At 69.2% G+C, this 55097-nt stretch carries 53 protein-coding genes and 1 tRNA gene (1 of these 54 running past the window's edge); 24 read left to right on the forward strand and 30 right to left on the reverse strand.

Going from position 1 to position 55097, the window contains the following annotated elements; translation table 11 throughout:
- The 16 genes from nuoH to ACE3T5_RS06310 form a co-directional block, all read right to left on the reverse strand.
- On the reverse strand, positions 1 to 1026 hold a 1026-nt coding region (gene nuoH, locus ACE3T5_RS06235), incomplete at its 3' end, for an NADH-quinone oxidoreductase subunit NuoH (RefSeq protein WP_374665592.1).
- Entirely contained in the window at positions 1023 to 3161 is a 2139-nt protein-coding gene (gene nuoG / locus ACE3T5_RS06240) for an NADH-quinone oxidoreductase subunit NuoG (RefSeq protein WP_374665594.1), read from the reverse strand. The genes nuoG and nuoH, both read right to left, overlap by 4 nt.
- A complete protein-coding gene (gene nuoF / locus ACE3T5_RS06245) occupies positions 3158 to 4525 on the reverse strand; it encodes an NADH-quinone oxidoreductase subunit NuoF (RefSeq protein ID WP_374665596.1) in 1368 nt (455 codons plus the stop codon). Before nuoF ends, nuoG begins: the two co-directional genes overlap by 4 nt.
- Positions 4522 to 5022 carry an NADH-quinone oxidoreductase subunit NuoE gene (gene nuoE / locus ACE3T5_RS06250; RefSeq protein ID WP_374665598.1) on the reverse strand — a complete coding sequence of 167 codons (501 nt, stop codon included), beginning with the start codon at positions 5020 to 5022 and terminating at the stop codon, positions 4522 to 4524. The genes nuoF and nuoE overlap by 4 nt, the downstream gene beginning before the upstream one ends.
- Positions 5019 to 6272: an NADH-quinone oxidoreductase subunit D gene (locus tag ACE3T5_RS06255; protein WP_374665600.1), complete on the reverse strand. Its 1254-nt coding sequence runs from the start codon at positions 6270 to 6272 to the stop codon at positions 5019 to 5021. The genes nuoE and ACE3T5_RS06255 overlap by 4 nt, the downstream gene beginning before the upstream one ends.
- A gap of 1 nt (position 6273) precedes the next feature.
- Positions 6274 to 6882 carry an NADH-quinone oxidoreductase subunit C gene (locus ACE3T5_RS06260; protein ID WP_374665602.1) on the reverse strand — a complete coding sequence of 203 codons (609 nt, stop codon included), beginning with the start codon at positions 6880 to 6882 and terminating at the stop codon, positions 6274 to 6276.
- A 9-nt stretch (positions 6883 to 6891) separates the two neighbouring features.
- Entirely contained in the window at positions 6892 to 7371 is a 480-nt protein-coding gene (locus ACE3T5_RS06265; protein ID WP_374665604.1) for an NADH-quinone oxidoreductase subunit B family protein, read from the reverse strand.
- 37 nt (positions 7372 to 7408) lie between these two features.
- Positions 7409 to 7780 carry an NADH-quinone oxidoreductase subunit A gene (locus tag ACE3T5_RS06270; RefSeq protein ID WP_374665606.1) on the reverse strand — a complete coding sequence of 124 codons (372 nt, stop codon included), beginning with the start codon at positions 7778 to 7780 and terminating at the stop codon, positions 7409 to 7411.
- A gap of 59 nt (positions 7781 to 7839) precedes the next feature.
- Positions 7840 to 7924: transfer RNA gene (locus ACE3T5_RS06275), tRNA-Leu, on the reverse strand.
- 129 nt (positions 7925 to 8053) lie between these two features.
- The gene (gene secG / locus ACE3T5_RS06280) at positions 8054 to 8470 is read right to left on the reverse strand and encodes a preprotein translocase subunit SecG (protein WP_374665608.1); all 417 of its coding nucleotides are present in this window, start codon (positions 8468 to 8470) and stop codon (positions 8054 to 8056) included.
- Positions 8471 to 8501: 31 nt separating this feature from the next.
- Positions 8502 to 9263, reverse strand: coding sequence for a triose-phosphate isomerase (tpiA, locus tag ACE3T5_RS06285; RefSeq protein ID WP_374665610.1), 762 nt, complete (start codon positions 9261 to 9263; stop codon positions 8502 to 8504).
- 10 nt (positions 9264 to 9273) lie between these two features.
- A complete protein-coding gene (locus tag ACE3T5_RS06290; protein WP_374665612.1) occupies positions 9274 to 10260 on the reverse strand; it encodes an NAD(P)H-quinone oxidoreductase in 987 nt (328 codons plus the stop codon).
- 17 nt (positions 10261 to 10277) lie between these two features.
- The gene (gene pnp / locus ACE3T5_RS06295) at positions 10278 to 12614 is read right to left on the reverse strand and encodes a polyribonucleotide nucleotidyltransferase (RefSeq protein WP_374665614.1); all 2337 of its coding nucleotides are present in this window, start codon (positions 12612 to 12614) and stop codon (positions 10278 to 10280) included.
- Between the two features lie 208 nt (positions 12615 to 12822).
- Positions 12823 to 13086 (reverse strand): 30S ribosomal protein S15, encoded by a 264-nt coding sequence (rpsO, locus tag ACE3T5_RS06300; protein WP_374665616.1) that lies wholly within the window; start codon positions 13084 to 13086, stop codon positions 12823 to 12825.
- An 84-nt stretch (positions 13087 to 13170) separates the two neighbouring features.
- Positions 13171 to 14352, reverse strand: coding sequence for a pyridoxal phosphate-dependent aminotransferase (locus tag ACE3T5_RS06305; RefSeq protein WP_374665618.1), 1182 nt, complete (start codon positions 14350 to 14352; stop codon positions 13171 to 13173).
- A gap of 4 nt (positions 14353 to 14356) precedes the next feature.
- Positions 14357 to 15634, reverse strand: a complete 1278-nt coding sequence (locus ACE3T5_RS06310) for a branched-chain amino acid ABC transporter substrate-binding protein (protein WP_374665620.1) — start codon at positions 15632 to 15634, stop codon at positions 14357 to 14359.
- A 138-nt stretch (positions 15635 to 15772) separates the two neighbouring features.
- Here ACE3T5_RS06310 and ACE3T5_RS06315 point away from each other — a divergent pair, with 138 nt between their 5' ends.
- Entirely contained in the window at positions 15773 to 16150 is a 378-nt protein-coding gene (locus ACE3T5_RS06315; protein WP_374665622.1) for an Hsp20/alpha crystallin family protein, read from the forward strand.
- Between the two features lie 43 nt (positions 16151 to 16193).
- Here the strand turns inward: ACE3T5_RS06315 and ACE3T5_RS06320 are convergent, their stop codons facing one another.
- Together ACE3T5_RS06320 and tsaD are read right to left on the reverse strand one after the other, a co-directional pair.
- Positions 16194 to 16349 carry a DUF3149 domain-containing protein gene (locus ACE3T5_RS06320; RefSeq protein WP_374665624.1) on the reverse strand — a complete coding sequence of 52 codons (156 nt, stop codon included), beginning with the start codon at positions 16347 to 16349 and terminating at the stop codon, positions 16194 to 16196.
- Positions 16350 to 16424: 75 nt separating this feature from the next.
- Positions 16425 to 17471 carry a tRNA (adenosine(37)-N6)-threonylcarbamoyltransferase complex transferase subunit TsaD gene (gene tsaD, locus ACE3T5_RS06325; protein WP_374665626.1) on the reverse strand — a complete coding sequence of 349 codons (1047 nt, stop codon included), beginning with the start codon at positions 17469 to 17471 and terminating at the stop codon, positions 16425 to 16427.
- 69 nt (positions 17472 to 17540) lie between these two features.
- Here tsaD and ACE3T5_RS06330 point away from each other — a divergent pair, with 69 nt between their 5' ends.
- The 16 genes from ACE3T5_RS06330 (at position 17541) to ACE3T5_RS06405 (ending at position 36003) form a co-directional block, all read left to right on the forward strand.
- Positions 17541 to 18773 carry a nitrate- and nitrite sensing domain-containing protein gene (locus tag ACE3T5_RS06330; RefSeq protein ID WP_374665628.1) on the forward strand — a complete coding sequence of 411 codons (1233 nt, stop codon included), beginning with the start codon at positions 17541 to 17543 and terminating at the stop codon, positions 18771 to 18773.
- 374 nt (positions 18774 to 19147) lie between these two features.
- Positions 19148 to 20413 carry a CmpA/NrtA family ABC transporter substrate-binding protein gene (locus ACE3T5_RS06335; RefSeq protein ID WP_374665630.1) on the forward strand — a complete coding sequence of 422 codons (1266 nt, stop codon included), beginning with the start codon at positions 19148 to 19150 and terminating at the stop codon, positions 20411 to 20413.
- The gene (gene ntrB / locus ACE3T5_RS06340) at positions 20413 to 21363 is read left to right on the forward strand and encodes a nitrate ABC transporter permease (protein WP_374665632.1); all 951 of its coding nucleotides are present in this window, start codon (positions 20413 to 20415) and stop codon (positions 21361 to 21363) included. Before ACE3T5_RS06335 ends, ntrB begins: the two co-directional genes overlap by 1 nt.
- Before the next feature lie 17 nt (positions 21364 to 21380).
- The gene (locus ACE3T5_RS06345) at positions 21381 to 22196 is read left to right on the forward strand and encodes an ABC transporter ATP-binding protein (protein WP_374665634.1); all 816 of its coding nucleotides are present in this window, start codon (positions 21381 to 21383) and stop codon (positions 22194 to 22196) included.
- An 85-nt stretch (positions 22197 to 22281) separates the two neighbouring features.
- Entirely contained in the window at positions 22282 to 24402 is a 2121-nt protein-coding gene (locus tag ACE3T5_RS06350) for an ATP-binding protein (RefSeq protein ID WP_374665635.1), read from the forward strand.
- A 9-nt stretch (positions 24403 to 24411) separates the two neighbouring features.
- Positions 24412 to 24783, forward strand: coding sequence for a response regulator transcription factor (locus tag ACE3T5_RS06355; RefSeq protein ID WP_374665637.1), 372 nt, complete (start codon positions 24412 to 24414; stop codon positions 24781 to 24783).
- A gap of 3 nt (positions 24784 to 24786) precedes the next feature.
- Positions 24787 to 25245 carry a chemotaxis protein CheX gene (locus ACE3T5_RS06360; protein WP_374665639.1) on the forward strand — a complete coding sequence of 153 codons (459 nt, stop codon included), beginning with the start codon at positions 24787 to 24789 and terminating at the stop codon, positions 25243 to 25245.
- Between the two features lie 42 nt (positions 25246 to 25287).
- Complete coding sequence (gene nirB, locus ACE3T5_RS06365; RefSeq protein WP_374665641.1) at positions 25288 to 27729, forward strand: nitrite reductase large subunit NirB; 2442 nt, start codon at positions 25288 to 25290, stop codon at positions 27727 to 27729.
- Between the two features lie 2 nt (positions 27730 to 27731).
- The gene (gene nirD / locus ACE3T5_RS06370; protein ID WP_374665704.1) at positions 27732 to 28109 is read left to right on the forward strand and encodes a nitrite reductase small subunit NirD; all 378 of its coding nucleotides are present in this window, start codon (positions 27732 to 27734) and stop codon (positions 28107 to 28109) included.
- Positions 28100 to 30934, forward strand: a complete 2835-nt coding sequence (locus tag ACE3T5_RS06375) for a molybdopterin-dependent oxidoreductase (protein ID WP_374665643.1) — start codon at positions 28100 to 28102, stop codon at positions 30932 to 30934. The genes nirD and ACE3T5_RS06375 overlap by 10 nt, the downstream gene beginning before the upstream one ends.
- A gap of 50 nt (positions 30935 to 30984) precedes the next feature.
- A complete protein-coding gene (gene ybiB, locus ACE3T5_RS06380) occupies positions 30985 to 31914 on the forward strand; it encodes a DNA-binding protein YbiB (RefSeq protein WP_374665645.1) in 930 nt (309 codons plus the stop codon).
- On the forward strand, positions 31911 to 32675 hold the full coding sequence (cobA, locus tag ACE3T5_RS06385) for a uroporphyrinogen-III C-methyltransferase (RefSeq protein WP_374665647.1): 765 nt from the start codon (positions 31911 to 31913) through the stop codon (positions 32673 to 32675). Before ybiB ends, cobA begins: the two co-directional genes overlap by 4 nt.
- Before the next feature lie 62 nt (positions 32676 to 32737).
- Complete coding sequence (locus ACE3T5_RS06390; RefSeq protein WP_374665649.1) at positions 32738 to 33865, forward strand: sterol desaturase family protein; 1128 nt, start codon at positions 32738 to 32740, stop codon at positions 33863 to 33865.
- Positions 33865 to 35082: an NAD(P)/FAD-dependent oxidoreductase gene (locus ACE3T5_RS06395; RefSeq protein ID WP_374665651.1), complete on the forward strand. Its 1218-nt coding sequence runs from the start codon at positions 33865 to 33867 to the stop codon at positions 35080 to 35082. Before ACE3T5_RS06390 ends, ACE3T5_RS06395 begins: the two co-directional genes overlap by 1 nt.
- Positions 35083 to 35240: 158 nt before the next feature.
- Entirely contained in the window at positions 35241 to 35453 is a 213-nt protein-coding gene (rpsU, locus tag ACE3T5_RS06400; RefSeq protein WP_104301834.1) for a 30S ribosomal protein S21, read from the forward strand.
- A 103-nt stretch (positions 35454 to 35556) separates the two neighbouring features.
- The gene (locus ACE3T5_RS06405; protein WP_374665654.1) at positions 35557 to 36003 is read left to right on the forward strand and encodes a GatB/YqeY domain-containing protein; all 447 of its coding nucleotides are present in this window, start codon (positions 35557 to 35559) and stop codon (positions 36001 to 36003) included.
- Between the two features lie 148 nt (positions 36004 to 36151).
- Here the strand turns inward: ACE3T5_RS06405 and pmbA are convergent, their stop codons facing one another.
- Positions 36152 to 37528 carry a metalloprotease PmbA gene (gene pmbA / locus ACE3T5_RS06410; protein ID WP_374665656.1) on the reverse strand — a complete coding sequence of 459 codons (1377 nt, stop codon included), beginning with the start codon at positions 37526 to 37528 and terminating at the stop codon, positions 36152 to 36154.
- A 63-nt stretch (positions 37529 to 37591) separates the two neighbouring features.
- On the opposite strand from pmbA, the gene yjgA reads away from it, so the two are divergent.
- Both yjgA and mog read left to right on the forward strand, forming a co-directional pair.
- Positions 37592 to 38248, forward strand: coding sequence for a ribosome biogenesis factor YjgA (gene yjgA / locus ACE3T5_RS06415; protein WP_374665658.1), 657 nt, complete (start codon positions 37592 to 37594; stop codon positions 38246 to 38248).
- The gene (gene mog / locus ACE3T5_RS06420; protein WP_374665660.1) at positions 38241 to 38831 is read left to right on the forward strand and encodes a molybdopterin adenylyltransferase; all 591 of its coding nucleotides are present in this window, start codon (positions 38241 to 38243) and stop codon (positions 38829 to 38831) included. Before yjgA ends, mog begins: the two co-directional genes overlap by 8 nt.
- An 11-nt stretch (positions 38832 to 38842) precedes the next feature.
- On the opposite strand, the gene cysE is transcribed toward mog, so the two are convergent.
- Positions 38843 to 39691: a serine O-acetyltransferase gene (cysE, locus tag ACE3T5_RS06425; protein ID WP_374665662.1), complete on the reverse strand. Its 849-nt coding sequence runs from the start codon at positions 39689 to 39691 to the stop codon at positions 38843 to 38845.
- Positions 39645 to 40412 (reverse strand): RNA methyltransferase, encoded by a 768-nt coding sequence (locus ACE3T5_RS06430; RefSeq protein ID WP_374665664.1) that lies wholly within the window; start codon positions 40410 to 40412, stop codon positions 39645 to 39647. Before ACE3T5_RS06430 ends, cysE begins: the two co-directional genes overlap by 47 nt.
- 72 nt (positions 40413 to 40484) lie before the next feature.
- Here ACE3T5_RS06430 and ACE3T5_RS06435 point away from each other — a divergent pair, with 72 nt between their 5' ends.
- The 3 genes from ACE3T5_RS06435 to ACE3T5_RS06445 all read left to right on the forward strand — a co-directional run bounded on the left by ACE3T5_RS06435 (position 40485) and on the right by ACE3T5_RS06445 (position 43324).
- The gene (locus ACE3T5_RS06435; protein ID WP_374665666.1) at positions 40485 to 41186 is read left to right on the forward strand and encodes an aspartate/glutamate racemase family protein; all 702 of its coding nucleotides are present in this window, start codon (positions 40485 to 40487) and stop codon (positions 41184 to 41186) included.
- A gap of 145 nt (positions 41187 to 41331) precedes the next feature.
- Positions 41332 to 42243, forward strand: a complete 912-nt coding sequence (locus ACE3T5_RS06440) for an inositol monophosphatase family protein (protein ID WP_374665667.1) — start codon at positions 41332 to 41334, stop codon at positions 42241 to 42243.
- A gap of 10 nt (positions 42244 to 42253) precedes the next feature.
- On the forward strand, positions 42254 to 43324 hold the full coding sequence (locus ACE3T5_RS06445; RefSeq protein WP_374665669.1) for a mechanosensitive ion channel family protein: 1071 nt from the start codon (positions 42254 to 42256) through the stop codon (positions 43322 to 43324).
- Here the strand turns inward: ACE3T5_RS06445 and aliB are convergent.
- From aliB to badH, 3 genes are read right to left on the reverse strand one after another with little or no spacing between them, the layout of a single operon-like run.
- Positions 43281 to 44435 carry a cyclohexanecarboxyl-CoA dehydrogenase gene (gene aliB, locus ACE3T5_RS06450; RefSeq protein ID WP_374665671.1) on the reverse strand — a complete coding sequence of 385 codons (1155 nt, stop codon included), beginning with the start codon at positions 44433 to 44435 and terminating at the stop codon, positions 43281 to 43283. The two genes, ACE3T5_RS06445 and aliB, sit on opposite strands and share 44 nt — an antisense overlap.
- A 13-nt stretch (positions 44436 to 44448) precedes the next feature.
- A complete protein-coding gene (gene badI, locus ACE3T5_RS06455; protein WP_374665673.1) occupies positions 44449 to 45237 on the reverse strand; it encodes a 2-ketocyclohexanecarboxyl-CoA hydrolase in 789 nt (262 codons plus the stop codon).
- 32 nt (positions 45238 to 45269) lie between these two features.
- Positions 45270 to 46037, reverse strand: a complete 768-nt coding sequence (gene badH / locus ACE3T5_RS06460) for a 2-hydroxycyclohexanecarboxyl-CoA dehydrogenase (protein WP_374665675.1) — start codon at positions 46035 to 46037, stop codon at positions 45270 to 45272.
- A 179-nt stretch (positions 46038 to 46216) separates the two neighbouring features.
- Here badH and ACE3T5_RS06465 point away from each other — a divergent pair, with 179 nt between their 5' ends.
- Positions 46217 to 46633 (forward strand): MarR family transcriptional regulator, encoded by a 417-nt coding sequence (locus ACE3T5_RS06465; protein ID WP_374665677.1) that lies wholly within the window; start codon positions 46217 to 46219, stop codon positions 46631 to 46633.
- 100 nt (positions 46634 to 46733) lie between these two features.
- On the opposite strand, the gene ACE3T5_RS06470 is transcribed toward ACE3T5_RS06465, so the two are convergent.
- The 6 genes from ACE3T5_RS06470 to ACE3T5_RS06495 all read right to left on the reverse strand — a co-directional run bounded on the left by ACE3T5_RS06470 (position 46734) and on the right by ACE3T5_RS06495 (position 53525).
- Positions 46734 to 47984, reverse strand: coding sequence for an ABC transporter substrate-binding protein (locus ACE3T5_RS06470; RefSeq protein WP_374665679.1), 1251 nt, complete (start codon positions 47982 to 47984; stop codon positions 46734 to 46736).
- Between the two features lie 75 nt (positions 47985 to 48059).
- The gene (locus ACE3T5_RS06475; protein ID WP_374665681.1) at positions 48060 to 48860 is read right to left on the reverse strand and encodes an ABC transporter ATP-binding protein; all 801 of its coding nucleotides are present in this window, start codon (positions 48858 to 48860) and stop codon (positions 48060 to 48062) included.
- A 10-nt stretch (positions 48861 to 48870) separates the two neighbouring features.
- Positions 48871 to 49944: a branched-chain amino acid ABC transporter permease gene (locus tag ACE3T5_RS06480; protein WP_374665682.1), complete on the reverse strand. Its 1074-nt coding sequence runs from the start codon at positions 49942 to 49944 to the stop codon at positions 48871 to 48873.
- Between the two features lie 9 nt (positions 49945 to 49953).
- Positions 49954 to 50841 (reverse strand): branched-chain amino acid ABC transporter permease, encoded by an 888-nt coding sequence (locus tag ACE3T5_RS06485; protein ID WP_374665684.1) that lies wholly within the window; start codon positions 50839 to 50841, stop codon positions 49954 to 49956.
- A gap of 4 nt (positions 50842 to 50845) precedes the next feature.
- Positions 50846 to 52771 carry a long-chain fatty acid--CoA ligase gene (locus ACE3T5_RS06490; RefSeq protein ID WP_374665686.1) on the reverse strand — a complete coding sequence of 642 codons (1926 nt, stop codon included), beginning with the start codon at positions 52769 to 52771 and terminating at the stop codon, positions 50846 to 50848.
- A complete protein-coding gene (locus ACE3T5_RS06495; RefSeq protein ID WP_374665688.1) occupies positions 52758 to 53525 on the reverse strand; it encodes an ABC transporter ATP-binding protein in 768 nt (255 codons plus the stop codon). The genes ACE3T5_RS06490 and ACE3T5_RS06495 overlap by 14 nt, the downstream gene beginning before the upstream one ends.
- Positions 53526 to 53911: 386 nt before the next feature.
- Between ACE3T5_RS06495 and ACE3T5_RS06500 the strand changes: the two genes are divergently transcribed.
- Positions 53912 to 55097, forward strand: the 5' portion of a protein-coding gene (locus tag ACE3T5_RS06500; protein WP_374665690.1) for a phenylacetate--CoA ligase family protein. The gene runs 176 nt beyond the window's last position; 1186 of the gene's 1362 nt are visible here — the first part of the coding sequence; it begins with the start codon at positions 53912 to 53914; its stop codon lies beyond the right edge, outside the window.

The raw sequence follows: 55097 nt of genomic DNA on the forward strand, positions 1-55097 counted from the left end.
CAGCGTGACCGGGATGAAGATCTTCCAGCCCAGGCGCATGATCTGGTCGTAGCGGTAGCGCGGGAAGGTGGAGCGCACCCAGAGGAACAGCGTGACCACCGCGAAGGTCTTGGCGGCCAGCCAGATCCAGCCCGGGATCCAGTTGAACAGCGCCGAGTCGATCGGAGGCAGCCAGCCGCCCAGGAACATGATGACGGCCAGGATGGACACCAGCCACATGTTGGCGTACTCCGCCAGGAAGAACATGGCGAAGCTCATGCCCGAATACTCGATCATGTGGCCGGCAACGATCTCGGACTCACCCTCCACCACGTCGAACGGGTGGCGGTTGGTCTCGGCCAGGCCGGAGATGAAGTAGACGACGAAGATCGGCAGCAGCAGCAGCCAGTTCCAGGACAGGAAGTTCAGGCCCATGTCGGCCCACATGCCCTTGGCCTGGTTCATGACGATATCGGTCATGTTCAGGCTGCCCGCCACCATGAGCACCACCACCAGGCAGAAGCCCATGGCGATCTCGTAGCTCACCATCTGCGCCGAGGCGCGCAGCGCGCCCAGGAACGCGTACTTCGAGTTCGAGGCCCAGCCGGCGATGATGACGCCATACACCTCCAGCGAGGTGATCGCCATCAGGAACAGCAGCCCGGCGTTGATGTTGGCCAGCGCGATGTCCGGCCCGAAAGGCACCACCACCCAGGCCGCGAGCGCCGGCATGATGGTCATGATGGGGCCCAGCAGGAACAGACCCTTGTGCGCCACCGTCGGCAGGATGATTTCCTTCGTGAGCAGCTTCAGCGCGTCGGCGATGGGCTGCAGCAGGCCGAAGGGACCGATGCGGTTGGGGCCGGGACGCACCTGCGTCCAGCCGATGGCCTTGCGCTCCCACAGCGTCAGGTAGGCCACCGCGCCCATCAGCGGGGCGACGACGCAGACGATCTTGATCAGGTTCCAGATCACGGGCCATCCCAGGCCGGTCCACCAGGTGGCGCCGATGAGGCCATGGCCGAAGCCGTACAGCGTGTCGATCATGCCGTCACCTCCCGGGCCTGCGCGCCCGCGGCGCGGCCATCGGCCGTCTGCTGCAGCGAGGGCGCGCGGCGCACGACGCCATCGAGCTGGTAGATCGCGGCGGTCACCGGGCGGCCAGTGGTGCCGCCAGTGCGGATCGCGGCGCTGGTGGCGTTGTTCAGGCGGCCGCCCTGCACCAGCGGCTGCTGCCAGTCGGCGGCGCCGCGCGCGGCGGCCAGCACGTCCTGCGTGGACTCGAACTCGAAGCCCTTGAGGCCCAGCAGGTTGCCCAGCACGCGCAGCACCTTCCAGCCGGGGCGCGCTTCGCCCAGCGGCTTGACCACCGCGTGGAAGCCTTGCACGCGACCCTCGGCATTGACAAAGGTGCCCGGCGTCTCGGTCCAGGGCGCGATGGGCAGCAGCACGTCGCTGATGTCCATGTTGGCCTTGAACGGGCTGAGGGTGACGACCATGTCGGCCTGGCCGACCGTGGCGGCCGATTGGGCGCCACCCGCGGCGTCGAAGGCCGGCTCGGTGTTCAGCAGCAGCACGGCCTTCAGGCCGCCGGCGAGCATCTGGCCGGCATTCAGACCGCCGGCGCCCGGCTCGGCACCGACGAGCTGCGCGCCCACGGTGTTGGCGGCCTCGGTGAGGTAGCCCACAGTGGCGCCGGTCTGCGCACCGATCCAGTTGGCCAGCGCCAGCAGCGAGGAGGCATTGGCGTGATGCGCGGCAGCGTTGCCCAGCAGCACGGCCTTGCGCTCGCCGCCCAGCAGCGAGGTGGCGATGGCCTTGGCCTCATCCGTGGCCTGTCCCTGCACGGGGGCCTGCGCGCCCGTCTCAGCGGCAATGGCGGAGGCGACGTCCGCCAGCACGCGCACCCAGTCGCCGGCCGGCACGGTGACGCGCTGCGCGATGGGCATGGCCCAGTCGTCGGCGGCATCGTGGATCACGCTCACGCGGCCACCCGCGCGCACCGCCGCGCGCACGCGCAGCGCGAACAGAGGGTGCTCCTTGCGGAGGTTCGAGCCCACCACCAGCGCACGCTGCAGCGTGGACAGCGAGGCGATGCTCGTGCCCAGCCACCGCACGCCCTCGGCGGGCGCGAACTCGGCGTGACGCAGGCGGTGGTCGATGTTCTCGCTGCCCAGGCCGCGCACCAGGTTCGCGGCGAGGAACAGCTCCTCCACCGTGCTGTGCGGGCTCACCAGCGCGCCGATGGCCTTGGCGCCCTGCTCCGCCTTGACCTGCTTCAGGCCGTTGGCGACGTATTCCAGCGCGGTCTGCCAGTCGACCGTCTTCCACTCGCCGCCCTGCTTGAGCATGGGCGCGGTCAGGCGCTCGGGGCCGTTGAGCGCCTCATAGGAGAAGCGGTCGCGGTCGGCCAGCCAGCATTCGTTGACGTCGTTGTTCTCGAACGGCAGAACGCGCATCACCTTGTTGTTCTTGACCTGCACGATCAGGTTGGCACCGGTGGAATCATGCGGGCTCACCGACTTGCGGCGCGACAGCTCCCAGGGGCGCGCGCTGTAGCGGAACGGCTTGCTCGTGAGCGCGCCGACCGGGCACAGGTCGATCATGTTGCCGGAGACCTCGGAGTCGACCGTGTCGCCCACCACCGTGGTGATCTCGGAGTGTTCGCCGCGGTGCACCATGCCCAGTTCCATGATGCCCGCGATCTCCTGGCCGAAGCGCACGCAGCGGGTGCAGTGGATGCAGCGGCTCATTTCCTCCATGGAGATGAGCGGGCCGACGTCCTTGTGCGGCACCACGCGCTTTTCTTCCGTGTAGCGCGAGGAGGAACCGCCGTAGCCCACGGCGAGATCCTGCAACTGGCATTCGCCGCCCTGGTCGCAGATGGGGCAGTCCAGCGGGTGGTTGATGAGCAGGAACTCCATCACCGACTGCTGGGCCTTGATCGCCTTGTCGCTCTTGGTGCGCACGATCATGCCGTTGGTGACGGGCGTGGCGCAGGCCGGCATGGGCTTGGGCGCCTTCTCCACGTCGACCAGGCACATGCGGCAGTTGGCCGCGATGGAGAGCTTCTTGTGGTAGCAGAAGTGCGGGATGTAGGTGCCCGCCTTCTCGGCCGCATGCATCACCATGCTGCCTTCGGCCACCTGGACCTTCTGGCCGTCGAGTTCGATTTCAATCATGCTTGGACTCCCTCGCCTCTCTGGGGAGAGGGTTGGGGTGAGGGGCTGGCCGCCGCGGCGATCTTCGCCTCGAACTCGTGGCGGAAGTGCTTGATCATGGCGCGCACCGGCATCGCGGCGGCATCGCCCAGTGCGCAGATGGTGCGGCCCATGATGCTGTCGGCCACGTTGTTCAGCAGGTCGATGTCGGCCGGCGTAGCCTGGCCGTGGCTGATGCGATCCACCAGCCGCCAGAGCCAGCCCGTGCCCTCGCGGCAAGGCGTGCACTGCCCGCAGGACTCATGCATGTAGAAGTAGGACAGGCGCTTGAGCGACTCGACCATGTCGCGCGTCTCGTCCATCACGATGACGGCACCCGAGCCCAGCATGGAGCCGGCCTTGGCGATGGAGTCGTAGTCCATCGTGCAATTCATCATGATCTCGGCCGGCAGCACCGGGGCCGAGGAGCCGCCGGGGATCACGGCCTTGAGCTTGCGGCCGCCGCGCACGCCGCCACAGAGTTCGAGCAGCTTGGCGAACGGCGTGCCCAGCGGGATCTCGTAGTTGCCGGGCCGCTCGACATCCCCCGAGACCGAGAAGATCTTGGTGCCGCCGTTGTTGGGCTTGCCGCACTCCAGGTAGGCCTGGCCGCCGTTGCGGATGATCCAGGGCACCGCGGCGAAGGTCTCGGTGTTGTTGATGGTGGTGGGCTTGCCGTACAGGCCGAAGCTGGCCGGAAACGGCGGCTTGAAGCGCGGCTGGCCCTTCTTGCCCTCCAGCGACTCCAGCAGGGCCGTTTCTTCACCGCAGATGTAGGCGCCGAAGCCGTGCGCCGCGTGCAGCTGGAAGTTGAACGACGAGCCGAGGATGCCGTTGCCCAGGTAGCCGGCGGCACGCGCCTCTTCCAGGGCTTCCTCGAAGCGGTCGTAGACCTGGAAGATCTCGCCGTGGATGTAGTTGTAGCCCACGTTGATGCCCATCGCGTAGGCCGCGATGATCATCCCCTCGATCACGATGTGAGGGTTGTACATGAGGATGTCGCGGTCCTTGCAGGTCCCCGGCTCACCCTCATCGGAATTGCACACCAGGTACTTCTGCCCCGGGAACTGCCGCGGCATGAAGCTCCACTTCAGGCCCGAGGGGAAGCCCGCGCCACCGCGGCCACGCAGGGCGGATTCCTTCACCGTGGCGATGACCTGATCCTGCGTGAGGCCCTCGCCGATGATCTTCTTCAGCGCGGCGTAGCCGTCGCGGGCCTCGTAGTCCTTCAGCCGCCAGTTCGTGCCGTCCAGGTCCTTGTAGATCTGCGGGCTGATGTGGCGACCGTGGAAGCAGGTCTGCACGCCGGTGGCGGCGAACTGGGCAAGCACTTGCTGGGGATTCACTTCGCGCCCTCCGCGGCCTTCAGCCCGTCGACGAGCTGGTCGAGCTTGTCGTTGCTCATGAAGCTGCACATGGTGCGGTCGTTCACCAGCATCACCGGCGAATCGGCGCAGGCACCCAGGCATTCGCTCTGCTGCAGGGTGAACAGGCCGTCCGGCGTGGTCTCGCCCATCTTCACGCCGAGCTTGCGCTCCAGGTGGTGCAGCGCCTTCTGGCCGTCACGCAGCTGGCACGGCAGGTTGGTGCACACGTTCAACTTGTACTTGCCCACCGGCTGCTGGTTGTACATGTTGTAGAACGTCGTGACCTCGTGCACGGCGATCTGCGGCATGCCCAGGTAGTCGGCGATGACCTGCTCGCTCTCCTGGCTGACCCAGCCCAGTTCCTGCTGCACGATGGCCAGGCAGGCCATCACGGCGGACTGCTTCTGGTCGGCGGGGTACTTGGCGACCTCGCGCGCGAAGCGCGCACGGGTGGCCTCGGTGATTCCGGTGCTCATCGGTCAATCTCTCCGAACACGATGTCCATGGTGCCGATGATGGCCACGGCATCGGCGATCATGTGGCCGCGGCCCATCTCGTCGAGGGCGGCCAGGTGGGGGAAGCCCGGCGCGCGGATCTTCAGGCGGTACGGCTTGTTGGCGCCGTCGCTCACGATGTAGATGCCGAACTCGCCCTTGGGGTGCTCCACGGCGGCATAGGCCTCGCCCTCGGGCACGCGGAAGCCTTCGGAGAAGAGCTTGAAGTGGTGGATCAGCTCCTCCATGTTGCTCTTCATGGCCTCACGGCTGGGCGGCGCCACCTTGTGGTTGTCGGTGATCACCGGGCCGGGGTTGGCGCGCAGCCACTGCACGCACTGCTCGATGATGCGGTTGGACTGCCGTAGCTCCTCGACACGCACGAGGTAGCGGTCGTAGCAGTCGCCCGTCTTGCCGATCGGCACGTCGAAATCCATCTTCGCGTACACGTCGTAGGGCTGCTGCTTGCGCAGGTCCCAGGCGATGCCGGAGCCGCGCAGCATGGCGCCTGTGAAGCCCATGGCGAGCGCGCGCTCGGGCGTGACCACGCCGATGCCCACGGTGCGCTGCTTCCAGATGCGGTTGTCGGTGAGCAGCGTCTCGTACTCGTCCACGTACTTCGGGAATCGCTTCGTGAAGTCGTCGATGAAGTCGAGCAGCGAGCCCTGGCGATTGGCGTTCAGCTCGTCGATGGCGCGCTGGTTCTTGATCTTGCTGACCTTGTACTGCGGCATGGCGTCCGGCAGGTCGCGGTAGACGCCGCCCGGACGGAAGTAGGCCGCGTGCATGCGCGCGCCCGAGACCGCCTCGTACATGTCGAACAGGTCCTCCCGCTCGCGGAAGCAGTAGATGAGCATGTTCATCGCGCCGCAGTCCAGCCCGTGGCAGCCCAGCCACAGCAGGTGGTTCAGCAGGCGGGTGATCTCGGCGAACATCACGCGGATGTACTGCGCGCGCTCGGGCACCTCGATGCCCAGCATCTTCTCGATGGCCAGGCAATACGCGTGCTCGTTGGCCATCATGGACACGTAGTCCAGGCGGTCCATGTAGGGCAGCGACTGGATGTAGGTGCGCGTCTCGGCCAGCTTCTCGGTGGCGCGGTGCAGCAGGCCGATGTGCGGGTCGGCGCGCTGGATTACTTCGCCGTCGAGCTCGAGCACCAGGCGCAGCACGCCGTGCGCGGCCGGGTGCTGCGGGCCGAAGTTCAGGGTGTAGTTCTTGATTTCGGCCATGTCATAGATTCCCGTACTTCTCTTCGCGGATGATGCGGGGCGTGATCTCGCGCGGCTCGATGGTGACCGGCTGGTAGATCACGCGGCCCTTCTCGGGGTCATAGCGCATCTCCACGTGGCCGGAGATCGGGAAGTCCTTGCGGAACGGGTGGCCGATGAAGCCGTAGTCGGTGAGGATGCGGCGCAGGTCGTCGTGGCCCTCGAAGACGATGCCGTACAGGTCGAAGGCCTCGCGCTCGAACCAGTTGGCCGCCGACCAGACGCCGGTGACGGAGTCGACCACCGGCAGGTCGTCGTCGGGCGCGAACACGCGCAGGCGCACGCGCTGGTTGAGGCTGACCGACAGCAGGTGCGAGACCACGGCGAAACGCTGGCCTTCCCAGGTGCCGGCGCCGTACTCGGAGTAGTCGAGGCCGCACAGGTCGATGATCTGCTCGAAGCGGCAATCGGGCGCGTCGCGCAGGGTGCGCGCGGCCTCCAGGTAGTCAGCGGCGGCGACCTCGACGGTCACCTCGCCGAGCCGCAGGTCGACGCGCCGCGCGCGCTCGCCCAGGGCGGCGGCCACGGTGTTCTTCAGGGCCTCGGGGTCGAGGGAATGGGCTGGATGCATCGTCTGGCCTCAGGTGCGCGCGATGGTCTGCGTGCGGCGGATCTTCTGCTGCAGCTGGATGATTCCGTACAGCAGCGCCTCGGCCGTGGGCGGACAGCCCGGCACGTACACGTCCACCGGGACGATGCGGTCGCAGCCGCGCACCACGGAGTAGCTGTAGTGGTAGTAGCCGCCACCATTGGCGCAGGTGCCCATGGAGAGCACCCAGCGCGGCTCGGCCATCTGGTCGTACACCTTGCGCAGCGCCGGCGCCATCTTGTTGCACAGCGTGCCGGCGACGATCATCAGGTCGCTCTGGCGCGGGCTGGGGCGGAACAGCATGCCGAAGCGGTCGATGTCGTAGCGGGCGGCGCCCGCGTGCATCATCTCCACCGCGCAGCAGGCCAGCCCGAAGGTCATGGGCCAGAGCGAGCCGGTCTTGGCCCAGTTGATCACCGTGTCCACCGTGGTGGTGACGACGCCCTTGTCCAGCATGGCCGGGTTGTTCATGGCGGGATTCCTTGTGCGGTACTGCGGTGCGACGGGATCACTCCCAGTCCAGCGCGCCCTTCTTCCATTCGTAGATGAAGCCCACGACCAGGATGGCCAGGAAGACCATCATGGCCCAGAAGCCCACGGCGCCGATGTCGCGCAGCGCCACGGCCCAGGGGAAGAGGAAGGCGATTTCCAGGTCGAACAGGATGAAGAGGATGGCGACGAGGTAGTAGCGCACGTCGAACTTCATGCGCGCGTCCTCGAAGGCCTCGAAGCCGCATTCGTAGGGGGAATTCTTCTCGGCGTCGGGCTTGCGCACGCCGATGAAGCCCGACACGACCCAGCCGATCACCTGGGGGGCCACGCCGACGCCGATGCCGACGAGGATGAACAGGAGGACAGGGAGGTACTGGTCGAGGTTCATCTGGGGCAGGGTCCGCGCAGGTCGCCTGCGGGCTCATGGCCCGGCAGGCTTTCTTGTCTTGGTGCCGTCGGCGAGACTCGAACTCGCACAGCTTTCGCCACTACCCCCTCAAGATAGCGTGTCTACCAATTTCACCACGACGGCTTTTTCTAACGGTTGCCCGGACGGGCTTGAGGTGTGCATTCCCAGAGGGAACACGGCTATCCGGACAACCACGGAGTGTACTCCGATTCAGACCCCATATTGCGGCGCAACAGAGGTCTTGCGCGACGCTTACTTGGTCGGGATCAAGGCGGCGCCGGAAGCACCCACCGCGGGAGCGGGTGCGACAGGCACCGGCAGCGGCGCGCCCAGGCCCGGAATCTGGTTCACCGGTGCCGCCGCGGAGGCCGCCGCGGCCGGCGCCGGGGCCGCCGTGCGCTCGAGCACGCTGCCGCCGGAGCTGACGGGGCGCGAGCCACCGAAGTAGGCCAGGGCCAGGGTGCTGACGAAGAACACGGTGGCCAGCGCGGCCGTGGACCGCGACAGGAAGTTCGCGCTGCCGGACGCGCCGAACAGGCTGCCGGAGGAGCCGCTGCCGAACGCAGCGCCCATGTCGGCGCCCTTGCCATGCTGCAGCAGGATGAGACCGATCATGCCGAGCGCGGTCAGGATCTGCACGGCCAGCAGCAGGGTCAACAGGACATTCATTCAATTACTCCTAGTTCTTTCGCGAGCCACCTCAGGCCTGGGCGGCACTGGCGGCGGCAATGATCTGCAGGAAATCGGGGGCCTTCAGGGAGGCCCCACCGATCAGCCCGCCATCGATGTCGGGTTGGGCCAGCAGGCTGGCCGCGTTGGCGGCATTCATGCTGCCGCCGTAGAGAATCTGCACGCGCGCCGCGTGGGAGGTGGCGGCGGCCAGCTGCTTTCGCAAGAGGGCATGCACCTGCTGCGCCTGCTCGGGCGTGGCCGTCTTGCCGGTGCCGATGGCCCACACGGGTTCATAGGCAACGACGATCTCGCTGATGCAGTGGCCGTTGACGTGGATCACCGCGGCGAGCTGGCGCTTGACCACCTCCTCGGTGCGGCCGGCCTCGCGCTCGGCCAGCGTCTCGCCCACGCAGACGATGGGCGTGATGCCGCCGGCCAGCGCGGCCTTGGCCTTCTCGGCCACCAGCGCATCGGTCTCGCCGTGGTACTGGCGGCGCTCGGAATGGCCGACGATGGCATAGCGCACGCCGAACTCGCGCAGCATGGCCGCCGAGATCTCACCGGTGTAGGCGCCCGCCGCGTGCGGCGAGACGTCCTGCGCGCCGAGTTCCAGTGCCGAGCCGGCACGCAGCATCTGCACCTGCGCCAGATAGGGCGCGGGCACGCACACGGCCACCTGGCAGCGCGCGTCGCCCAGGCCCGCGGCCACGGCGCGCACCAGCGCGTCGTTCGCCTCGAGCGAGCCGTTCATCTTCCAGTTGCCGGCGACAAGTTTCTTCTTCGTGGTCATGGCATGCGCCTCACCAGGTGAGCACGATCTTCCCGATGTGCTGGTTCGACTCCATCAGCTCGTGCGCCCGCGCGGCCTCCGCGGCGGGGAAGCGGCTGTGGATGACGGTCTTCACGGCGCCGGCGGCCAGCAGCGGCCACACGTTCGCCTTCAGGGCGGCAGCGATGGCACTCTTGAAGGCCACCGGTCGCGGCCGCAGCGTGGAGCCGGTGATGAGCAGTCGGCGCCGCAGCACCAGCCCGGCATTGAAGCCGCTCTTCACCCCGCCCTGCACCGCGATGATGACCAGGCGGCCGTCCTCGGCCAGGCACTCCACCTCGCGCGCGACGTAGTCGCCGGCGACCATGTCGAGGATCACGTCGACGCCACGGCCGTCGGTGAAGCGCTTCGCCTCCTCGGCGAAGTCCTGCGTGCGGTAGTTGATGGCGTGGTCGGCGCCCAGCTCCAGGCAGGCCTGGCACTTGGCTTCGCTGCCAGCCGTGGCGATCACGCGGGCGCCCCGGGCCTTGGCCATCTGGATCGCCGTCACGCCGATGCCGCTGGTGCCGCCCTGCACGAGCAGGGTCTCGCCAGCCTGCAGGCGGCCGCGGTCGAACACGTTGCTCCACACGGTGAAGAAGGTCTCGGGCAGCGAGGCCGCCTGCACGGCATCAAGCCCCGCAGGCACCGGCAGGCACTGGCCGACCGGGGCCACGCACAGCTCGGCATAGCCGCCGCCAGCGACCAGCGCGCACACCGCGTCGCCCACTGCGAAGCCCGCGGCCGCCATCGCGGCGGCGTCACCGCCGATGATCTCGCCCGCGACCTCCAGGCCGGGGATGTCCGAGGCGCCGGGCGGCACCGGGTAGTTCCCGGTGCGCTGCAGCACGTCAGGCCGGTTCACGCCGCTGGCGGCCACGCGGATCAGCACCTCGCCGGGGCCGGCCACGGGGTCGGGCCGGTCGGCCAGGCGCAGCACCGCCGGGGCGCCGTACTGGCTGATCTCGATCGCGCGCATCCGCGTCGCTCCGGGGCTCAGGCCTGCTGCGCGTCGCCGCCGGAAGCCTGCTGCTGCTGGGCCTGTGCGGCCGCGGCATCACCGCCACCGGCCTCGGCCGGTTGCTGCGCAGGCAGCGGACGCTCGGCGCGCTCGCGGTTCTCGCGCGGTTCACGGGGTTCACGCGCCTCGCGCGGCTCGCGGAACTCGCGCGGCTCGCGGCCTTCGCGCGGGCCGCGGCCTTCGCGGGGCTCACGCGGCTCGCGCTCGGGCATGCCGGCCGGGCGCTCGGTCAGCGCCTTCATGGACAGCTTCACGCGGCCCTTCTCGTCGGTCTCGAGCACCTTGACCTTCACCACCTGGCCTTCGCTCAGGTAGTCGGTGACCTTCTCCACGCGCTCGTGGGCGATCTGGCTGATGTGCAGCAGGCCATCCTTGCCGGGCAGCAGGTTGACCAGCGCGCCGAAGTCGAGGATCTTGGTGATCGGGCCTTCGTAGACCTTGCCCACCTCGACGTCGGCGGTGATCTGCTCGATGCGCTTCTTCGCCTCGGCGGCCTTGTCGGCGTCGGTGGAGGCGATGGTGATGGTGCCGTCTTCCCCGATGTCGATCTGGGTGCCGGTCTCCTCGGTCAGCGCGCGGATCACGGCGCCGCCCTTGCCGATCACGTCGCGGATCTTCTCGGGGTTGATCTTCATCGTGTACAGGCGCGGCGCGAAGTTGCTCACGTCGGTCTTGGCCTCGCCCAGGGCTTCCTGCATCTTGCCCAGGATGTGCATGCGCGCTTCCTTGGCCTGCGCCAGGGCGACCTGCATGATCTCCTTCGTGATGCCCTGGATCTTGATGTCCATCTGCAGGGCGGTGATGCCGTTGACGGTGCCGGCGACCTTGAAGTCCATGTCGCCGAGGTGGTCCTCGTCGCCCAGGATGTCGGTCAGCACGGCAAAGCGGTTGGCTTCCTTGATCAGGCCCATGGCGATGCCGGCCACGTGCGCCTTCATGGGCACGCCGGCGTCCATCAGCGACAGGCAGCCGCCGCAGACCGAGGCCATGGAGGACGAGCCGTTGGACTCGGTGATCTCGGAGACCACGCGCATCACGTACGGGAACTCTTCCTTGCTGGGCAGCAGCGGGATCAGCGCGCGCTTGGCCAGGCGGCCGTGACCGACCTCGCGGCGCTTGGTGCTGCCCATGCGGCCCACTTCACCGGTGGCGAAGGGAGGCATGTTGTAGTGGAACAGGAAGCGGTCATGGAACTCGCCGGCCAGCGCGTCGATGCGCTGGGCGTCCTGCTCGGTGCCGAGGGTGGAGACCACCAGCGCCTGCGTCTCGCCGCGCGTGAACAGCGCGGAGCCATGGGTGCGCGGCAGCACGCCGGTGCGGATCTCGATCGGGCGCACGGTACGCGTGTCGCGGCCGTCGATGCGCGGCTCACCGGAGAGGATCTGGCCGCGCACGACGCGGGCCTCGATCTCGAACAGGAGGTTGTCGACCTTGATCGGGTCGAACGCAACGCCCTGCTCCGCCAGCGCGGCCTTCACGCCCGCGGTGGCTTCGCGCAGCGCCTGGGTGCGGGCCTGCTTGCTGCGGATCTGGTAGGCGGCGCGGATCTTCTCCTCGGCCAGGCCGGTGACGGTGGCGATGAAGCCCTCGTCCTTGGCCGGCGGCTGCCAGTCCCACACGGGCTTGCCGGCTTCGCGCACCAGTTCATGGATGGCGTTGATGGCGATCTTGCCCTGCTCGTGGCCGAAGACGACGGCGCCCAGCATCACCTCTTCGGACAGCTGGTTGGCCTCGGACTCGACCATCAGCACGGCGGATTCGGTACCGGCGACGACCAGGTCGAGATCGCTGACCTTGCGGGCGCTGGGGCCGGGGTTCAGCACGTACTCACCGTTGACGTAGCCCACGCGGGCGGCGCCGATGGGGCCATTGAACGGGATGCCGGAGATGGACAGCGCGGCCGAGGTGCCGATCATGGCGGCGATGTCGGCGTCGACCTCGGGGTTGAGCGACACCGTGTGGATGACGACGTGCACCTCGTTGTAGAAGCCGTCCGGGAACAGAGGGCGGATCGGGCGGTCGATCAGGCGGCTGGTCAGCGTCTCCAGCTCGCTGGGCTTGGCTTCCCGCTTGAAGAAGCTGCCGGGGATCTTGCCGGCGGCGTAGGTCTTCTCGATGTAGTCGACGGTGAGCGGGAAGAAATCCTGCCCGGGCTTGGCGGTCTTGGAGCCGACCACCGTGGCGAGCACGACCGTGTCGTCGATGTTCACCAGCACGGCGCCGGAGGCCTGGCGCGCGATCTCGCCGGTTTCGAGCGTGACGGTGTGGCTGCCCCACTGGAAGGTCTTGGTGACCTTGTTGAAGATGCTCATGTTCCTGACTCCTGGTTGGGTTGGGAGCGGGTCGAACACGAATGCCATTCCTGAGGGGCTGGGGGATGCACCCCGGTTGCCCGGCAACCCCTGAGGAATGACACGGCTTGTGTCCGGAACCGACGCTCGATGAAATGACAAAGGGGCTTGGCGCGAGGAAAGGGCTGTCTCCCTGCTCCCCGGCGCCCAGCCCCTGACCCCTGCGTCTTTACTTGCGCAGGCCGAGCTTGCCGATGAGCGCGGTGTAGCGCTCGGCGTCCTTGTCCTTCAGGTACGCCAGCAGGCTCTTGCGGCGGTTCACCATGCGCAGCAGGCCGCGACGGCCATGGTGGTCCTTGGCGTGCGTCTTGAAGTGCGGGGTGAGCTCGTTGATGCGGGCCGTGAGAAGCGCGACTTGCACTTCGGGGCTGCCGGTATCGTTGGCGGCGCGGGCATGGGCCGCGACGACCTCTGCCTTGTTGATGGCGGTCATGGTGTGTCCTTGAACGTTGTTGACTTGCGCTGGGCGGCGGGACTGCCCCCCAGCGTGCGTTCCGCGAAATGCAGAACCGGCGGATTATATAGGAGCGCCCGTCTGACGGCCTTCCAGCCAGCCGGCGAGGCGCTCCACGCCCAGCCGCAGGCGCTGCACATCGCGCGAGGCGAAGCACCAGCGCAGCCAGCCCTGGGCCTCCGGTGCGAAGGCGTTGCCAGGCGCCAGGCCGAGGCCGGCTTCGGCCACCAGGCGCTTGGCCACCGCCAGCGAATCGGCCTGGCCGTGCAGGCGGAAGAAAGCGTACATGCCGCCGTCGGCCGCCGCCAGTTCCACGCCCGGCAGGGCCTGCAGCAGCGGCACCAGCGTGTCGCGGCAGTGCCGCAGATGCGCCACCACGCGCGGCGTGACCTCGTCCGTGCGCGTGATGGCCGCGATGGCCGCGCGCTGCACGAAGACGCTGGCACACGACGTGTTGAACTCGATCAGCTTGCCCATGTGCTCGGTCATGGCCGGCGGCATCACCAGCCAGCCCATGCGCCAGCCGGTCATGAGGAAGCTCTTGGAGAAGCTGTGGGCGACGACCAGCCGATCCTCGGGCGCGGCGATGTCCAGGAAGCTGGGCGCGCAGGCCAGCGGCCCGGCGCCCGCGCCGTAGTACAGGCGCTCGTACACCTCGTCCGCCAGGATCCAGGTGCCCGTGCGACGGCAATGGTCCAGGATGGCCTGCTGCTCGGCCCGCGTGAGCGTCCAGCCGGTCGGGTTGTTGGGCGCATTCACCACCAGCAGCTTCGTGGCCGGCGTCACCGTGTCCAGCAGTTCCTGCAGGTCCAGCCGCCAGGCGCCGCCCTGCGGGTGCAGCGACACGCGCCGCAGGCGGGCACCCATGATGAGCGGCTGCGCCGTGAGGTTGGGCCACACCGGCGTGACGGCCACCACCTCGTCGCCGGCGTCCACCAGGGCCTGCACCGCGAGCATGAGCGCGTTCACGCCGCCGGAGGTGACGGCGATGCGCCCCGCGTCCATGCGGCCATGCAGGCGAGTGGTGTAGGCGGCGATGGCCTCGCGCAGCTCGGGCAGGCCCAGGTTGTGGGCGTAGAAGGTCTCGCCCGCGCGCAGCGATTCGATGGCGGCTTCGCGGATGAAGTCCGGCGTGACTTCGTCGCTCTCGCCGAACCAGAAGGCCAGCACGTCGTCGCGGCCCAGGCCGGCATTGGCGACCTCGCGGATGCGCGAGGCTTCGAGATTCAGCACGGTCTGTCGCATGGCCTCAGGCGCCTTCCGGTCGGTTCAACTTGCAGCTGTGCGGCAGCTCGGCCTGCTGCGCCGTGAGCTGCCGCACCACGCGGAAGCCGTAGCCCGAGCCTTCCACATCGAATTTCACGCCCGGGGCACCGAGCTTGTCCATCACGCCGACCACCAGGGACTGCTGGAACTGGTGGTCACCCGCGCGCATGCGGCCCGACTGGCCGGCGAAGCGCACCTGCGCCTGCTCCAGCGCCACCGCCAGCAGCACCGCGTCGGCCGTGCCCGCGCGCTCGATGGCCTGCGCGAGTGCCTCCACCATCAGTTGCATGCGCATGTGCACGTAGTCATCGGCCGGCTTGGGATAGCGCTGGCGGAAGGCCTGGTAGAAGGCCTCGCTCTCGGCGGTGGGCACGTTGGGCAGCCAGTCGGCCACCGCGACCACCTTGCCCACGCCGGCCTCGCCGATGGCGGCAGGCGCGCCGAGGGCGTTGCCGTAGAAGGTGTAGAAGCGGCCGTCGAAGCCCGACTCGCGCGCGGCCTTGACGAGCAACGTGAGGTCATTGCCCCAGTTGCCGGTGATCACCGCCTGGGCGCCGCTCGCCTTGATCTTCGCCGCGTACGGCGCGAAGTCCTTGATGCGGCCGAGCGGATGCAGCTCTTCCGCGGCGATGCGCACGTCGGGCCGTTGCGCCGCCAGCTGCCGCTTCGCCTCGCGCAGCACCGCCTGGCCGAAGCTGTAGTCCTGCCCGATCAGGTAGGCGGCCTTCAGCGCGGCATCCTCCTTCATCACCTCCATCAATGCGGCCATGCGCATGTCGGCATGGGCGTCGAAGCGGAAGTGCCAGAAGCTGCACTTCTCGTTGGTGAGCGCGGGGTCGACCGCGGAGTAGTTGAGGAACAGCACGCGGCGCGCCGGATCGCGCTCGTTGTGCTTGCCGATGGCGTCGATCAGCGCGGCGGCGGCCGCGGACGAGTTGCCCTGCACCACGATGCGCGCGCCGCCGTCGATGGCCGATCGCAGCGCTGACAGCGCCTCCTCGTTCTGGCCCTTGCTGTCGTAGCGGTCCAGCTGCAGCCGGCGCGGGCCCTGCGCGGTCCGCACGCCGCCGCGCTGGTTGACGCGCTCCACCGCCCAGATCAGGTTGCGGAACACCGCCTCGCCCGTGTTGGCGAAGGGGCCGGAGAGGCCCTCGATCATCGCGATGCGGATGGGCGCGGCGTCGGTCTGGGCGAGTACGGTGCCAGACGCCGCTGCGAGCGCGGCGGCTGATTTCAAGAGGGTGCGGCGTTGGATTTTCATCGGGTCGGATCCTTGAAACGGGCCGCCGCGCACACACCTGCCATGTCAAGCGGCCCTCCCTGAAAGCCGCGCAGTGTAGGCGATGGCGCGCAACGGATCGTGCCGTGCCACCCACAACCTCAGCCAATGGAGCCCGACATGATCTTCGCCCCCGCCCTGCGCACCCGCGCCTGCATGCCCGCCGCCCGCGCCTTCGACCGCGAGTTCGAGCGCTTCCTGACCGAGTCCTTCGTGCGCCCCGCGGGCAGCCCGCGCGTCGAGCAGGACGAACAGGGCTGGACCGTCGCCCTGGACATCCCCGGTGTGGCGCGCGAGCACCTCGCCATCGAGATCGATGGCGCCGTCGTGCGCATCCAGACCCAGGCCGATGCGCCGCGCCAGGTGCAGGCCGCCTATGAGCTGCCGGCGGAGATCGATGCCGACGCCACCACGGCGAAGCTGGAGAACGGCGTGCTGACGCTGCGCCTGGCGCGCAAGCAGCCAGCCGTCACGTCGCGCAAGGTGGAAGTGCAGTGAGCTGACGCCCGTCATGCCCGCGCAGGCGGGCATCCAGGAGGCTTCAGAGCTTGCCTTCGCGGCGGGCTCGCGCCTCGTCTTCCTTCATGTGGCTGATGAAGAAGCGCGTGAAGAAGGCGCCCATGCCCAGGGTGATGGCGATCACCGCGGCGCTCATCAGGCCGTAGTCGGTGGAGAAGAAGTCGGTCAGCGCCTTCATGGCAGTTCCTCGGATGGAAGCAAAGGGGACTGCTGCCATTGAAGACGATCCGCCACCGGACCGCCTTGCGCTGCCTCAAGGTTGCGTCGCGACGATCTCGTGCAGGGGCCAGCGCGGCTTCACGTCGAAGGCATAGGCCGTGGTCGGCTGCTGTACCCCGTGCGCAAGCCGCAATGCGGCGGCCATGGCGATCATCGCGCCGTTGTCGGTGCACAGCGCGAGCTCCGGGTAGTGCACGCGCACGCCGCGCTTCGCGCAGGCCGCGTTGAGCTGCGCGCGCAGCGGCCGGTTGGCGCCCACGCCCCCCGCCACCACGATCCGGTCCAGCCCGGTGGCGGCCAGCGCCGCCAGCGACTTCTTCACCAGCACCTCCACGATGGCCGCCTCGGTGGACGCGGCCAGGTCCGCCTGGCGGGCCGGAAGCTCGTCTCCCAGCTTGCGGGCCTGCGTCAGCACCGCCGTCTTGAGACCGGCAAACGAGAAGTCCAGGTCGCCGCTGTGCAGCAGCGGCCGCGGCAGGCGGAAAGCCTGCGCATCGCCCTGCTGCGCCAGCCGCGACAGCGCCGGCCCGCCCGGATAGCCCAGGCCCAGCAGCTTGGCCGACTTGTCGAAGGCCTCGCCGGCGGCGTCGTCGATGGTCTCGCCCAGCAGCTCGTAACGCCCCACGCCCTCCACCCGCATGAGCTGGGTGTGGCCGCCCGAGACCAGCAGGGCCACGAAGGGGAACTGCGGCGGATCGGCCCCCAGGAAGGGCGACAGCAGGTGGCCCTCCAGGTGATGCACGCCCAGGACCGGCCGCGCCAGCGCCGCGCCCAGCGCGCAGGCCACGCCCGCACCGACCAGCAACGCGCCGGCCAGCCCGGGGCCGCGCGTGTAGGCCACCACCTCCACCTCGTCGAGCGTGCAGCCGCTGTCAGCCAGCACCTGCCTCGCCAGCGGCAGCACACGGCGGATGTGATCACGACTGGCCAGCTCGGGCACCACGCCGCCATAGGCCTGGTGCATGTCCACCTGGCTGTGCAGGGCATGCCCCAGCAGCCGCGGCACCGCCTCGCCAGGCGCGAGCTCGACCACCGCCACGCCGGTTTCGTCGCAGGAGGATTCGATGCCCAGGACCTTCATGGCACCGAGTGTAGTGGGCCGGTTGCACCAAAGATGTGCGCGGCATGGATGTTGCAGCATGCAGACCCGATGAAATCCGGATTGAGCTTTCTGCTGGCGTCACGCCGCTGCGAGATCGGCGAGCTGGAGGCCCTGGCCCACACCAGCGATCTGGTGGCGGCCGTGGCCAACTTCACCCACGCCATCCAGCGCGAGCGCGGCGTCAGCAACGTCTTCCTCGGCTCGCAGGGCCGCCAGTTCGCGAGCGAGCGCGAGCAGCAGATCGCCGCCTGCCTGCGCGAGGAACAGGCGGCGCGGGACTGCTTCGACGCGCTGGACACCGAGGGTGCGCCGGTGCGCAATGGCGCCCGGCTCTTCAGCCGCATCGCCGTGGTGCTGCACGGGCTGGAGTCACTGCCCCGGCTGCGCGCCGACGTCGCCGCGATGACGCTGACCCCGCGCGAGGCCACCAGCGGCTACTCGCGACTCGTCAACGGCCTGCTGGGCGTGGTGTTCGAGGCCGCCGACAGCGCCAACGACCCCCAGGTCTCGCGTGCCTTGGCCGCGATGTTCAACTACATGCAGGGCAAGGAATTCGCGGGCCTGGAGCGAGCCTGCGGCGCCAGCGTGTTCGCCTCGGGCCAGGCCGAGGCCGCGAGCCAGCAGCACTGGCGGCACCTGATCGATTCGCAGCAGGCCTGCTTCCAGGTGTTCGCGGATCTGGCGGAGGCCCCCGTGCTGAACGTGGAGCAGGCCAGCATCGACCTGCGCGGCATGGCGGAGCTGGAGCGCCTGCGCCGCGTTGCCCTGAGCGCCGGCGCACCGGCCCGCGTGGACACCAGCCTTTCGCGCGTCTGGTATGACTGCTGCACGCGCCGCATCGACGCCATGCGTGAGGTGGAACGGGTGCTGGCGGAGCACCTGCGGCAGCTGTGCGAGCGCCGCATTGCCCTGGCGCGCGAGGAATTGCGCAATCAGCAGGCCGCGCTGGAGGCCCTCTCGGCCCAGGCCGAGGCCGCCACGGCGGAAGGCCCGGCGCCCCTGGGCCCGCACCTGGAACGCTCCATCCTGGGCCTGGTGCAGGAGCAGACGCGCCGCCTGCAGAGCGTGAGCGACCAGCTGGAGGCCGTGCGCGCCACGCTGAACGAGCGCAAGGTGGTGGAGCGGGCCAAGGGCCTGCTGATGGCGCACCGGCAACTCTCCGAGGCCGAGGCCTACAAGGCCCTGCGCCAGCTCGCCATGAACCAGAACCGCCGCCTCGCCGACGTGGCCGAAAGCGTGCTGGCGATGGCCGAGGTGCTGCCCGCCCCGCGCAGCCGCTGACCTGCACGCGCGGCGTGCCCGCGCACCGCCGGGGTGCACCGCGAACGTGCATGGCCGGCACGGCTGCCCGTCGACCGCTGGCAGCGCAGCGCCAGCCACACCCTGCCCTTCCAGCCCCTGCGCCAGAGGAAAACTGGCCATTTCGCGCGTGCCCGAACCCGGCCCGCGAGGCGGCCAGCCAGCGTGGAAGGCCAAGCTGGCACGCAATCTGCATGTTGCACTGCAACGCACAGGCCAACGGCGGCCGGTGCAGCGCAGGCGCCAACGACCGGCCCTGCAAAAGGACAACGGCGTCCATCCCTTCGTCCGCGCCCCTTGGCGCGGGCGGCGAGATGGACGCCTTTTTTTTCTTCACGCGAATCCAGGAGTCGACCATGCAACGCAACCCGCTACCGACCGCCACCAAGTTCTCGCGCCGCAGCGTGATCCAGGCCGCCGCCGGCACCGCGCTGGGCCTTTCGCCCGCGCTGCGTGCCACCGCCTGGGCCGCGGGCAGCGACGCACCCGAGAAGAAGGAGGTGAAGATCGGCTTCATCCCGCTGACCGACTGCGCCAGCGTCGTCATGGCCTCGGTGCTCGGCATCGACCAGAAGTACGGCGTGAAGATCATCCCCACGAAGGAGGCCTCGTGGGCCGGCGTGCGCGACAAGCTGGTCAACGGCGAACTGGACTTCGCCCACGTGCTGTACGGCCTGATCTACGGCGTGCACATGGGCACCGCCGGGCCGAAGAAGGACATGGCGATCCTGATGAGCCTGAACAACAACGGCCAGGCCATCACGCTGTCGAAGAAGCTCGCCGACAAGGGCGCGGTCGATGCTGCCTCGCTCGCCAAGCTGATGGCCACCGAGAAGCGTGACTACACCTTCGCGCAGACCTTCCCCACGGGCACCCATGCCATGTGGATCTACTACTGGCTGGCCTCCGCGGGCATCAACCCGTTCAAGGACGCCAAGGCCATCACCGTGCCGCCCCCGCAGATGGTGGCGAACATGCGGGTGGGCAACATGGACGGCTTCTGCGTCGGCGAGCCCTGGGGCCACCGCGCCATCATGGACGGCATCGGCATCACCGCGGTGACCACCCAGGACATCTGGAAGGACCACCCGGAGAAGACGCTGGGCACAACGGCCGAGTTCGTCAAGAAATACCCCAACACCGCCCGCGCGGTGACGGCCGCCATCCTGGAGGCAGGCAAGTGGATCGACGCCGGCCTGCAGAACAAGATGAAGATGGCCGAGACGGTGGCCGACAAGAGCTACGTCAACACCGGTGTGGACGCCATCAACCAGCGCATCCTGGGCCGCTACCAGAACGGCCTGGGCAAGACCTGGGACGACCCCAACCACATGAAGTTCTACAACGATGGCCTGGCCACGTTCCCGTATCTGTCTGACGGCATGTGGTTCCTGACGCAGCACAAGCGCTGGGGCCTGATCAAGGACCACCCGGACTACCTGGGCATCGCGAAGCAGATCAACCAGATCGAGATCTACAAGCAGGCCGCCGCGGCCACCAAGACGCCGGTGCCCAAGGACGTGATGCGCAGCAGCAAGCTGATCGACGGCGTGGTGTGGGACGGCAAGGACCCGAAGAAGTACGCCGACAGCTTCAAGGTCAGCATGACGGGAGCCGCGTGATGGTCAGCGCTGTCTTCCACGCCCCCCTCGAAGCCGCTGGCGCCGCCGTGGACCGCCCCGCCCCCCGCCCGGCCGCCGTGCCGGTGCCCGCCGCCAACGACCCGGTGGCGCCTGCCGCCGCGGCGGCCACCACAGCAGCCACGCCGGCCGCGTCGCGCACGCCCATCGACTGGCGCGGCATCGTGCTGCGCGTGCTGCCGCCCATCCTGGGCATCGGCCTGCTGATCGGCATCTGGTCACTCACCGCGATGACGAGCAACGGCGCCTTTCCCACGCCCACGGAGACGTGGAAGCAGGCGGTCACCGTGTTCGGCGATCCCTTCTACCGCAAGGGCCCCAACGACCAGGGCATCGGCTGGAACGTGCTCACCTCGCTGCAGCGCGTGGCCATGGGCTTCGGCATGGCGGCGGTGGTGGGCATTCCGCTGGGCTTCCTGATCGGCCGCTTCAGCTTCCTGTCGCGCATGTTCAACCCGCTCATCAGCCTGCTGCGTCCGGTGTCGCCGCTGGCCTGGCTGCCGATCGGCCTGATGGTGTTCAAGGGCGCCAATCCGGCGGCCATCTGGACCATCTTCATCTGCTCCATCTGGCCCATGATCATCAACACGGCCGTCGGCGTGCAGCGCGTGCCCACCGACTACATGAACGTGGCGCGGGTGCTGAACCTCTCCGAATGGAAGATCGTCACCAAGATCCTGTTCCCGGCCGTGCTGCCCTACATGCTGACCGGCGTGCGCCTGGCCGTCGGCACCGCGTGGCTGGTGATCGTGGCAGCGGAGATGCTCACCGGCGGCGTCGGCATCGGCTTCTGGGTCTGGGACGAGTGGAACAACCTGAACGTGAAGAACATCGTCATCGCGATCTTCACGATCGGCATCGTCGGCCTGCTGCTGGAGTTCGCGCTCATCAAGCTGGCCACCGCGTTCACCTACGAAGACGTGAAGCTCTGAGACCCGAGGAGACAACCATGAGTGACAGCCTGACCACCAAGTACATCGAGATCCAGGGCGTGGAGCAGACGTTCCGCACCGCCAAGGGCCCCTTCCTGGCGCTGCGCGACATCAACCTGACCGTGGCCAAGGGCGAGTTCGTCGCCCTCATCGGCCACTCCGGCTGCGGCAAGTCCACGCTGCTGAACCTGATCGCCGGCCTGACCCGCCCCACGCAGGGCACCCTGCTGTGCGCCAACCGCGAGATCGCGGGGCCCGGCCCGGACCGCGGCGTGGTGTTCCAGAACCATTCGCTGCTGCCCTGGCTCACCTGCCACGAGAACATCCACCTCGCGGTGGAGCGGGTGTTCGGCGCCACCGAGACCCGCGCGCAACTGAAGGCCCGCACCGAGGCGGCGCTGGCCCTGGTGGGCCTGTCGCATGCGGCGAACAAGCGGCCGGGCGAGATCTCCGGCGGCATGAAGCAGCGCGTGGGCATCGCCCGCGCCCTGTCGATGGAGCCCAAGGTGCTGCTGATGGATGAACCCTTCGGCGCGCTCGACGCCCTCACCCGCGCCAAGCTGCAGGACGAGCTGCTGCAGATCGTCGCCACCACGCAGAGCACGGTGGTGATGGTCACGCATGACGTGGACGAGGCCGTGCTGCTGTCGGACCGCATCGTGATGATGACCAACGGCCCGGCCGCCACCATCGGCGAAGTGCTGACCGTGAACCTGCCGCGCCCGCGCAGCCGCGTGGAGCTGGCCGAGAACCCCGACTACCTGCACGCGCGCAAGGCGGTGATCGACTTCCTCTACACGCGCCAGGCGCACGTGGAGAAGCTCGCCGCCTGACACCCAGTCGACCGGAACCGGGGGAACAGCCAGCGCAGACCGGCCCCCCGGGGACCCCAACCCCCAGCCCCAGGAAGGAACACCCATGGCCGCAGTCCTGCCCCTCGATCCCCCGCCCGGCACCCGCGCCGCGCCGCCGGCATCCGCCGCGCGCCGCAAGGGCGGCTTCGCCTTTGGCAAGTACCGCGAGATCATCATCGCGGTGGCGCTGTTCCTGCTGTTCGACCTGGGCGTGCTGGTCCTGAACTTCTACACCTCGTTCCAGATCGCCGAGGACGCGCTGGGCGTCAACCTCTCCGGCCGGCAGCGCATGCTGTCGCAGCGCACCGCCAAGGCCCTGTTCGCCATCGAGTCGGCACGCGCGGCCGGCACCGATGCCAAGGCGGACCTGGCCGAGCTGCAGGGCGCCACGCGCCTGTTCGACCAGTCGCTCAAGGGCTTCCAGTCCGGTGCCACGGTGCCGGGCGGCGACGGCAAGCCCGTGCTGCTGCGCCCGGCCGAGGGCGAGCGCGCCGCCGCCATCCTGCAGGAGGCGCAGACGATCTGGACGCCCTACCAGCAGGTGCTGGCGCCCGTGCTGGCCGGCAACGCCACCGAGGCGGAGCTGAAGGCCGCCACCGCCTACGCGCGCGCCAACAACCTGCGCCTGCTGGGCCTGATGAATGATCTGACCACTGCCCTGGAAGCCGTGGCCTCCGACCGGGCGCGCAACCTGCGCGCGGTGCAGACCGGCGGCATCGTGCTGGCGCTGCTGAACTTCGCGTTCATCCTGTTCAAGTTCCTGCGCCGGCTGCGCACCTCCGACGCCGCCATCGAGGCCGCCAACGAGGAGAACCACGAGATCCTGGAGGCGGTGCGCGAGGGCCTGTTCCTCATCACGCCGGACTTCCAGCTCGGCTCGCAGCTCTCGCAATCCGCGCACACGCTGTTCGGCCGACGGCTCACGCCCGGCGACGACTTCTTCCAGCTGCTCGCGCCGCTGGTGGACGACAAGGCACTCACCGACGCGCGCGACTACGTGGGTCTGCTGTTCGCGCCCCACGTGAAGGAGGCGCTGGTGCAGGGCATCAACCCGCTGTCGGAGGTGGAGATCCTCACCCGCAACCGGCTGGGCCAGGAGGTGCGCCGCCACCTGTCGTTCCACTTCAACCGGGTGCAGGAAGGCAGCACCGTGCGCCACCTGCTGGTGACGGTGCAGGACATCTCCGCCCGGGTGGAGCTGGAGCGCAAGCTGCAGGCCGAACGCACGCGCTCGCAGAAGGAATTCGCGATGCTGCTGAAGGCGATCGATGCCGACCCGGCGCTGCTGCGCCAGTTCGTCACCCGTGCCGAGGCCCAGCTGCTGGAAGTGAACGACCTGCTGCGCAGCACCGGCACCGCCCAGGGCGAGGCCGCAGTGCTCAAGCGCATCGACGACGCGCGCCGCCGCATCCACGCCGTCAAGGGCGACGCGGCCACGCTCGGCCTGGAGACGTTCGCTGCGCAGGCGCACCAGTTCGAGACCGATCTCGACCGCATCCGCCAGGGCGCGGGCGGCGACCTCGGCAGCGCGCTGCTGGCCCTGCCCCTGCCGCTGGAGGACCTGCTGAACAAGGTGGGCGCCCTGAAGAACCTGACCGGCCTGCAGCGTCCCGTGGCCGCCGAGGAGCTGCCCGCCGGCGGCCTGAACGCGGCGCTGACCCGGCTGGCCAGCGACGTCGCACGCGACGCCGGCAAGCAGGTGGAGGCCACCGTAGCCGTCGGCGCCATCGACGACCTGCCGGCCGAAGCAGCGGACCTCACGCGCGAGATTGCCGTCCAGCTGCTGCGCAACGCCATCACCCACGGCGTGGAGTCGCCGGTGACGCGCCGCGAGGCCGGCAAGGCCGAGGCCGGACAGGTCAGCGTGCGCCTCGTCCGCGGCGAGACGGACTGGTCGCTCGTGGTGCGCGACGACGGCGCCGGCCTCTCGGCCCCGCGCGTGCGCCGCAAGCTGCTGGAGCTGGGCTGGTACACGGCCGCCCAGCTGCAGGAGCTGGATGACCGCCAGGTGGTGGCCCACATCTTCAAGCCGGGCTTCTCCACCGCGCCGGGCGTGTCGATGCATGCCGGCCGCGGCGTCGGGCTGGACGTGGTGCAGGCCAACGTGCAGCGGCTCGGCGGCCGGCTGCTGCTGGCCTCCACGCCCGGTGAGTACACCGAGTTCAAGGTCCGCTTCAGCGCCTAGGGGCCCGCCATGCGCCTGCTGATCGTCGACGACTCCAACATGATCCGCTCCCGCATCGCCCGCGTGGTGCAGGCCGGCGGCCTGCCCTCGATCTCGCTGGTGGGCCTGGCCCGCAACGGCGCCGAGGCGATCCGCGTGGCTCGCACCACCCTGCCCGACGTGGTGACCATGGACCTGACCATGCCCGAGATGGATGGCGTGGAGTGCATCACCGGCCTGCTGCGCATCCTGCCGCGCACCAGCATCCTGGTGGTGAGCGCCCTGGCCGACAAGTCCACCGCCATCCAGGCCCTGAAGCTGGGCGCGCGCGGCTTCGTGGCCAAGCCCTTCACCGACGACGAGCTCAAGCTCGCGTTGCTCGACGTGATGGAAGCGAGGTAGGCCATGGACGCGCTCGGCGAGCAGGAACTCAAGCTCTTCGTGGACTCGGTGCGCCGCTACTTCAAGGTGGTCACGCGCGAGGAGCCGCAGATCACCTCGGCCTTCCTCGGCACCACCGAGCTGCAGGGCCACGACTACAACGGCATCGTCGCCTTCAGCGGCAGCTACAACGGCCACGTGATCGTCTCCATGCCGGCGCAGCTGCTCAAGGAGATGCTGCTGATGCAGGGCGAGCGCGACGTCTCCCATGGCAACCTGCTCGACGCCGTGGGCGAGATCGCCAACACCCTGGCCGGCAACGCCCGCAAGTCGCTGGGGGCCGGCCTGCAGATCTCGGTGCCGGTGCGCCTGCATGGCGGCGCCGGCATCCAGGCGCGCGTGCGCCGCCACCCCTATGTGATCACCCTGCGCTGGAACCACCAGCCCGCGGTGGTGTGCATCGACATGGAGCGCAAGGGCTGAAGCCCGCGCCCACCCCAACCCGAACAAGGCCCGGAGGTCCCGATGAAGAAGATGAAGCTCGTGATGGTCGGCAACGGCATGGCCGGCGTGCGCACGCTGGAGGAACTGCTGAAGATCGCGCCGGAGCTGTACGACATCACCGTCTTCGGTGCCGAGCCGCACCCCAACTACAACCGCATCCTGCTGTCGCCGGTGCTGGCGGGCGAGCAGACGCTGGACGAGATCGTGCTGAACGACTGGTCCTGGTACGAGGAGAACGGCATCCGCCTGCACGCCGGCCGCAAGGTGGTGGCGATCGACCGCGTCCGCCGCATCGTGCGCGCCGACGACGGCACCGAGGAGCCGTATGACCGGCTGCTGCTGGCCACCGGCTCCAACCCCTTCATGCTGCCGGTGCCGGGCAAGGACCTGCCGGGCGTGATCGCCTACCGCGACATCGCCGACACCAACGCCATGATCGAGGCCGCGCAGACCTATCGCCATGCGGTCGTCATCGGCGGCGGCCTGCTGGGCCTGGAGGCCGCCAACGGCCTGATGAAGCGCGGCATGCAGGTGACCGTGGTGCACGTCATGCCCTGGCTGATGGAGCGCCAGCTCGACGACGTGGCGGGCCGGCTGCTGCAGCAGTCGCTGGAGGAGCGCGGCCTGAAGTTCCTGATCGGCGCGCAGACGCAGGAACTGGTGGCCGGGCCGGCCAGCCGCGTGAGCGCCGTGAAGTTCAAGGACGGCACCGAGGTGCCGGCGGATCTGGTGGTGATGGCGGTGGGCATCCGACCCAACACCGAGCTGGCCGAGAAGGCCGGCCTGCACTGCAACCGCGGCGTCGTGGTGCACGACACCCTGCAGACCGTGACCGACGCACGCATCTATGCCGTGGGCGAGTGCGCCGCGCACCGTGGCATCGCCTACGGCCTGGTGGCGCCGCTCTTCGAGCAGGGCAAGGTGGCCGCGAATCACCTGGCGCAGTTCGGCATCGGCCGATACACCGGCTCGCTCACCTCCACCAAGCTCAAGGTCACCGGCATCGACCTGTTCTCCGCCGGCGACTTCATGGGCGGCGAGGGCACGGAGGAGATCGTGATGTCCGATCCCTTCGGCGGCGTCTACAAGAAGCTGGTGCTGAAGGACGACAAGCTGGTGGGCGCCTGCCTGTACGGCGACACAGTGGACGGCAGCTGGTACTTCAAGCTGCTGCGCGAGGGCCGCAGCGTGGCGGACATCCGCGACAAGCTGATGTTCGGCGAGTCCAACCTGGGCGACACCGGCCACCAGGGGCAGAACAAGGCCGCGGCCATGGCCGACACCGACGAGGTCTGCGGCTGCAACGGCGTGACCAAGGGCACGATCTGCAAGGCGATCAAGGACAAGGGCCTGTTCACCCTGGACGAGGTGCGCAAGCACACCAAGGCCAGCGCCTCGTGCGGGTCCTGCACCGGCCTGGTTGAACAGATCCTGATGTTCACCGCCGGCGGCGACTATTCCGCGGCGCCGAAGAAGAAGGCCGTCTGCGGCTGCACCGACGCCAGCCACCAGGATGTGCGCGACGCCATCCGCTCGCAGCACCTGCTGACCATCGCCGACACCATGAAGGCGCTGGACTGGCGCACACCCAACGGCTGCGCCACCTGCCGCCCGGCGATCAACTACTACCTGATCTCCACCTGGCCGAAGGAGGCGCTGGATGACCCGCAGTCGCGCTACATCAACGAGCGCAGCCACGCCAACATCCAGAAGGACGGCACCTACAGCGTGATCCCGCGCATGTGGGGCGGCGAGACCACGGCCGACGAACTGCGGCGCATCGCCGACGCGGTGGACAAGTACAAGATCCCCACCGTCAAGGTCACCGGCGGCCAGCGCATCGACCTGCTGGGCGTGAAGAAGGAAGACCTGAAGGACGTCTGGAAGGACATCGGCATGCCCTCGGGCCACGCCTATGCCAAGGCGCTGCGCACGGTGAAGACCTGCGTGGGCAGCGAGTGGTGCCGCTTCGGCACCCAGGACAGCACGCAGATGGGCAAGGACCTGGAGCGGGCGCTCTGGCGCATGTACGCGCCGCACAAGGTGAAGCTGGCCGTCTCGGGCTGCCCGCGCAACTGCGCCGAGGCCGGCATCAAGGACGTGGGCGTGATCGGCGTGGACTCCGGCTGGGAGATCTACGTGGCCGGCAACGGCGGCATCAAGACCGAGGTGGCGCACTTCTTCTGCAAGCTCAAGACGGCCGAGGAGGTGCTGGAGTACAGCGGCGCCTTCCTGCAGCTCTATCGCGAGGAAGGCTGGTACCTGGAGCGCACCGTGCACTACGTGAACCGCGTCGGCCTGGACTATGTGAAGAAGAAGATCCTGGACGACGCCGCCGGCCGCAGGGCCCTGTGGGAGCGCCTGCAGTTCAGCCTGGACGGCGAGCCCGACCCCTGGTTCGAGTTCGACAAGGCGCGCGTGGACACGAAGCAGTTCACGAAGATCGAGATGGTGAAAGCATGAACATGGGTGACTGGACGCTGATCTGCCGGGTGGACGAGATCCCGGTGCTGGGCTCGCGGCGCGTGGCGCGGGCGCAAGGCATGGACGTGGCGGTGTTCCGCAATGACGCCGACCAGGTGTTCGCCTTGCTGGACCGCTGCCCGCACAAGGGCGGGCCGCTGTCGCAGGGCATCGTGTTCGGCACCAGCGTGGCCTGCCCGCTGCACAACTGGACCATCGGCCTGGACGACGGCTGCGCGAGGCAACCCGACGAAGGCTGCACGCCACGCTTCAGCGTGAAGGTGGTGGAGGGCTCGGTCTACCTCAACGCGGTGGAACTGGCGAGCGTCGCGCTGGACGCGGTGAAGCCGGTGGCCGGGCCGCAGCGGCGATGCGCCTGACCCGTTCCACCTGCCCCTACTGCGGCGTCGGCTGCGGGGTGATCATCACCACCGAAGGCGACCGCATCACCGGCGTGCGCGGCGATCCGGACCACCCGGCCAACTTCGGCCGCCTGTGCACCAAGGGCTCCACCCTGCACCTGACCGCGGCGCAGGCCGTGACGATGCAGGCCCGCCTGCTGCATCCGATGCGGCGCGCGGCGCGCGGCGAAGCGCCGGTGCGCATCGGCTGGGATGCCGCGCTGGCGGAGGCAGCGGACCGCTTCGCCGGCATCGTGCAGACCCACGGCCCGGACGCCGTGGGCTTCTACGTCTCCGGCCAGCTGCTCACCGAGGACTACTACGTCTTCAACAAGCTGGCCAAGGGCCTGATCGGCACCAACAACATCGACACCAACTCGCGCCTGTGCATGAGCAGCGCGGTCGCCGGCTACAAGCAGACCCTGGGCGCCGACGCTCCCCCGGCCTGCTATGACGACGTGAACCACGCCGACTGCCTGTTCTTCGCGGGCAGCAACGCGGCCTGGGCACACCCGGTGCTGTTCCGCCGCATCGAGGAGGCCCGCGCCGCGCGCCCGCAGATGAAGGTGATCGTGGTCGACCCGCGCCGCACCGACACGGCCGAGATCGCCGATCTGCATCTGGCCATCCAGCCCGGCACCGACGTCCTGCTGTTCAACGGCCTGCTGCACATCATGCTGTGGGAAGGCTGGACCGATCCCGCCTACATCACGGCGCACACCAGCGGCTTCGAGGCGCTGAAGGCGCGCGTGCGCGACTGCACGCCCGAGCACGTGGCCCAGGTCTGTGGCGTGCGTCGGGAAGACCTGTTCACCGCGGCCCGCTGGTTCGCGCTGGGCAACGGCGTCGACGCCGCGCAGCGCGGCCCCACGCTCAGCCTGTATTGCCAGGGCCTGAACCAGTCCACCAGCGGCACCGCCAAGAACGCGGCGCTCGTCAACCTGCACCTGGCCACGGGCCAGATCGGCCGGGCCGGCGCAGGCCCGTTCTCGCTCACCGGCCAGCCCAATGCCATGGGCGGCCGTGAGGTGGGGGGCCTGGCCAACCTGCTGTCGGCCCATCGCGACCTGGCGAACCCGGCCCATCGTGCCGAGGTGGCCGCGCTGTGGGGCGTGCCTTCCGTGCCGGACCAGCCAGGCAAGACGGCGATGGAGATGTTCCAGGCTGCCGCCGACGGCGAGATCCGCGCGCTCTGGATCGTCTGCACCAACCCCGCGCAGTCCTTGCCCGACCAGGCCATGGTGCGGCGTGCCCTCCAGCGCGCCGAGTTCGTGGTGGTGCAGGAGGCCTTTGGCACCACCGCCACCTGCGCCTTCGCGGATCTGCTGCTGCCCGCCACGACCTGGGGCGAGAAGGACGGCACGGTCACCAACAGCGAGCGCCGCATCAGCCGCGTGCGCCCGGCCGTGCCGGCCCCTGGCAGCACCCGGCACGACTGGGCCATCGGCGTCGACTTCGCACGCCGGCTGGAGGCGCGGCTGGCGCCGGGCCGCCCCACGCTCTTTCCCTACGACACGCCGGAGTCGGTGTGGGTCGAGCACCGCGAATCCACCCGCGGCCGCGATCTGGACATCACCGGCCTGAGCTACCCGCTGCTCGACGCGGCGCCGCGCCAGTGGCCCTTCCCGACGGGCGCGGCCGAGGGCCGGGCCCGGCTCTACGAAGACGGCGTGTTCCCCACTGCCGATGGCCGCGCCCGCTTCGTCGACACCGCCTTCAAGCCGGTCGCCGAGCCGCGTGACGCGCGCTACCCCTTCGCCTTGACAACTGGCCGCCTGCGCGACCAGTGGCACGGCATGAGCCGCACCGGCACCCTGGGCCGGTTGTTCGGCCATGTGCCCGAACCGGGCGTGCAGATGCACCCGCAGGACATGGCCCGGCGCCTGCTGAAGGAAGGCGACCTGGTGCACGTGACTTCGCGCCGCGGCTCCATCGTGCTGCCCCTGCAGGCGGCCGACGACTTGGCGCCTGGCCAGGCCTTCATCGCCATGCACTGGGGCAGCGAGTTCGTCGGCGGCGTGTCCAGCACGGGCGAGCCGCTCGCGGGCGTGAACGCCCTCACCCAGCCGGCCTTCTGCCCCTCCTCGAAGCAGCCGGAGCTGAAGCACGCCGCGGTGAAGGTGCTGAAGGCGGAGCTGCCCTGGGCCCTGCTGGGCGCCGCCTGGCTGCCGGCAGACCAGGCGCTGGCCGTGCGAGAGGAACTGAAGGCGCTGATGACGCTGTTCCCCTACGCGGCCTGCGTCCCCTTCGCGCGGGCAGCGGCCCTGACCGATGCCGACGCCGACGGACGCACCGGCGTGCTGTTCCGCGCCGCCGCCTACGAGGCCGCCCCGGCCGCCGTGCTGCAGCGCCTGCAGACGCTGCTCGGCATTGGCAACGGAGCCGATCTGCTGCGCTATGCGGATGCACGGCGCGGCCAGAGCCGGCTGATCCGCGTGCAGCGAACGGGTGCCGAGGTGCGCCTGCAGGCCCTGCTGCTGGCCGGCGACACGCGCGCCGGCGGCTGGATCCTGGATCTGCTGCAGCGCGAAGCCCCTGCCCAGGCCTATGGTCGCCAGCTGCTGGCGCCCGGTGCCACCCCGCCGGCCGCGCTGCCGGCGCGGGAGCGGCAGGTGTGCACCTGCTTCAACGTCGGCGCGCCGGCGATCCAGGCGCATCTGGCCCAGTGCGGCGGCACGAGCGACGAGCGCCTGGCCTCGCTGCAAGGGGCGCTGCGCTGCGGCACCAACTGCGGCTCGTGCCTGCCGGAACTGCGGCGCCTGGTCCGCGAGACGCAGGCCCAGGCACAGCCCCAGGCGGCGTGATTCGCCAAATCACCAGAAGTCATCAAGCCTCTGGGACAATTTGGGCCGCCATGGGCATCAGCCACTACATCAAGGACATCGGCCGCGGGCGCGGGGGCGCCCGGCCGCTCACGCGCGAGCAGGCGGCCGACCTGTTCGGCCAGCTGCTGGATGGCACCGTGACCGATCTGGAGGTCGGCGCCTTCTGCCTGGCGATGCGCATCAAGGGCGAGACCCCGCAGGAGATGGCCGGCTTCCTCGATGCCACGGCCGCGCGCCTGCAGGCCGTGCCCCTGGCCGATGGCGGGACCGCCGTGGTGATCCCCAGCTATAACGGCGCCCGGCGCCTGCCTGCGCTCACGCCCCTGCTGGCGCTGCTGCTCGCGCGGGAAGGCGTGGCGGTGGTGATGCATGGCACGGCCACCGAGTCATCACGCGTGCCCGTCTCGGATGTGCTGGCCGCCATGGGCGTGCAGCCGCTTGATGCGCTGCGCCCGGTGCGCGCGGGCGAGGCCGTGTTCGTGCCCACTGGGGTGCTGTTGCCGGGCCTGAAGCGCCTGCTGGACGTGCGCCGTGTCGTGGGCCTGCGCAACAGCGCACACAGCCTGGTGAAGCTGATGAACCCGGTGGCCGGCCCGGCCGTGATCGTGAGCAGCTACACCCACCCGGAATATGCCGTCTCGATGGCCGCGGTCTTCGAGCTGATGGGCGCCACCGCGCTGCTGCTGCGCGGCACCGAGGGCGAGGTCGTGGCCGACGCGCGGCGCCTGCCGCAGATGGATGGCTTCATCGCCGGCCGCCGCGTGCCGCTGGAAGAAGGGCGCAAGGGCACGCTGACCAAGGTCCCCGCCCTGCCCGCGGGCGTGGACGCGCAGTCCACCGCCGCCTATGTGCAGGACGTGCTGGCCGGCCGTCAGCCGGTGCCGACCGCCGTGGCGCTGCAGGTGGAACACATCTTGCGTCTGGCCCGGCACAACATTTCCATGGAGACAACGGCATGAACCCCGGAACCGTCACCCTCGTCGGCGCAGGCCCCGGCGACCCGGAGCTGCTGACCATCAAGGCCCTGAAGGCCATCCAGGCGGCCACGGTGCTGCTGGTCGATGATCTCGTCAACCCCGACATCGTGGCGCATGCCGCTGCCGGCGCCCGCGTCATCCACGTGGGCAAGCGCGGCGGTTGCAAGAGCACGCCACAGGCCTTCATCGAGCGGCTGATGATCATGGCCGCGCGCGAGGGCGAGACGGTCGTGCGCCTGAAGGGCGGCGATCCGTTCATCTTCGGCCGCGGCGGCGAGGAGGTGGAGCATCTGCATGCCGCCGGCGTGCGCGTGCAGGTGATCAACGGCATCACGTCGGGCCTGGCCGCGGCCACTTCGCTGGGCGTGCCGCTGACCCACCGGGACCACGCGCAGGGCGTGCTGCTGCTCACCGGCCATGCGCAGCAGGGCAACGACCTGCCGGACTGGCGCCTGCTCGCGCGCACCGCCCGCGAAGCGCGCCTGACGCTGGTGATCTACATGGGCATGCGCGGCGTCGAGCGCATCCAGGCCGAGCTGCTGAGCGGCCTGCCCGCCGAGACGCCGGTCGCGGTGGTGCAGCGCGCCTCCCTGCCGGACCAGCGCGAGACGGTGTGCACCCTGGGCACGCTGGCCGATACCGTGACGCGCGAGGCTTTGGGCAGCCCGTCGATCATCGTCGTCGGCGACGTGGTGCGGGGCGTAGCCGTCGCTCGCGAGGCACCGGCGCGCTTCGCCGCCTAGCCGAAGGGGCGGGGCGCGCGGCGGCGCTACACTGCCGCCGACCGCGAGGAGGGGACCGGCCGATGCTGGACAAGCTGAACGAACTCACCGAAAGCCATGGCGAGCTGAAGACCGGCCATGGCCTGGTCTCGGGCGTGATCGCGCTCAGCCTCGGCATCCTGTGCTTCCTGGGCGTGCTGGCCTTCCATTTCCCCGAGTACCTCACCACGCCGCAGCTGCGCAAGAGCTACGACGTGGAGCTGATCCGCAAGGTGATGTTCGCGGCCCTGGTCATCGCTGGCGGCATCTCGCTGGTGAACATCCTCTTCAACCGCGCCCGCTGGCTGTCGGCCTTCGCTTTCCTGCTGGTCGCGCTCACGGCCTTCCTGGGCGGGCACAAGGTGGAGGTGGACCCCAACTTCCCCGACCACACGCCCTACATCGGGCTCGACTGGTTCATCCTCGACCTGCTCGGCTCGTCGCTGATCTTCATCTTCGTGGAGAAGCTGTTCGCGCTGCGCAAGGACCAGCCGGTGTTCCGCGCCGAGTGGCAGACCGACTTCCATCACTTCATCGTCAACCACATGGTGGTGGGCTTCGTGCTGCTGGCCACCAACCTGATGGTGCACAAGCTGTTCGGCTGGGCCGGTACCGATGGCATCCGCGGCTGGGTGCAGGGCCTCAACTTCTGGCTGGCGCTGTTCCTGATCGTGCTGGTGGCCGATCTGGTGCAGTACTGGACGCACCGGGCGTACCACGAGGTGCCGCTGCTATGGCGCCTGCACGCGGTGCACCACAGCGTGAAGAGCATGGACTGGCTGGCCGGCTCGCGCCAGCACATCCTGGAACTGCTGATCACCCGCACCCTGGTGCTGGCGCCGATCTACGTGCTGGGCTTCTCCAAGGAAGTGATCGACGCGTACATCGTCATCGTGGGCTTCCAGGCGGTGTTCAACCACGCCAACGTGAGCGTGCGGCTCGGCCCGCTGCGCTACGTGATCGTCACGCCCAACTTCCACCACTGGCACCACAGCCAGGACCAGGAAGCGCTGGACCGCAACTACGCGGCGCACTTCGCCTTCCTGGACTACCTGTTCGGCACCGCCGTCAAGGCCGACCGCGAGTGGCCACGCTCCTACGGCGTGCTGGGCGACTACGTGCCCAACGGCTTCGTGAAGCAGTTCCAGTTTCCGTTCACCTGGAAGGGCTGATGAGCGACGGGCGCTTCGACGCCGTCGTCATCGGCGCCGGCGCCGCCGGCCTGTTCTGCGCCGGCATCGCGGGGCAGCGCGGGCTGAAGGTGCTGCTGCTGGACCACGCGGAGAAGGTGGCCGAGAAGATCCGCATCTCTGGTGGCGGGCGCTGCAACTTCACCAACCGCGAGCTGGATCCGCGCGCGCCGCATCGCCACTACCTGGGCGAGAACCCGGCCTTCTGCCGATCGGCGCTGGCGCGCTACACGCCGGCGGACTTCATCGCCCTGGTCCAGCGGCACGGCATCCCCTTCCACGAGAAGCACAAGGGCCAGCTGTTCGGCGACCGCTCGTCCGAGGACTTCATCCGCATGCTGCTGACCGAGTGCGCCGCCGGCGGCGTGACGCACTGGCAACCCTGCGCGGTGGCCGCCATCGGCATGGAGGGTGATCAGTACCTGCTGCAGACGGCGCGCGGGCCGGTGCGCACCCGCAGCGTGGTGATCGCCACCGGCGGCCTCTCGATCCCCAAGATCGGCGCCACGGATTTCGGCCTGGGCATCGCGCGCCAGTTCGGCCTGCGTGTCGTGACGCCCCGCCCGGCGCTGGTGCCCCTCACCTTCGACGGCACGGCCTGGGCGCCGTTCGCCGATCTCGCCGGGCTGGCGCTGCCCGTGCGCATCGCCACCGGCGAGAAAAAGACGCGCATGGCCTTCGACGAGGACCTGCTGTTCACCCACCGCGGGCTGTCGGGGCCTGGCGTGCTGCAGATCTCCAGCTACTGGCGCGAGGGCACGCCCATCGAGATCGACCTCGCGCCCGGCACCGACCTTGCCGAAGCCCTGCACGAGGCCAAGGCCAGTGGCCAGCGCCGCCTGCTGGCCAACCTGCTCGCCCAGTGGGTGCCCAGCCGTCTGGCCGATGCCTGGGTGCGGCAGGACGCCGCCTGGCAGCGCCCCGCCGTGGAGGCCGCCGACCGCGCGCTGGCCGCGCTCGCCCAGCGGCTCGCGGCGTGGCAGCTCGTGCCCACCGGCACCGAGGGTTGGCGCAAGGCGGAGGTCATGGCCGGCGGCGTGGACACGCGCGACCTGTCGCAGCAGACGCTGGAGTCGCGCCAGCGCGGCCTGTACTTCATCGGCGAAGTGGTGGACGTGACCGGCTGGCTGGGCGGTTACAACTTCCAGTGGGCGTGGGCGAGCGCGCACGCCTGCGGCATGGCCCTGCCGGCGGGGTGAACGGCCGCCCGCCCGTCGCCCCGCGACACGGGCCCGTGCGATGCTCTATAATCCCGCGCTTTGCTGGCAAACCCCAACGGCCTGATCGAACCTTGAGTTGGGGAACCCTGCCGGGTGTCCTCGATCTTCACCCGGCGCACTGAATTTTTCAGGAAGTCATGACGACCATTCGCGTGAAGGAAAACGAGCCGTTTGACGTGGCGCTGCGCCGCTTCAAGCGCACGATTGAGAAGCTGGGCCTGCTCACCGAGCTGCGCGCCCGCGAGTTCTACGAGAAGCCCACCGCCGAGCGCAAGCGCAAGAAGGCCGCCGCCGTGAAGCGCCACTTCAAGCGCGTGCGCAGCATGCAGCTGCCCAAGAAGCTGTACTGAGCACCGGGCCCGCTGCCCGAACCAGCCCGCCCGGGGACGCCCGCGCGGGCCTTTTCTTTTGTGGGCGGCGCGCCGTCGCCGCCCGTGACCCAAGGAGCACACCATGACGCTGAAGGAACGCATCACCGAGGACATGAAGGCCGCCATGCGCGCCAAGGAGACGGAGCGCCTGGGCGCCATCCGCATGCTCACCGCGGCGATCAAGCAGAAGGAAGTGGACGAGCGCGTCGAGCTCGACGACGCCGGCATCATCGCCATCGTCGACAAGCTGCTCAAGCAGCGCAAGGACAGCATCGACGCCTTCGAGAAGGCGGGCCGCCAGGATCTGGCCGACAAGGAACGCGCCGAGGTGGCCGTGCTGTCGGCCTACCTGCCGGCGCGGCTGTCGGCCGAGGAGATCGCCGCGGAGGTGAAGGCCATCGTCACCGCGCTCGGCGCGAGCGGCCCGGGTGACATGGGCAAGGTCATGGGCGCGGTAAAGGCGAAGCTGGCTGGCAAGGCCGACATGGGCCAGGTCAGCGCGGCGGTGAAGGCGGCGCTGGCGGGGTGAGGCGCGATGGGGCGTGGGTGTCCGGCGGAAAACGCTGGGATTGCGCTGCGCTCCATCCCAGCCTACGAGGGACCAGGCCCGTACCCATCTGCGGCGCGCGTGCCTTTCGCAGGCTGGCGGTGACCGAAGGGAACCCCAGCGGTCTCCCTCAGGAACCGGCCACCTTCATCCGGTTGATCAGGATCGACCCCACCGTCTTGGCGCCGTGGTTGTACGCATCGGCCCCCACGGCCTCGATGCCGGCGAACATGTCCTTCAGGTTGCCGGCGATCGTGATCTCCTGCACCGGATACGCGATCTCGCCGTTCTCCACCCAGAAGCCGCTGGCCCCGCGCGAGTAGTCGCCGGTGACCATGTTGATGCCCTGCCCCATCAGCTCGATCACGAACAGGCCGGTGCCCAGCTTGCGCAGCATCGCGTCGAGGTCGTCCCCCGGCTGAGTGAGGCGTGAGGTGAGCGTGAGGTTGTGCGAGCCGCCGGCATTGCCGGTGGTGCGCATGCCCAGCTTGCGGGCGGAATAGGTGCTGAGGAAGTAGCCTTCCACCCGGCCGCCCGCCACCACCGTGCGCGCCTGCGTGCGCACGCCTTCCTCGTCGAAGGCCGCACTGCCCTTGCCGCGCGGCACGAACGGGTCCTCGGTCAGGTCCAGGTGCGGGGCGAACACCGGCTTGCCCAGCGAATCCACCAGGAAGCTGCTCTTGCGGTACAGCGAGCCGCCGCTGACCGCCTGCACGAAGGCGCCCAGCAGGCCGGCGGCCAGCGGCGACTCGAACAGCACCGGGCACTCGCGCGTGGTGATCTTGCGCGACTTCAACCGCGACAGCGCGCGCTCGGCGGCGTAGCGGCCCACCGCCTCGGGCGAAGCCAGTTCCGTGGCGTCACGCATGGAGCTGTACCAGGCATCGCGCTGCATGCCGTCGCCGCGACCCGCGATCGGCGCGACGGAAATCGAGTGGCGCGAGCTCGCGTAGCCACCGCGGAAGCCATGGGTATGCGCGCTGAAGAAGTGGCTTTGCTGCGCCGACACGCCGGCGCCCTCGCTGTTGGTGATGCGCCGGTCGGTGGCGAAGGCGGCCTGCTCGCAGCGCAGCGCGATCTCGGCCGCCTGCTCGCTGGTGAGCGCCCACGGGTGGAACAGGTCCAGGTCTCGATGCGAGGCCGGCGGCGCCACGTCGTCCGCGTCCGGCAGGCCGGCCACGGGGTCCTGCGCGGTGAAGCGTGCGATGTCGTAGGCGGCCTGCACGGTGCGCTCGATGGCCGCGGGGGAGAAATCCGATGTGCTTGCGTTGCCGCGCCGCTGGCCCACGTAGACGGTGACGCCGAGCGACTTGTCGCGGTTGCGCTCCACCGTCTCCAGCCGGCCCTTGCGCACCGACACGCTCAGGCCGCAGCCTTCGGAGGCCTCGGCGCCGGCGTCGGTGGCGCCCAGGTGGCGGGCGTGCGCCAGGGCGGCATCCACCAGCGCCTCGAACTGCGCACGGCTGTAACTGAAGCCGCTGGCGGCTTGCACGGGGGCATTCTTCATGGCGGGCTATGATACTTGCGAGGTCTGCCGCCATCGGGCGGCGGTGCGCGTTTCCCTATCCCCATGTCCCGAAAACCCAAGAAGGGCTACTACGTCAAGGGCCACTTCGTGGCCGAAGGCAGCGAGCTCGACCAGCAATTGCAGGCCGAGCGCTCCGGTGGCGAGCCCAGCAAGACCGAGCTGAAGAAGGAAAGCACCGAGCTGCAGAAGCTCGGCGAGGCCCTGCTCACGCTGCGCGCCGACCTCTACGAGGCCCTGTCACTGCCCGAGGGGCTGCACGGCGCCCTGCAGGAGCTGCGGCGCATCACGAACTTCGAGGGCCGGCGCCGGCAACTGCAGTATGTGGGCAAGCTGATGCGGCAGCTGGAGCCCGAGACGCTGCAGGCCGTGCGCGACGCGCTGGAGACGCAGCGCAGCGGCTCGGCCGAGCAGACGCTGGCCCTGCACAGGGCCGAGAAGTGGCGCGACGACCTGATCGCCGACGACGCCGCGCTGCCGCTGTGGCTGCAGGCGCATCCGGCCACCGACGTGCAGCAGCTGCGCGCGCTGATCCGCCAGGCCCGCAAGGACACGCCGGCCGATGCCGACGCCGTCTCGCGCGGGCTGGCGCCGCGCAAGGGGCGCGCCTATCGCGAGATCTTCCAGCTCGTTCGCGCCGCGCTGGAGGGCGACGCGGCCGCGGCTTCCGAAGATGCCCAGGAGGAACCCGATCATGGCTGACCACGACCCGGTGACGATCGGCATCGTCTCGGCGAGCGACCGCGCCTCCGCCGGCGTGTACGAGGACAAGGGCCTGCCCGCCCTGCGCGACTGGCTGACACGGGCGCTGAAGAACCCCGTGACCTTCCAGGAGCGTCTGGTTCCCGACGAGCGCGAGCGCATCGCCGCCACGTTGCAGGAGCTGGTGGACGCCGGCTGCGCCCTGGTGGTCACCACCGGCGGCACCGGCCCGGCGCCGCGCGACGTGACCCCCGAGGCCACGCTGGATGTCGCGGACAAGGAGATGCCGGGCTTCGGCGAGCAGATGCGCCAGATCAGCCTGCGCTTCGTGCCCACGGCCATCCTCTCGCGCCAGGTGGCGGTGATCCGCGGGCAGACGCTCATCATCAACCTGCCCGGCCAGCCGAAGGCGATCCAGGAGACGCTGGAAGGCCTGAAGGACGCGAACGGCCAGACGGTGGTGGCCGGCATCTTCGCGGCGGTGCCCTACTGCATCGACCTGATCGGCGGGCCGTACCTGGAAACGAACGACGAGGTGTGCAAGGCCTTCCGGCCGAAGTCGGCGATCCGGCCGGCGCGCTGAAGGCCCCCGCCCTACTTGCCCACCAGCTGCGTGAGCTTCTCTGCCTCGAAGTTCTCGCGCACCTGCGCATCGAGCGGCACGCAATCGCCGGCCTTGCGCTGCGTCTGCAGCTTCTCGATGGCCTGCCACAGCAGGGCGATCTGGTGCTCGTGCGACGAGGCGTTGTCGATCAGGCCACGCATCGCCTGCGACAACGGGTCGTCGTTCGCGGTCACCCCATAGGCCGAGAAGCCCATCTTGTTGGCGGCCTGCTCACGCCGCTCGCCTTCGTCGGGCTGGATGATGCGCGCGGGAATGCCCACCGCGGTGGCGCCGGCCGGCACCGGCTTGATCACCACCGCGTTGCTGCCCACCTTGGCGCCATCGCCCACGGTGAAGCCGCCGAGCACCTTGGCGCCGGCGCTCACCACCACGTTGCGGCCCAGCGTGGGATGCCGCTTGGTGCCCTTGTAGAGCGAGGTACCGCCCAGGGTGACGCCCTGGTAGATGGTGCAGCCGTCGCCGATCTCGGCCGTCTCGCCGATCACGACGCCCATGCCGTGGTCGATGAACACGCCGTCACCGATGGTCGCACCCGGGTGGATCTCGATGCCGGTGAGCCAGCGCGAGAAATGCGAGGTGAAGCGGCCCAGCCAGCGCAGGCCGCGCTGCCAGAACCAGTGCGCCAGCCGATGCAGCACCAGCGCATGCAGACCCGGGTAACACGTGAGCACCTCCCACTTGCTGCGCGCGGCAGGGTCGCGGTCGAGGATGCATTGGATGTCGGATCGCAGGCGGCGGAACATGGCTCGGTCAAGAAAGTCCGACCACAGTCTAAGGCTTTGTGCGATCTGACGCTTCGAGCATGGCCTTGGCGACACCGCGCAGGATATGGATCTCCTCAGGCGTCGGCTGCGCGCGATTGAAGAGCTGGCGCAGCCGCGGCATCAGCTTCTTGGGCGCGGCCGGGTTCAGGAAGCCGATGGCGACCAGCGCCTGCTCCCAGTGGCTCAGCATGCCCGCCACGGCCTGGGCGTCGGCCGGCGCGGCTTCCGCAGCGGCGGCAGGCCCGGCAGTGGCCGCGCCGCCCTCGTCGGTGAAACCGCCCAGCGCCGAGCGCCACTCATAGGCAATCACCTGGATCGCCGCCGCCAGGTTGAGCGAGCCATAGCCCGGCGCCGAGGGGATCTGCAACGCCACGTGGCAGCGGTAGACGTCCTCGTTGCGCATGCCGTAACGTTCGGAGCCGAACAGGAAGGCCACGCCGCCCTCGCCTGCCGGCTGGCCCCTGCGCCCGGCCAGCGGCGTCAGGTGCGCGCGCGGGCTGGTGGTGGGCGGGCCGAAGTCGCGTGCGGTCATCACCGTGGCGCACAGGTGGGTCATGCCCTCCAGTGCTTCATCCACGGTGGCGACGATGCGCGCGGCCGCCAGCACGTCCGTGGCGCCGCTCGCGCGCTCCACCGCCTCGGGCCGCGTCAGCACGTCGGGCCAGCGGGGGGCCACCAGCACCAGATCGTCGAAGCCCATGACCTTGAGCGCGCGCGCGGCCGCGCCCACGTTGCCGGCGTGACTGGTCTGGATGAGGACGAAGCGGGTGCGCACGGCCCAGATTGTCACCGCTGGGGGGAAGGCGCATACTTCCCCGCTTCTTCGCAAGCACTGGAGGGGTTCGACATGCGGCCTGGCGCATTGGGTGTCCTGGGGGGCATGGGCCCGCTCGCCACGGCGGATTTCCTGCAGAAGCTGGTGCTGGCCACGTCGGCCGGCCGCGACCAGGAGCACATCCCCGTCATCGTCCACGGCGACTGCACCACGCCCGACCGCACGGCCGCCGTGCTGGGCCAGGGGCCGTCACCGCTGCCGCAACTGCTGGAGGGCATCGCCTTCCTCAACCAGGCCGCCTGCGGCGTGATCGCCATTCCCTGCAACAGCGCGCATTGCTGGTACGCGGAGATGGCCGCCGCCAGCGCCGTGCCGGTGCTGCACATCGTCGAGGCCAGTGCCCAGCAGGTGCAGCGCAACAACCCGGCCACGCAGCGCGTGGGCGTGCTCAGCACCGAGGGCACGCACCGCATGGGCATCTACAAGACCACGCTGGAGAAGATGGGCTTCGAGGTGCTGAGTCCCACGCAGGATGAGTTCTCCACGCTGGTGAGCCCGGGCATCGCCGACATCAAGGGCAACCGCCTGCGCGACGCGGAGGCGAAGTTCGACCACGCCGCCGACGCGCTGATCAGCCGCGGGGCGGAGCAGATCATCCTGGGCTGCACCGAGATCCCGCTGGGCATGCAGCCGCGTGCGCTGGCCAACCCGACGACCATCGTCGACTCCACGCTGGCGCTGGTGACGGCGGTGCTGAGGCATCTGGGGCGCTGACCCATAGGCAGTTCCGCGTAGGACAACCACCGGCACACCCAACGCCCTGCGCCGACAGGCCGCAGGATAAAATCACGCCAAGATCGCAATCCGCATCGCCGGGTTGCGCGGGCCCCGCTCCGGGGCGCTGCTCTTCGCACAATCCATGTCGTCCAACCAGCACCCCATGCTCAACGTGGCCGTCAAGGCCGCCCGCGCCGCCGGCGCGATCATCAACCGCGCCGCGCTCGACGTCGAGGCCGTGCGCGTCTCGCAGAAGCAGGTGAACGACTTCGTCACCGAGGTCGACCACGCCAGCGAGCAGGCCATCATCGAGACCCTGCTCGGCGCCTATCCGCAGCATGGCATCTGGGCCGAGGAGTCGGGTCGCCAGCACGGCCGCGCCGACGCGGACCACGTGTGGGTCATCGACCCCCTGGACGGCACCACCAACTTCATCCACGGCTTCCCGGTCTATTGCATCAGCATCGCGCTGCTTGTGAAGGGCCGCGTCGAGCAGGCCGTGATCTACGACCCCACCCGCAACGACCTGTTCACCGCCACGCGCGGCCGCGGCGCGTACCTGAACGACCGGCGCATCCGGGTGAGCAAGCGCACCCAGCTCAAGGACTCGCTCATCTCCACCGGCTTCCCGTTCCGACCGGGCGACAACTTCAACGTGTACCTGCGCATGATGGCCGACGTGATGCAGCGCACCGCCGGCCTGCGCCGCCCGGGTGCCGCCGCGCTGGATCTCGCCTACGTCGCCGCGGGCTGGAGCGAAGGCTTCTTCGAGACCGGCCTGTCGCCCTGGGACGTGGCCGCCGGTTCGCTGCTGGTCACCGAGGCCGGTGGCCTGGTGGGCAACTTCACCGGCGAAGCCGATTTCCTGGAGCAGCGCGAATGCCTGGCGGGCAACCCCAAGGTGTACGCCCAGCTCGTGAGCCTGCTGCGCAAGTACAGCAAGTTCGCCAGCGTGGTCGAGAAGACCGACCTGAACCAGAACACGCCCGCGCTGGTGGACCGCGCCGCCGAGCCGGCCGGCCAGCGGCCGGAGCCCCCCGACCCGCAAGCCTGACCCGACGCCGATGACCCTGCCGCCGCTGCCCGATCACCCCTGGTTCACAACGGCTGTGGCGGCCCTGGTCGCGGTGGGCCTGGCGCTGGTGGCGCACACCCTGCTGCGCGGCGTGCTCACCCGCGTGGCCGTGCGTGAGCAGCTGCTGCTGCCGCAGGCCGTGCTCGGCCGCACCGCACGCGCGGCATCCTTCGCCTGGCCGCTGCTGGCACTGCAACTGGTGCTGCAGGCGGCACCCGACCTGCTGCCGGGCATCGGCTTCGCGCGCCACGCCGGCGCCATCGCCCTGATCGGCGCGATGACGGCCTTCGTGATGGGCGCCATCGGCGGTGTGGCGGACGGCGTGATCGCGCGCCATCCGGCCAGCGTGGCCGACAACCTGCAGGCGCGCCGCATCCACACCCAGACGCGCGTGCTGGCCCGCAGCGCCATGGTGCTGGTCTTCATCGGCGGCTGCTCGCTGGCGCTGATGACCTTCCCCGGCGCGCGCCAGGTGGGCGCGAGCCTGCTGGCCTCGGCCGGCGTGCTGGGCCTGGTGGCGGGCCTGGCCGCGCGCCCGGTGTTCAGCAACCTGGTGGCCGGCCTGCAGATCGCGCTGGCGCAGCCGATCCGCATCGACGACGTGCTCATCGTGCAGGGCGAGTGGGGCCGGGTAGAGGAGATCACCGGCTCCTACGTGGTGCTGCGCATCTGGGATGACCGCCGCATGGTCATCCCGCTGCAATGGTTCATCGAGAACCCGTTCCAGAACTGGACACGCCACAGTGCCGAGATCCTGGGCACGGTGTTCCTGCATCTGGACTACGCCACCCCGGTGGAAGCATTGCGGGCCGAGGCACGTCGCATCGTGGAGGCCGCGCCCGAGTGGGACGGCCGCGTCCTGGCCGTGCAGGTGACCGACGCCACCGAGCGCAGCATGCAGGTTCGCGTGCTGGTCTCGGCCGCCAATGCCGGCCAGGCCTTCGAGCTGCGCTGCATCGTGCGCGAGCGCCTGCTGGCCTGGCTGGCGCGCGAGCACCCGCAGTGCCTGCCGCGCCTCAGGTGGGAACCGCCTGGCGCCCTGCCCGAGCCCGCGCGATGACGGTCTTCATGATCTGCGCGGTGCCGTCGCCGATCTGGAAGCCCAGCACGTCACGCAGGCGCTGCTCCATCACGCCGCGGTCGTAGCCGCCGTGGCCGAACGACAGCAGGCACTGGTGCACCGTGTCGTAGGCCAGCTTGGGCGCCCACCATTTCACCATCGCGGCCTCGGCACTGTGCGGCAGGCCGTGGTCCTTGAGCCAGAGTGCCTGCAGGCACAGCAGGCGCGCCGCGGCAACCTGCGTCTCGAAGTCGGCCAGCGGGTGCGAGACGCCCTGGAAGGCCGACAGCGGCTTGCCGAACGCCTCGCGCTGGGCCACGTAGGCCCAGGTCTCCTGCAGCGCCGCCTGCGCCACCGCCAGCACCTGCAGGCCGATCAGCGCGCGTGAGAAGTCGAAGCCCTGCATCACCTGCACGAAACCCTTGTTCTCGTCGCCGAGCCGGTGGTCCAGCGGCACCTTCACGTTCTCGAAGAACAGCGAGCCGCGGCCAATGGCACGCTGGCCGTGGCAGTCGAAGCGGCTGCGCGTGAGACCGGGCACGTCGGTGGGCACCAGCAGCGCGGTCACGCCATGCGCGCCCGATTCCACCGTGCCCGTGCGGCCGAACACGACCGCCGCGTCAGCCTGGTCGGCCGCGGAGATGGAGGTCTTCTCGCCGTTGATCACGTAGCCATCCGCTGCACGCTCCACGCGCAGGCGAAGGTTGGCCGCGTCGGAGCCGCCGCGCGGCTCGGTCAGCGCGATGGCCACCAGCGCCTCGCCGGCGGTGAGCTTCTTCAGCCACGGACCCGCGACTTCGGCCTGGCCGTGCTCGCGGAGGATCTGTCCGTTCAGCGAGGCCAGGAGGTTGATGTAGGAAATGCTGAGGTCGGCGCGGGCAATCGCTTCGTGAATCACGCCAGCGGCGAGGCAGCCCATGCCCTGGCCCCCTGCGGACTCGGGCAGCTCGGGGGCGATGAAGCCCATGGCGCCCATCTCGCGCATCAGCGCGCGATCCAGCACGCGCGTGCGGTCGCGCTCCTGGAACCCAGGCGCCACGCGCTTGTCCGCGAAGCGCGCCGCGTGCTCGGCCAGTGCCTGCAGGTCCTCGTCGATGTAGGGGTTGCGCATGGCCGTGGCTCCGTCACTTCACAAATTTGCGGAAATCGGGCTTGCGCTTCTCCTGCAGCGCCTTCACGCCTTCGCGCGACTCGTCGGTGTCGTAGTAGAGCTTGAGCGCCAGCATGCCCATGCCCGCGATGCCGGCCTGGTGCGCGGTGTCCATGTTGAAGCTGCGCTTGGCGATGGCAAGGGCGGTGGGGCTGCGCTCGCACAGCGTCTCACCCCATTCCTGCACCTTGGCATCCAGCTGGTCATGCGGCACGCAGATGTTGGCGAGGCCCATGGCCACCGCCTCCTGGCCGCTGTAGCGCATGTTCAGGTACCACATCTCGCGCGCCTTCTTCTCGCCCACCACGCGGGCCAGGAAGGCCGTGCCGTAACCCGGATCGACCGAGCCCATCTTGGGCCCGACCTGGCCGAACTGCGCCTTCTCGGAGCAGATGGTCAGGTCGCAGATGGTGGCCAGCACATTGCCGCCGCCGATGGCATAGCCCTGCACGCGCGCGATGACGGGCTTGGGCACGTCGCGGATGGCGGTGTGCAGTTCCTCCATCGGCAGGCCGATGGTGCCGCGGCCGTCGTAGTTGCCGTCGTGCGCCGACTGGTCGCCGCCGGTGCAGAAGGCCCGGTCGCCCGCGCCGGCCAGCACGATGGCGCCCACGCTCTTGTCGTACCCCGCGCGGTACAGGGCCTTGATCAGCTCGTCGCACGTCGTGCCCCGGAACGCGTTCATTTTGTCGGGGCGGTTGATGGTGATCCAGGCAACACCGTTGCGGATCTCGTAGAGGATGTCCTGGTAGTCCTGCGACATGGGGGGTTCCTTTTCTGGGGGGAGGCTGGCGCTCAGCCGTTCATGGTCAGGCCGCCGGAGACGCTGAGCACCTGGCCGGTGCAGTAGGCGGCGTCGTCGCTGGCGAAGAAGGCGATGGCGCCCGGCAGGTCGCCGGCCTGGCCGATGCGGCCGAGCGGGATGGAGCGGCGGAAGGCCTCCTCCAGCTTCTCGGGGTTGCCCGCGCCCTTCTTGTAGTCGGCGAACAGCGCGGTGTCGGTGGGGCCGGGGCACACCACGTTCACCGTGATGTTGTGGCGCGAGTGCTCGCGCGCGATGGTCTTGGAGAAGGCGACCAGCCCGCCCTTGCAGGCGGCATACACCGCCTCGCCGGAGGAGCCCACGCGCGCGGCGTCGGAGGCGATGTTGACGATGCGGCCGGCCTTGCGCTCCACCATGTGCGGCAACACGGCGTGATGCATGTGCAGCGCGCCGGTGAGGTTGATGGCGATGAGCTGCTCCCACTGAGCCGGCACGGTCTTGGTGAAAGGCAGGAACACATCCCAGCCCGCGTTGTTGACCAGCACGTCCACGCCACCGAAGGCCTGCACCACCTGCGCCACCGCGGCATCCACGCTGGCGCGCTCGGTGATGTCGCAGCGCACCGCGATGGCCTGGCCGCCACCGGAGCGGATCTCGTCGGCCACGCGCTGGGCCGCTGCTTCGTCGCGGTCCAGCACGGCGACGCGCGCGCCCTCCTGCGCGAAGCGCCGGCAGGTGGCGCCGCCGATGCCGCCGCCACCGCCGGTGACGATGGCGGACTTGCCTTCGAGTCGTTGCATGCTTGTCTCCTGAGTCGCTCGACATGAGCAATATATAGACATATATTAGAGGCAATCGGCGCCGCCCGCAAGACCGGCCGCCGAATCACCGACAGGAGACATCAGCAATGGAAAACACCACAGATACACGGGCGGAGATGGCCAATCGGCTTTTCTTCCGCCTGTATCAATGTGCAAACATGCTGCATAAAACCGGCTCGCGCGCGCTGGAGGACGAAGGCCTCACCACCCAGCAGTGGGCGGTGCTGGGGGCGCTGTCGCGGCCTCAGGCCGAGGCCGGCATGAAGCTGGGCGACCTGGCCCGCTACCTCATGGTGAGCCGCCAGAACCTGGCCGGCGTGGTGGGCCGCCTGGAGCGCGACGGCCGCGTGGAAAGCGCCCCCGACCCGCAGGACGGCCGCTCACGCCTGATCCGCCTCACCGCCGGCGGCCGGCAGGTCTGGCAGAAGAAGGCCCTGCCCAAGATCCACGCCTACTACGACCAGGCGCTGGACGGCTTCAGCATCAACGACATCGTGCACAGCCTGCACTACCTGCTGAAGATGCTGGAGAACATGGAACGGATCGATGCGGCGGATGGGGAGGAGGAGGAGTAGAACAGCGCCTTTCGGCCGCCCAACCCCTCCCCCCATCATCCCAAGGACGAACCTGCGCCAGCAGGTTCGTTATCCTCCAACTTCCGTTCGTTTTCGTCCTTCACTTCCCGGTCTTGGCAAACTCCGCCGACTGCTCCTTCACGATCTGGTCCACCACGTCGGTGTAGGCGGCGATCCAGTCGGACTGCGGCACCCACTTGGCGCCGTCCCACATGTCGATGCGGGTCTTGCCGCCGCCGCCATGGTCCTTGGCGGTCACGGTCACCGGCGCGATGAAGCCGTTGGCGTCGAAGTTGCGCAGGCTCTCCAGGCCGGCCTTGATCTTCACCGGGGTCAGCGGCCAGCCGTCCTTCTTGATGGCGGCGCGCACGCCCTCGAACATCACCGAGTACATGGCCAGGCCGGTGTTGTAGTAGATGTCGTTCAGGTGCTTGGCGTCGCCATTGCCCTTGCCGGCGGCGTACAGCTCCTTCTCGATCTGCTGCATCAGCGGATGGTCCTTGCCGCCCACCACGTTGGTGCCGCGCTTCATGCCCTTGGCCTCGGCCGCGCCGATGTTGTTGATGTCCACCTCGTTGAACCAGTTCACCGAGATCAGCTTGTCCATGGCGATGCCGTTGCGCTTCATCTCGCGGGCCGCTACCACGTGCATGGCCGACAGGTTCCAGGTGATCACGTGGTCCGGGTCGAAGCGGCGGATCTGCGTCCACACCGCCGCCTGGTCACGACCGGGCATGGGGTTGGGGAACAGGCCGAGCTCGAAGCCCTCCTTGGCGGCCAGCGTCTTCAGCACCGGGATCGGTTCCTGGCCGAAGGCGTAGTCCGGGTAGATGAAGGCGACCTTCTTGCCCTTGATGTTGCCCTTGTTGACGTTCTTGATGTACTGGATGTTGTTCGCCATCTGGCCCCAGTAGGTCGGCCCGATGGGGAACACCCACTTGAACACATCACCGTCCACGGCGTCACCGCGGCCCACGAAGGACTGCAGCATGATCAGGCCGTCGGACATGTGGCGCGGCAGCACCGCGCGCGACACCGGCGTGGACAGGTAGTCGAACATCATCACGCCTTCGCGCTTGAGCTTCTCGTAGCACTCGATGCCGCGCTGCGGCTCGTTGCCGTGGTCCTGCGCGATGATCTCGATCTGCTTGCCCTCGATGCCGCCCTTGGCATTCAGGATCGCGGCGTAGTCCTTCACCGCCTGCACGATCTGCGGCGTGACGAAGGTGTAGGCCTTGCTCAGGTCATAGCAAAGGCCGAACTTGATGGTGTTGCCGGTCTGCGCCTGGGCCGCGGTACCCGCGGCCAGCAGGGCCAGCCCGGCGAGGGTGGTTCGCAATACTGATTTCATGGCTTGTCTCCTGCGTACGCTTTGAGGGCCGCCGGCGGTGCCAAGTACGCGCGCACCGACAGCGTGTTGCGGAACTCAGCTCAGCCAGCGCTTGCGCCGGCTGTAGTGCTTGATCTCGTGGAAGTTCTTGCCTTCGGAGCCCCCCAGGTAGAACTCCTGGATGTCCGGGTTCTTCTTCATGGCCTCGGCGCTGTCGTGCATGACGATGCGGCCGTTCTCCATCAGGTAGCCGTGCGACACCACCTCCAGCGCGGCCACCGCGTTCTGCTCCACCAATAGCACCGACAGACCCTCCTGGCGGTTGATCTTCTGCACGATCTCGAAGATCTCGGCCACCAGAAAGGGCGCCAGGCCCAGGCTGGGTTCATCCAGCATCAGCAGCTTGGGCTGCGTCATGAGCGCGCGGCCGATCGCCAGCATCTGCTGCTCGCCGCCGGACAGGAAGCCCGATTGCGCCGTGCGCCGCTGGTGCAGGCGCGGGAAGTAGGTATAGACCATGTCCATGCCGCGCTGCATGTCCTTGTGGCTGCTGCCGGCCACGGCGGATGCGGCCACCAGGTTCTCATCCGGCGTGAGGTGCTCGAACACGCGCCGGCCCTCCAGCACCTGCACGATGCCCAGCTGCACCCGCTTCTGCGGCAGCATGGGCTCGATGTCCTGGCCCAGGAAGCGCAGCTCGCCACGCGTGACCTTGCCGCGCTCGGGGCGCAGCAGGCCGCTTACGGCCTTCAGCGTCGTCGTCTTGCCGGCGCCGTTGGCCCCCAGCAGCGCCACCATGCCGCCCTGCGGCACGTTGACCGAGACGCCCTTGATGGCGAGCGCCACGTTGTCGTAGATGACCTCGATGTTGTTCAGGCTCAGGATGTCGCCGCTCATCGCCGGTCCCTCACTTGCGCGCGTAGCCGAAGGGCCACACCAGCAGATAGTTGCGCACGTTGCCGTACAGCTTGCCCAGGCCCATGGGCTCGATCAGCAGCACCAGGATGATGCTGGCGCCGTACACCATGTGCGGGATGTGGGCCAGCGTCTCGGCGCCGAGGTTCAGGCCCATCAGCTTGGAGCCCCAGGCCACCAGGGCGTTCATCTGCCCGGGCAGCAGCAGGATGAACGCAGTGCCGAAGAAGCTGCCGATGATGCTGCCCAGGCCACCCACGATGACCATGGCCACCAGCTCGATGGAGACGTTCACCGCGAACTGCTCGGCCGTCACCGCGCGGTAGAAGCCGAAGATCAGCATCGCGCCGCTCACGCCGCCGATGAAGGCCGAAGTCGCAAACGCGACCAGCTTGTAGTAGAAGCTCTGCACGCCGATCACTGCGGCGGCGTAGTCCTTCTCGCGCACCGCCACCAGCGCGCGGCCCAGCGCCGAGCGGCGCAGGTTGAGCATGAACACGGTGACGAAGATGGTCCAGCCCAGCACCACGTAGTACAGGCCCGCCTCGGAGGTGATGGCCTGGCCCAGCAGCTTCATCGGCGGCGCCTGCAGCGTGGCCGACACGCCGCCGCTGATGGCCGGCACATGGGAGATGACCCAGTCCATCACGAACTGCATCGCCAGCGTGGAGAGCGCCAGGTACAGGCCCTTGACGCGCAGCGCGGCGAAGGCGAACACCACGCCGATCACGCTGGCCATCAGCCCGCCCAGGATGACCGCGAACTCCCAGGGCACGCCGTTGCGCGCCGCGTGCACCGAGGTGTAGGCGCCGATGCCCATGATGGCCGCGTAGCCGAAGTGGAACTGCCCGGCCCAGCCCAGGATGAGGTTGAGCCCCAGCACGGCCGACGTCCAGATCAGCCAGGGCCGCACATAGCTGGTGATGGCCAGAGAGCTCAGCACGTAGGGCGCGACCAGGGCGAAGGCCAGGACGGCGAGGATCGCCCACTTCTCGAACGGGATGGGGAACAGCGCGCGATCCTGCGCGTAGCTGGTGTGGAAGATGCCGGCTTGGCGGTAGAACATCGTCTTCCCCTACACGCGTTCGATGTCGTGGCGGCCGAACAGGCCGTGCGGACGGATCATGATGGTGAGGATCAGCACCGCGGCCACCACCAGGTCGCGCGTGCCGCCGCCCAGCAGCGGATCGAGGTAGCCCGAGGCCACGTTCTCGATGATGCCCAGCAGCAGGCCGGCCAGGATGGCGCCGCCGATGCTGTCCAGCCCGCCCAGCACGCCGACGGTGATGCCCTTGAGCAGCAGCATCGACAGCGACTGGTCCACCGTCTGCACCGAGCCCCACAGCACGCCGGCCGTGGTAGCCACCACCGACGACAGCGCCCACGAGAGCGCCACGCCGCGCTCCACCGAGATGCCCACCGACCAGGACGCCACGTAGTCGTCGGCGATGGCGCGCAGCACCACGCCGCGGCGCGTGCGGAAGAAGATCACGAACACCGCGAACAGCAGCAGCGTGACGACCGCGCCGACCACATAGGCGCGGTTCAGCAGCAGCGGCCCCAGGAACAGCGGCTTGTCGCTGATGCCCAGGTCCATGTTGCGGCCGCTGCCACCCCACAGGGTGAGCGAGGTGGCACGCAGGAAGATGTCGATGCCCAGCGTCATCATCAGGATCATCACGATGGGCCGGCCGGCCAGCCGGCGCAGCGCCACGCGCTCGATGCCCACGCCCATGAAGAACATCGTCACCATCGCCAGCGGAATGGCCGCCCACATCGGCAGCTTCAGCGTGGTGGCAAAGGCCAGCACCACATAGGCGCCCACCATCACCAGCGCGCCCTGCGCCAGGTTGGGCACCGACGACGACTTGTAGATCAGCACGATGCCCATGGCCACCAGCCCATACATCAGGCCGGCCAGGCCGCCGTTGATGGCGAGCTCCAGGAAGTAGTTCAGGTCCATGCTCTCAGATCTCCTTGACCGTGAGCACCCGCTCGGTGGTGCCCACCTCGCCGGTCTCGTAGACCACCTGCGCCTTCATCGCCACCGTGCGCTGCCCGCCGTAGATGGCGTCGATGATGGGCGCATAGCGCTCTTCCACCACGTTGCGGCGCAGCTTGCGGGTGCGGGTGATCTCGCCGTCATCGGCGTCGAATTCCTTGTGCAGGCTCACCAGGTGGCGCAGGCGCAGCGGCTCGGGCAGGGTCTCGTTGACGTGCCGCACGGCGCCGGCCACGAGATCGATCACCTCGGGCTTCTGCGACAGGTCCGCGTAGGAGATGTAGGAGATGCCGCGCAGCTCCGCCCAGTGGCCCACCGTCTCCTTGTCGATGCAGACGATGGCCGCCAGGGTGTCGCGGCCCTTGCCCAGCACGGCGACATCCTTCACGTAGGGGCTGAACTTCAGGCGGTTCTCGATGTAGTTCGGGATGTAGCGCTCGCCCGCGGCCGTGTGCACCACCTCCGACACGCGGCCCAGCACCACGAGCTGGCCATCGGGCTCCAGGTAGCCGGCGTCGCCGGTGCGCAGCCACCCATCCTGCAGGGTCTCGCGCGTGGCGGCCTCGTTGTTGTAGTAGCCGCCGAAGACGCTGCCGGACTTGACCAGGATCTCGCCGTTATCGGCGATCTTCACCTCCACGCCGGGCAGCATGCGGCCCACCGTGTGCAGGCGCACCTCATCGACCGACTGCATGGCGTTGTAGGCGCTGCACTCGGTCTGGCCATAGAGCTGGCGCAGCCGCACGCCCAGCGCGCGGTAGAAGATGAAGGTGTCCTCGCCGATGGCCTCGCCGCCGGTGAAGGCATGGCGCAGGCGCGTCATGCCCAGCTGGTCCTTGATGGGGCCCATGACCAGCCACTCGCCCAGGGGGCGCAGCAGCTTCTGCAGGCCCGTCGGTTCCTGGCCGGCGAGCTTGCGGCGCTCGGCGGCGATGGCCGCGTTCATGAACAGGTCGTACAGCGCCTTCTTCAGGCGCGTGGAATCCTCCATGCGCACCTGCACCGTGGTCAGCAGGTTGTCCCAGCTGCGCGGCGCCGCCAGGTAGAAGCTCGGCGCCACCTCGCGCAGGTTGTGCAGCACCGTCTCGGACCGTTCGGGGATGTGGATGGCGAAGCGCAGTGCCACGCCGGCCGCCATGGTGAACGCAAAGTCGCCCACCCACGCCATGGGCAGGTAGGCCAGCACGCTCTCACCGAAGTCGAAGGCCTTGGCCTGGTGCGCCGCCTGCACGCCGCTCAGGAAGTTGTAGTGCGAGAGCGGCAGCCCCTTGGGCCGCCCGGTGGTGCCGGAGGAGTGGATGAACACCGCGGCATCGTCGGGACCGGCCAGCTCGGTCAGGCGCGTGGCCAGGCCGGCGTCTTGTGCCAGACGCTCGGCGCCCCGCGCCTCCACGTCCGTCCACGCGATGAGGCCCGGCGCCGTGTAGCGGGCCAGACCGCGCGGGTTGTCGTAGACGATGGTCTCGAAGGTGGCGCCGCGCTCGCGCAGGTCCAGCGCCTTGTCCACCTGTTCCTGATCCTCCGCCAGCACGCAATGCACGGGCATGGCGCTCAGCACGTGCAGGATCTCGTCGGGCGTGGCATCCGGGTACACCGGCAGCGGGTAGGCCTTCAGCGCGCCGGTGGCGAGCATGCCCAGGTACAGGCGCGGCCGGTTGTCACCCAGCACCAGCACGCCGTGGCCCGACTCCAGACCCAGGGCCTGCAAACCGGCGGCGCAGCGCAGCAGTGACTGGTGGGCCTGTGCCCAGGTAGTCTGCTGCCAGATGCCGCGGTCCTTCTCGCGGAAGGCCACTTCGTCAGGGCGCGCCTGCGCGTTGGCCGCCATCAGCCGCGGCAGCGTGGTGCGCGGATCCAGGTTCCAGGGGCCGGCGTTGTCATGCGGCTGCATGGGAACCCCCCAGGTAGGCCTTCACCACGCGCGGGTCGGCGATCACCTCGCGCGGGATGCCGGTGCCGATCACCTCGCCGTAGCTCAGCACCAGCATGCGGTCGCAGATGCCGGTGATGATGTCCATGTGGTGCTCGATGATGAGCACGGTGACGCCCCGCTCGTCGCGCGCGTCCAGGATGAAGCGCGCCATGTACTCCTTCTCTTCCTGGTTCATGCCGGCCATGGGCTCGTCCAGGATCAGGAAGCTGGGCTCGGCCACCAGGGCGCGGGCCAGCTCCACCCGCTTCTTCAGGCCCAGCGGGATGGCGTCGACGTGTTCGTCGCGCACGTTCTCCAGCTGCATGAAGTCGATGACTTCCTCCACCACCTCGCGATTGGCCGTCTCTTCCGGCCGGGCCGCCCAGGGGTAGAGCATGGTGCGCCACACGCTGGGGTGCATGTGCACATGGCGGCCGAGCATGATGTTGTCCAGCACGGTCATGCCGTTGAACAGCGCCAGGTTCTGGAAGGTGCGGGCCACGCCCAGGCGCGCCACCTTGTGCGGCGCCATGCCGGTGATGTCGCGCCCGTTGAGCACGATGCGCCCCTTCTGCGGCGGGAAGAAGCCGGTGATGGCGTTCGTCATGGTGGTCTTGCCGCTGCCGTTGGGGCCCACCAGGCCGAAGATCTCGCCACGGTCCACGTGCAGGTTGACGCCCGTCACGGCCACCAGGCCGCCGAAGCGCCGCTCCACGTCTTGGCATTCGAGCACGCGAGGGCCCGAAGAGGGATTGGGGTCGCTGGACTGCACCTGCTTGTCGTCTCCGGGTCGGTGGGTAGCGGTCCGCGGGGAGGCCCCGCGATATGACAATATGCAGCGCAATCCTAGGACGCAACCCCCTGGCAGCGCAAGCCCGGAAGGGCGGTCGATCATCCGGGATTTCCCCTAGAAAAGAGCGTGAATCACCAGTCAGGTGGATTTCAAGCCCTTCCAGTGAGCTCCCCAGGTTTGTCAATAGGTTGCCAATCTAGGCACCCTCACGCCCCCGCGGGGCCGTGACGGGACAGGCGCTGGTCCGGGTCCCCTCGGATTAAACGGACAGATGACCGTTTATCCACTACACTGCCTTTCACCCCCGGCCGCCAGGAGTCCTGCCCATGTCCGCCCCCGCTCCCTCGCCTCCGTTCAGCCCGATCGAATCACGCCCCTGGGCCGACGTGCAGGCCGACCAGCTCGCCCGCCTGCGGCAACAGATGGCCTATCTGGCCGAGCGATCGGTCTTCTATCAACAGCGCTTTGCGGCCAGCGGCATCCGGCCCGACGCGATCCGCAGCCTGGACGACCTGCGGCACATCCCCTTCACGACCAAGCAGGAGCTGCGAGCGAGCCTGCAGGCCGCGCCGCTGCTGGGCTTGCACCAGGCCGCGGCCGATGCGGACATCGTGCAGATCCAGGCCTCCTCCGGCACCACCGGCAGCCCCGCCTATGTGGGCCTCACCCGCTCGGACCAGGAAGCCTGGGCCGAGATGACGGCGCGCGGCCTCTACGCCTGCGGCATCCGGCCGGGGGACCGCGTGCTGCACGGCTTTTCCATGAGCAAGGGCTTCGTCGGCGGCCTGCCCATCTGGCAGGGCATCAGCCGCATCGGCGCGGTGGATCTGCCCATCGGCGCCGACGGCGGGGTGGACCGCCTGCTGATCGCCGCCCGCGACGCACGGCCCCGCTGCGTGGTGGGCACGCCCAACTTCCTGCTCTACCTCGCCACCGTCGCGCGCGAGCTGACCGGCGTGGCCGCCACCGATCTCGGCGTGCGACATCTCGTGGTGGGCGGCGAGCCCGGCGGCGGCATCCCGGCCATCCGCGAGGGCCTGCAGACGCACTGGGGCGCGACCTGCCGCGAGGTGATGGGCGGCACCGACCTGGGCTGCGTGTACTGGGCCGAGGCTGAGGACCAGCGCGGCATGTACTTCGTGGCGCCCGACCACATCCTGGCCGAGCTGATCGATCCCGCCAGCGGCGAGCCCGTCGCGTGGTCCGAAGGCGCCACCGGCGAGCTGGTCTACACCGCCCTGCAGCGCGAGGCCTCGCCGGTGCTGCGCTTCCGCTCGGGCGACCACGTGGTCGTGACCGCGATGGGCGGGCCGGGCGGGCGGACCACGCCCGCCATCCGCTGCTTCGGCCGCACCGACGACATGCTCATCGTGCGCGGCGTGAACCTGTTCCCCTCGGCCGTCCAGGACATCGTGTCGGCCATGAAGCCGCTGGTGGGTGGCGTGATGCGCGTGCTGGCTGACTTCGAAGGCCACACCACCCAGGACAACCTCAAGCTGCTGGTGGAGCGCG

This window comes from Ramlibacter sp. (genome assembly GCF_041916345.1).
Taxonomy (GTDB): Bacteria; Pseudomonadota; Gammaproteobacteria; order Burkholderiales; family Burkholderiaceae_C; genus Ramlibacter.

What these genes read in the sequence shown, in the direction of transcription:
- nuoG (WP_374665594.1), bottom strand. Translation starts at nt 3,161, where the DNA reads ATGATTGAAATCGAACTCGACGGCCAGAAGGTCCAGGTGGCCGAAGGC.
- nuoE (WP_374665598.1), bottom strand. Translation starts at nt 5,022, where the DNA reads ATGAGCACCGGAATCACCGAGGCCACCCGTGCGCGCTTCGCGCGCGAG.
- ACE3T5_RS06255 (WP_374665600.1), bottom strand. Translation starts at nt 6,272, where the DNA reads ATGGCCGAAATCAAGAACTACACCCTGAACTTCGGCCCGCAGCACCCG.
- ACE3T5_RS06260 (WP_374665602.1), bottom strand. Translation starts at nt 6,882, where the DNA reads ATGCATCCAGCCCATTCCCTCGACCCCGAGGCCCTGAAGAACACCGTG.
- ACE3T5_RS06265 (WP_374665604.1), bottom strand. Translation starts at nt 7,371, where the DNA reads ATGAACAACCCGGCCATGCTGGACAAGGGCGTCGTCACCACCACGGTG.
- ACE3T5_RS06270 (WP_374665606.1), bottom strand. Translation starts at nt 7,780, where the DNA reads ATGAACCTCGACCAGTACCTCCCTGTCCTCCTGTTCATCCTCGTCGGC.
- secG (WP_374665608.1), bottom strand. Translation starts at nt 8,470, where the DNA reads ATGAATGTCCTGTTGACCCTGCTGCTGGCCGTGCAGATCCTGACCGCG.
- tpiA (WP_374665610.1), bottom strand. Translation starts at nt 9,263, where the DNA reads ATGACCACGAAGAAGAAACTTGTCGCCGGCAACTGGAAGATGAACGGC.
- ACE3T5_RS06290 (WP_374665612.1), bottom strand. Translation starts at nt 10,260, where the DNA reads ATGCGCGCGATCGAGATCAGCCAGTACGGCGCCCCGGCGGTGCTGCGC.
- pnp (WP_374665614.1), bottom strand. Translation starts at nt 12,614, where the DNA reads ATGAGCATCTTCAACAAGGTCACCAAGACCTTCCAGTGGGGCAGCCAC.
- rpsO (WP_374665616.1), bottom strand. Translation starts at nt 13,086, where the DNA reads ATGACCGCCATCAACAAGGCAGAGGTCGTCGCGGCCCATGCCCGCGCC.
- ACE3T5_RS06305 (WP_374665618.1), bottom strand. Translation starts at nt 14,352, where the DNA reads ATGCGACAGACCGTGCTGAATCTCGAAGCCTCGCGCATCCGCGAGGTC.
- ACE3T5_RS06310 (WP_374665620.1), bottom strand. Translation starts at nt 15,634, where the DNA reads ATGAAAATCCAACGCCGCACCCTCTTGAAATCAGCCGCCGCGCTCGCA.
- ACE3T5_RS06315 (WP_374665622.1), top strand. Translation starts at nt 15,773, where the DNA reads ATGATCTTCGCCCCCGCCCTGCGCACCCGCGCCTGCATGCCCGCCGCC.
- ACE3T5_RS06320 (WP_374665624.1), bottom strand. Translation starts at nt 16,349, where the DNA reads ATGAAGGCGCTGACCGACTTCTTCTCCACCGACTACGGCCTGATGAGC.
- tsaD (WP_374665626.1), bottom strand. Translation starts at nt 17,471, where the DNA reads ATGAAGGTCCTGGGCATCGAATCCTCCTGCGACGAAACCGGCGTGGCG.
- ACE3T5_RS06330 (WP_374665628.1), top strand. Translation starts at nt 17,541, where the DNA reads ATGAAATCCGGATTGAGCTTTCTGCTGGCGTCACGCCGCTGCGAGATC.
- ACE3T5_RS06335 (WP_374665630.1), top strand. Translation starts at nt 19,148, where the DNA reads ATGCAACGCAACCCGCTACCGACCGCCACCAAGTTCTCGCGCCGCAGC.
- ntrB (WP_374665632.1), top strand. Translation starts at nt 20,413, where the DNA reads ATGGTCAGCGCTGTCTTCCACGCCCCCCTCGAAGCCGCTGGCGCCGCC.
- ACE3T5_RS06345 (WP_374665634.1), top strand. Translation starts at nt 21,381, where the DNA reads ATGAGTGACAGCCTGACCACCAAGTACATCGAGATCCAGGGCGTGGAG.
- ACE3T5_RS06350 (WP_374665635.1), top strand. Translation starts at nt 22,282, where the DNA reads ATGGCCGCAGTCCTGCCCCTCGATCCCCCGCCCGGCACCCGCGCCGCG.
- ACE3T5_RS06355 (WP_374665637.1), top strand. Translation starts at nt 24,412, where the DNA reads ATGCGCCTGCTGATCGTCGACGACTCCAACATGATCCGCTCCCGCATC.
- ACE3T5_RS06360 (WP_374665639.1), top strand. Translation starts at nt 24,787, where the DNA reads ATGGACGCGCTCGGCGAGCAGGAACTCAAGCTCTTCGTGGACTCGGTG.
- nirB (WP_374665641.1), top strand. Translation starts at nt 25,288, where the DNA reads ATGAAGAAGATGAAGCTCGTGATGGTCGGCAACGGCATGGCCGGCGTG.
- nirD (WP_374665704.1), top strand. Translation starts at nt 27,732, where the DNA reads ATGGGTGACTGGACGCTGATCTGCCGGGTGGACGAGATCCCGGTGCTG.
- ACE3T5_RS06375 (WP_374665643.1), top strand. Translation starts at nt 28,100, where the DNA reads ATGCGCCTGACCCGTTCCACCTGCCCCTACTGCGGCGTCGGCTGCGGG.
- ybiB (WP_374665645.1), top strand. Translation starts at nt 30,985, where the DNA reads ATGGGCATCAGCCACTACATCAAGGACATCGGCCGCGGGCGCGGGGGC.
- cobA (WP_374665647.1), top strand. Translation starts at nt 31,911, where the DNA reads ATGAACCCCGGAACCGTCACCCTCGTCGGCGCAGGCCCCGGCGACCCG.
- ACE3T5_RS06390 (WP_374665649.1), top strand. Translation starts at nt 32,738, where the DNA reads ATGCTGGACAAGCTGAACGAACTCACCGAAAGCCATGGCGAGCTGAAG.
- ACE3T5_RS06395 (WP_374665651.1), top strand. Translation starts at nt 33,865, where the DNA reads ATGAGCGACGGGCGCTTCGACGCCGTCGTCATCGGCGCCGGCGCCGCC.
- rpsU (WP_104301834.1), top strand. Translation starts at nt 35,241, where the DNA reads ATGACGACCATTCGCGTGAAGGAAAACGAGCCGTTTGACGTGGCGCTG.
- ACE3T5_RS06405 (WP_374665654.1), top strand. Translation starts at nt 35,557, where the DNA reads ATGACGCTGAAGGAACGCATCACCGAGGACATGAAGGCCGCCATGCGC.
- pmbA (WP_374665656.1), bottom strand. Translation starts at nt 37,528, where the DNA reads ATGAAGAATGCCCCCGTGCAAGCCGCCAGCGGCTTCAGTTACAGCCGT.
- yjgA (WP_374665658.1), top strand. Translation starts at nt 37,592, where the DNA reads ATGTCCCGAAAACCCAAGAAGGGCTACTACGTCAAGGGCCACTTCGTG.
- mog (WP_374665660.1), top strand. Translation starts at nt 38,241, where the DNA reads ATGGCTGACCACGACCCGGTGACGATCGGCATCGTCTCGGCGAGCGAC.
- ACE3T5_RS06435 (WP_374665666.1), top strand. Translation starts at nt 40,485, where the DNA reads ATGCGGCCTGGCGCATTGGGTGTCCTGGGGGGCATGGGCCCGCTCGCC.
- ACE3T5_RS06440 (WP_374665667.1), top strand. Translation starts at nt 41,332, where the DNA reads ATGTCGTCCAACCAGCACCCCATGCTCAACGTGGCCGTCAAGGCCGCC.
- ACE3T5_RS06445 (WP_374665669.1), top strand. Translation starts at nt 42,254, where the DNA reads ATGACCCTGCCGCCGCTGCCCGATCACCCCTGGTTCACAACGGCTGTG.
- aliB (WP_374665671.1), bottom strand. Translation starts at nt 44,435, where the DNA reads ATGCGCAACCCCTACATCGACGAGGACCTGCAGGCACTGGCCGAGCAC.
- badI (WP_374665673.1), bottom strand. Translation starts at nt 45,237, where the DNA reads ATGTCGCAGGACTACCAGGACATCCTCTACGAGATCCGCAACGGTGTT.
- badH (WP_374665675.1), bottom strand. Translation starts at nt 46,037, where the DNA reads ATGCAACGACTCGAAGGCAAGTCCGCCATCGTCACCGGCGGTGGCGGC.
- ACE3T5_RS06465 (WP_374665677.1), top strand. Translation starts at nt 46,217, where the DNA reads ATGCTGCATAAAACCGGCTCGCGCGCGCTGGAGGACGAAGGCCTCACC.
- ACE3T5_RS06470 (WP_374665679.1), bottom strand. Translation starts at nt 47,984, where the DNA reads ATGAAATCAGTATTGCGAACCACCCTCGCCGGGCTGGCCCTGCTGGCC.
- ACE3T5_RS06475 (WP_374665681.1), bottom strand. Translation starts at nt 48,860, where the DNA reads ATGAGCGGCGACATCCTGAGCCTGAACAACATCGAGGTCATCTACGAC.
- ACE3T5_RS06480 (WP_374665682.1), bottom strand. Translation starts at nt 49,944, where the DNA reads ATGTTCTACCGCCAAGCCGGCATCTTCCACACCAGCTACGCGCAGGAT.
- ACE3T5_RS06485 (WP_374665684.1), bottom strand. Translation starts at nt 50,841, where the DNA reads ATGGACCTGAACTACTTCCTGGAGCTCGCCATCAACGGCGGCCTGGCC.
- ACE3T5_RS06490 (WP_374665686.1), bottom strand. Translation starts at nt 52,771, where the DNA reads ATGCAGCCGCATGACAACGCCGGCCCCTGGAACCTGGATCCGCGCACC.